55 protein-coding genes and 2 other RNA genes (1 of these 57 running past the window's edge) are annotated in these 54,755 nt (G+C 68.5%); 24 read left to right on the top strand and 33 right to left on the bottom strand.

Going from position 1 to position 54,755, the window contains the following annotated elements; all coding sequences use genetic code 11:
* The 3 genes from LK533_RS05655 to LK533_RS05645 form a co-directional block, all read left to right on the top strand.
* Positions 1 to 126: the 3' portion of a hypothetical protein gene (locus LK533_RS05655; RefSeq protein ID WP_229361812.1), read on the top strand. The gene continues 141 nt to the left of window position 1, outside the view; only the last 126 of its 267 coding nucleotides appear in the window; its start codon lies off the left edge, out of view; it ends in the stop codon at positions 124 to 126.
* Positions 127 to 169: 43 nt separating this feature from the next.
* On the top strand, positions 170 to 409 hold the full coding sequence (locus tag LK533_RS05650) for a hypothetical protein (protein WP_229361811.1): 240 nt from the start codon (positions 170 to 172) through the stop codon (positions 407 to 409).
* A 63-nt stretch (positions 410 to 472) separates the two neighbouring features.
* A complete protein-coding gene (locus LK533_RS05645; RefSeq protein ID WP_229362160.1) occupies positions 473 to 880 on the top strand; it encodes a SufE family protein in 408 nt (135 codons plus the stop codon).
* 162 nt (positions 881 to 1,042) lie between these two features.
* Here the strand turns inward: LK533_RS05645 and LK533_RS05640 are convergent, their stop codons facing one another.
* The 3 genes from LK533_RS05640 to LK533_RS05630 form a co-directional block, all read right to left on the bottom strand.
* Positions 1,043 to 2,122: a hypothetical protein gene (locus LK533_RS05640; protein WP_229361810.1), complete on the bottom strand. Its 1,080-nt coding sequence runs from the start codon at positions 2,120 to 2,122 to the stop codon at positions 1,043 to 1,045.
* Between the two features lie 83 nt (positions 2,123 to 2,205).
* On the bottom strand, positions 2,206 to 2,529 hold the full coding sequence (locus LK533_RS05635; RefSeq protein WP_229361809.1) for a (2Fe-2S) ferredoxin domain-containing protein: 324 nt from the start codon (positions 2,527 to 2,529) through the stop codon (positions 2,206 to 2,208).
* The gene (locus LK533_RS05630) at positions 2,526 to 3,062 is read right to left on the bottom strand and encodes a J domain-containing protein (protein WP_229361808.1); all 537 of its coding nucleotides are present in this window, start codon (positions 3,060 to 3,062) and stop codon (positions 2,526 to 2,528) included. The genes LK533_RS05635 and LK533_RS05630 overlap by 4 nt, the downstream gene beginning before the upstream one ends.
* 152 nt (positions 3,063 to 3,214) lie before the next feature.
* Here LK533_RS05630 and LK533_RS05625 point away from each other — a divergent pair, with 152 nt between their 5' ends.
* The gene (locus LK533_RS05625; protein WP_229361807.1) at positions 3,215 to 4,795 is read left to right on the top strand and encodes a SulP family inorganic anion transporter; all 1,581 of its coding nucleotides are present in this window, start codon (positions 3,215 to 3,217) and stop codon (positions 4,793 to 4,795) included.
* Positions 4,792 to 5,427 (top strand): carbonic anhydrase, encoded by a 636-nt coding sequence (locus LK533_RS05620; RefSeq protein ID WP_229361806.1) that lies wholly within the window; start codon positions 4,792 to 4,794, stop codon positions 5,425 to 5,427. The genes LK533_RS05625 and LK533_RS05620 overlap by 4 nt, the downstream gene beginning before the upstream one ends.
* 264 nt (positions 5,428 to 5,691) lie before the next feature.
* Here the strand turns inward: LK533_RS05620 and rnpB are convergent.
* From rnpB to LK533_RS05590, 6 genes are all read right to left on the bottom strand, one after another.
* Positions 5,692 to 6,061, bottom strand: an RNA gene (gene rnpB / locus LK533_RS05615) — RNase P RNA component class A.
* Between the two features lie 41 nt (positions 6,062 to 6,102).
* On the bottom strand, positions 6,103 to 6,792 hold the full coding sequence (locus LK533_RS05610) for an N-acetylmuramoyl-L-alanine amidase (RefSeq protein ID WP_229361805.1): 690 nt from the start codon (positions 6,790 to 6,792) through the stop codon (positions 6,103 to 6,105).
* Between the two features lie 97 nt (positions 6,793 to 6,889).
* Complete coding sequence (locus tag LK533_RS05605; RefSeq protein ID WP_229362159.1) at positions 6,890 to 7,255, bottom strand: response regulator; 366 nt, start codon at positions 7,253 to 7,255, stop codon at positions 6,890 to 6,892.
* A 55-nt stretch (positions 7,256 to 7,310) separates the two neighbouring features.
* The gene (locus LK533_RS05600; protein ID WP_229361804.1) at positions 7,311 to 9,548 is read right to left on the bottom strand and encodes a chemotaxis protein CheA; all 2,238 of its coding nucleotides are present in this window, start codon (positions 9,546 to 9,548) and stop codon (positions 7,311 to 7,313) included.
* Positions 9,549 to 9,598: 50 nt separating this feature from the next.
* Complete coding sequence (locus tag LK533_RS05595) at positions 9,599 to 10,237, bottom strand: histidine phosphotransferase family protein (protein ID WP_229361803.1); 639 nt, start codon at positions 10,235 to 10,237, stop codon at positions 9,599 to 9,601.
* A gap of 65 nt (positions 10,238 to 10,302) precedes the next feature.
* The gene (locus LK533_RS05590; protein WP_229361802.1) at positions 10,303 to 10,710 is read right to left on the bottom strand and encodes a Mov34/MPN/PAD-1 family protein; all 408 of its coding nucleotides are present in this window, start codon (positions 10,708 to 10,710) and stop codon (positions 10,303 to 10,305) included.
* 17 nt (positions 10,711 to 10,727) lie between these two features.
* Here LK533_RS05590 and LK533_RS05585 point away from each other — a divergent pair, with 17 nt between their 5' ends.
* The 3 genes from LK533_RS05585 to mtgA all read left to right on the top strand — a co-directional run bounded on the left by LK533_RS05585 (position 10,728) and on the right by mtgA (position 13,522).
* On the top strand, positions 10,728 to 11,678 hold the full coding sequence (locus LK533_RS05585) for an RluA family pseudouridine synthase (protein ID WP_229361801.1): 951 nt from the start codon (positions 10,728 to 10,730) through the stop codon (positions 11,676 to 11,678).
* A 53-nt stretch (positions 11,679 to 11,731) separates the two neighbouring features.
* Positions 11,732 to 12,637 carry an RNA polymerase sigma factor RpoH gene (gene rpoH, locus LK533_RS05580; protein WP_229361800.1) on the top strand — a complete coding sequence of 302 codons (906 nt, stop codon included), beginning with the start codon at positions 11,732 to 11,734 and terminating at the stop codon, positions 12,635 to 12,637.
* Positions 12,638 to 12,817: 180 nt separating this feature from the next.
* Positions 12,818 to 13,522, top strand: a complete 705-nt coding sequence (gene mtgA, locus LK533_RS05575) for a monofunctional biosynthetic peptidoglycan transglycosylase (RefSeq protein ID WP_229361799.1) — start codon at positions 12,818 to 12,820, stop codon at positions 13,520 to 13,522.
* A gap of 414 nt (positions 13,523 to 13,936) precedes the next feature.
* Here mtgA and LK533_RS05570 read toward each other — a convergent pair whose 3' ends face one another.
* The 5 genes from LK533_RS05570 to LK533_RS05550 all read right to left on the bottom strand — a co-directional run bounded on the left by LK533_RS05570 (position 13,937) and on the right by LK533_RS05550 (position 17,010).
* On the bottom strand, positions 13,937 to 14,221 hold the full coding sequence (locus LK533_RS05570; protein WP_229361798.1) for a hypothetical protein: 285 nt from the start codon (positions 14,219 to 14,221) through the stop codon (positions 13,937 to 13,939).
* 86 nt (positions 14,222 to 14,307) lie between these two features.
* On the bottom strand, positions 14,308 to 14,631 hold the full coding sequence (locus LK533_RS05565) for a YbaB/EbfC family nucleoid-associated protein (protein WP_229361797.1): 324 nt from the start codon (positions 14,629 to 14,631) through the stop codon (positions 14,308 to 14,310).
* Complete coding sequence (locus tag LK533_RS05560) at positions 14,628 to 16,310, bottom strand: DNA polymerase III subunit gamma/tau (RefSeq protein WP_229361796.1); 1,683 nt, start codon at positions 16,308 to 16,310, stop codon at positions 14,628 to 14,630. The genes LK533_RS05565 and LK533_RS05560 overlap by 4 nt, the downstream gene beginning before the upstream one ends.
* A 91-nt stretch (positions 16,311 to 16,401) precedes the next feature.
* Positions 16,402 to 16,499, bottom strand: an RNA gene (gene ffs / locus LK533_RS05555) — signal recognition particle sRNA small type.
* Positions 16,500 to 16,563: 64 nt separating this feature from the next.
* Positions 16,564 to 17,010 carry a hypothetical protein gene (locus LK533_RS05550; RefSeq protein WP_229361795.1) on the bottom strand — a complete coding sequence of 149 codons (447 nt, stop codon included), beginning with the start codon at positions 17,008 to 17,010 and terminating at the stop codon, positions 16,564 to 16,566.
* A 220-nt stretch (positions 17,011 to 17,230) separates the two neighbouring features.
* Between LK533_RS05550 and dcd the strand changes: the two genes are divergently transcribed.
* Positions 17,231 to 17,785 (top strand): dCTP deaminase, encoded by a 555-nt coding sequence (gene dcd / locus LK533_RS05545; protein ID WP_229361794.1) that lies wholly within the window; start codon positions 17,231 to 17,233, stop codon positions 17,783 to 17,785.
* A 51-nt stretch (positions 17,786 to 17,836) separates the two neighbouring features.
* Here dcd and LK533_RS05540 read toward each other — a convergent pair whose 3' ends face one another.
* The 4 genes from LK533_RS05540 to LK533_RS05525 all read right to left on the bottom strand — a co-directional run bounded on the left by LK533_RS05540 (position 17,837) and on the right by LK533_RS05525 (position 20,451).
* On the bottom strand, positions 17,837 to 18,457 hold the full coding sequence (locus tag LK533_RS05540; RefSeq protein ID WP_229361793.1) for an ATP-binding cassette domain-containing protein: 621 nt from the start codon (positions 18,455 to 18,457) through the stop codon (positions 17,837 to 17,839).
* On the bottom strand, positions 18,447 to 19,139 hold the full coding sequence (gene modB, locus LK533_RS05535) for a molybdate ABC transporter permease subunit (RefSeq protein WP_229361792.1): 693 nt from the start codon (positions 19,137 to 19,139) through the stop codon (positions 18,447 to 18,449). Before modB ends, LK533_RS05540 begins: the two co-directional genes overlap by 11 nt.
* A 2-nt stretch (positions 19,140 to 19,141) precedes the next feature.
* Positions 19,142 to 19,921: a molybdate ABC transporter substrate-binding protein gene (gene modA / locus LK533_RS05530; RefSeq protein ID WP_420705824.1), complete on the bottom strand. Its 780-nt coding sequence runs from the start codon at positions 19,919 to 19,921 to the stop codon at positions 19,142 to 19,144.
* A 107-nt stretch (positions 19,922 to 20,028) separates the two neighbouring features.
* Positions 20,029 to 20,451 carry a phasin family protein gene (locus LK533_RS05525; protein WP_229361791.1) on the bottom strand — a complete coding sequence of 141 codons (423 nt, stop codon included), beginning with the start codon at positions 20,449 to 20,451 and terminating at the stop codon, positions 20,029 to 20,031.
* Positions 20,452 to 20,740: 289 nt separating this feature from the next.
* Between LK533_RS05525 and LK533_RS05520 the strand changes: the two genes are divergently transcribed.
* The 3 genes from LK533_RS05520 to LK533_RS05510 are packed head-to-tail and all read left to right on the top strand — an operon-like array spanning position 20,741 to position 24,818.
* Positions 20,741 to 22,291 (top strand): MFS transporter, encoded by a 1,551-nt coding sequence (locus LK533_RS05520; protein WP_229361790.1) that lies wholly within the window; start codon positions 20,741 to 20,743, stop codon positions 22,289 to 22,291.
* A complete protein-coding gene (locus tag LK533_RS05515) occupies positions 22,288 to 23,445 on the top strand; it encodes an HlyD family secretion protein (protein WP_420705823.1) in 1,158 nt (385 codons plus the stop codon). The genes LK533_RS05520 and LK533_RS05515 overlap by 4 nt, the downstream gene beginning before the upstream one ends.
* Positions 23,442 to 24,818 (top strand): efflux transporter outer membrane subunit, encoded by a 1,377-nt coding sequence (locus tag LK533_RS05510; protein WP_229361789.1) that lies wholly within the window; start codon positions 23,442 to 23,444, stop codon positions 24,816 to 24,818. The genes LK533_RS05515 and LK533_RS05510 overlap by 4 nt, the downstream gene beginning before the upstream one ends.
* A gap of 293 nt (positions 24,819 to 25,111) precedes the next feature.
* Here LK533_RS05510 and LK533_RS05505 read toward each other — a convergent pair whose 3' ends face one another.
* Positions 25,112 to 26,515, bottom strand: a complete 1,404-nt coding sequence (locus LK533_RS05505; RefSeq protein WP_229361788.1) for an NAD-dependent succinate-semialdehyde dehydrogenase — start codon at positions 26,513 to 26,515, stop codon at positions 25,112 to 25,114.
* 101 nt (positions 26,516 to 26,616) lie between these two features.
* Between LK533_RS05505 and LK533_RS05500 the strand changes: the two genes are divergently transcribed.
* The 4 genes from LK533_RS05500 to LK533_RS05485 all read left to right on the top strand — a co-directional run bounded on the left by LK533_RS05500 (position 26,617) and on the right by LK533_RS05485 (position 29,689).
* Positions 26,617 to 26,862 (top strand): exodeoxyribonuclease VII small subunit, encoded by a 246-nt coding sequence (locus LK533_RS05500; protein WP_229361787.1) that lies wholly within the window; start codon positions 26,617 to 26,619, stop codon positions 26,860 to 26,862.
* A 1-nt stretch (position 26,863) separates the two neighbouring features.
* Positions 26,864 to 27,769 carry a polyprenyl synthetase family protein gene (locus LK533_RS05495; protein ID WP_229361786.1) on the top strand — a complete coding sequence of 302 codons (906 nt, stop codon included), beginning with the start codon at positions 26,864 to 26,866 and terminating at the stop codon, positions 27,767 to 27,769.
* Positions 27,766 to 28,275 (top strand): pantetheine-phosphate adenylyltransferase, encoded by a 510-nt coding sequence (gene coaD / locus LK533_RS05490; protein WP_229361785.1) that lies wholly within the window; start codon positions 27,766 to 27,768, stop codon positions 28,273 to 28,275. The genes LK533_RS05495 and coaD overlap by 4 nt, the downstream gene beginning before the upstream one ends.
* A 472-nt stretch (positions 28,276 to 28,747) precedes the next feature.
* Positions 28,748 to 29,689, top strand: coding sequence for a cation diffusion facilitator family transporter (locus tag LK533_RS05485; protein ID WP_229361784.1), 942 nt, complete (start codon positions 28,748 to 28,750; stop codon positions 29,687 to 29,689).
* 150 nt (positions 29,690 to 29,839) lie between these two features.
* Here the strand turns inward: LK533_RS05485 and murA are convergent, their stop codons facing one another.
* From murA to LK533_RS05465, 4 genes are all read right to left on the bottom strand, one after another.
* Positions 29,840 to 31,123: a UDP-N-acetylglucosamine 1-carboxyvinyltransferase gene (murA, locus tag LK533_RS05480; protein WP_229361783.1), complete on the bottom strand. Its 1,284-nt coding sequence runs from the start codon at positions 31,121 to 31,123 to the stop codon at positions 29,840 to 29,842.
* A 173-nt stretch (positions 31,124 to 31,296) separates the two neighbouring features.
* On the bottom strand, positions 31,297 to 31,656 hold the full coding sequence (gene clpS / locus LK533_RS05475; RefSeq protein WP_229361782.1) for an ATP-dependent Clp protease adapter ClpS: 360 nt from the start codon (positions 31,654 to 31,656) through the stop codon (positions 31,297 to 31,299).
* A 337-nt stretch (positions 31,657 to 31,993) separates the two neighbouring features.
* Positions 31,994 to 32,917 (bottom strand): phasin family protein, encoded by a 924-nt coding sequence (locus LK533_RS05470; protein WP_229361781.1) that lies wholly within the window; start codon positions 32,915 to 32,917, stop codon positions 31,994 to 31,996.
* The gene (locus tag LK533_RS05465) at positions 32,880 to 34,652 is read right to left on the bottom strand and encodes a PHA/PHB synthase family protein (RefSeq protein ID WP_229361780.1); all 1,773 of its coding nucleotides are present in this window, start codon (positions 34,650 to 34,652) and stop codon (positions 32,880 to 32,882) included. The genes LK533_RS05470 and LK533_RS05465 overlap by 38 nt, the downstream gene beginning before the upstream one ends.
* Before the next feature lie 170 nt (positions 34,653 to 34,822).
* On the opposite strand from LK533_RS05465, the gene LK533_RS05460 reads away from it, so the two are divergent.
* The 3 genes from LK533_RS05460 (at position 34,823) to LK533_RS05450 (ending at position 38,678) form a co-directional block, all read left to right on the top strand.
* Positions 34,823 to 36,031 carry an LL-diaminopimelate aminotransferase gene (locus tag LK533_RS05460; protein ID WP_229361779.1) on the top strand — a complete coding sequence of 403 codons (1,209 nt, stop codon included), beginning with the start codon at positions 34,823 to 34,825 and terminating at the stop codon, positions 36,029 to 36,031.
* Between the two features lie 120 nt (positions 36,032 to 36,151).
* On the top strand, positions 36,152 to 38,263 hold the full coding sequence (locus tag LK533_RS05455; protein ID WP_229361778.1) for a RelA/SpoT family protein: 2,112 nt from the start codon (positions 36,152 to 36,154) through the stop codon (positions 38,261 to 38,263).
* Between the two features lie 31 nt (positions 38,264 to 38,294).
* Positions 38,295 to 38,678, top strand: coding sequence for an acyl-CoA thioesterase (locus LK533_RS05450; protein ID WP_229361777.1), 384 nt, complete (start codon positions 38,295 to 38,297; stop codon positions 38,676 to 38,678).
* A 285-nt stretch (positions 38,679 to 38,963) separates the two neighbouring features.
* On the opposite strand, the gene LK533_RS05445 is transcribed toward LK533_RS05450, so the two are convergent.
* On the bottom strand, positions 38,964 to 40,742 hold the full coding sequence (locus tag LK533_RS05445) for an AcrB/AcrD/AcrF family protein (protein WP_229362156.1): 1,779 nt from the start codon (positions 40,740 to 40,742) through the stop codon (positions 38,964 to 38,966).
* Between the two features lie 191 nt (positions 40,743 to 40,933).
* Between LK533_RS05445 and LK533_RS05440 the strand changes: the two genes are divergently transcribed.
* Positions 40,934 to 41,317: a GtrA family protein gene (locus LK533_RS05440; RefSeq protein ID WP_229361776.1), complete on the top strand. Its 384-nt coding sequence runs from the start codon at positions 40,934 to 40,936 to the stop codon at positions 41,315 to 41,317.
* A gap of 1 nt (position 41,318) precedes the next feature.
* Positions 41,319 to 42,050 carry a class I SAM-dependent methyltransferase gene (locus LK533_RS05435; RefSeq protein ID WP_229361775.1) on the top strand — a complete coding sequence of 244 codons (732 nt, stop codon included), beginning with the start codon at positions 41,319 to 41,321 and terminating at the stop codon, positions 42,048 to 42,050.
* A 166-nt stretch (positions 42,051 to 42,216) separates the two neighbouring features.
* On the opposite strand, the gene LK533_RS05430 is transcribed toward LK533_RS05435, so the two are convergent.
* The 4 genes from LK533_RS05430 to LK533_RS05415 form a co-directional block, all read right to left on the bottom strand.
* Positions 42,217 to 43,233, bottom strand: a complete 1,017-nt coding sequence (locus LK533_RS05430; protein WP_229361774.1) for a glycosyltransferase family 2 protein — start codon at positions 43,231 to 43,233, stop codon at positions 42,217 to 42,219.
* 73 nt (positions 43,234 to 43,306) lie between these two features.
* Complete coding sequence (locus LK533_RS05425; protein ID WP_229361773.1) at positions 43,307 to 44,101, bottom strand: EF-hand domain-containing protein; 795 nt, start codon at positions 44,099 to 44,101, stop codon at positions 43,307 to 43,309.
* Between the two features lie 66 nt (positions 44,102 to 44,167).
* Positions 44,168 to 45,052, bottom strand: coding sequence for an NAD(P)H-hydrate dehydratase (locus LK533_RS05420; RefSeq protein ID WP_229361772.1), 885 nt, complete (start codon positions 45,050 to 45,052; stop codon positions 44,168 to 44,170).
* Positions 45,049 to 45,831 (bottom strand): histidine phosphatase family protein, encoded by a 783-nt coding sequence (locus LK533_RS05415; RefSeq protein WP_229361771.1) that lies wholly within the window; start codon positions 45,829 to 45,831, stop codon positions 45,049 to 45,051. Before LK533_RS05415 ends, LK533_RS05420 begins: the two co-directional genes overlap by 4 nt.
* Before the next feature lie 235 nt (positions 45,832 to 46,066).
* On the opposite strand from LK533_RS05415, the gene acnA reads away from it, so the two are divergent.
* Together acnA and LK533_RS05405 are read left to right on the top strand one after the other, a co-directional pair.
* Complete coding sequence (gene acnA, locus LK533_RS05410) at positions 46,067 to 48,739, top strand: aconitate hydratase AcnA (protein ID WP_229361770.1); 2,673 nt, start codon at positions 46,067 to 46,069, stop codon at positions 48,737 to 48,739.
* A 485-nt stretch (positions 48,740 to 49,224) separates the two neighbouring features.
* Positions 49,225 to 49,650 (top strand): GNAT family N-acetyltransferase, encoded by a 426-nt coding sequence (locus LK533_RS05405; protein ID WP_229361769.1) that lies wholly within the window; start codon positions 49,225 to 49,227, stop codon positions 49,648 to 49,650.
* 157 nt (positions 49,651 to 49,807) lie between these two features.
* On the opposite strand, the gene mtnP is transcribed toward LK533_RS05405, so the two are convergent.
* The 5 genes from mtnP to xseA are packed head-to-tail and all read right to left on the bottom strand — an operon-like array spanning position 49,808 to position 53,764.
* Positions 49,808 to 50,677, bottom strand: coding sequence for an S-methyl-5'-thioadenosine phosphorylase (gene mtnP / locus LK533_RS05400; RefSeq protein WP_229361768.1), 870 nt, complete (start codon positions 50,675 to 50,677; stop codon positions 49,808 to 49,810).
* Between the two features lie 36 nt (positions 50,678 to 50,713).
* On the bottom strand, positions 50,714 to 51,247 hold the full coding sequence (locus LK533_RS05395; RefSeq protein WP_229361767.1) for a superoxide dismutase family protein: 534 nt from the start codon (positions 51,245 to 51,247) through the stop codon (positions 50,714 to 50,716).
* A gap of 57 nt (positions 51,248 to 51,304) precedes the next feature.
* Positions 51,305 to 52,108 (bottom strand): M23 family metallopeptidase, encoded by an 804-nt coding sequence (locus tag LK533_RS05390; RefSeq protein ID WP_267495230.1) that lies wholly within the window; start codon positions 52,106 to 52,108, stop codon positions 51,305 to 51,307.
* A gap of 56 nt (positions 52,109 to 52,164) precedes the next feature.
* Positions 52,165 to 52,365: a DUF2093 domain-containing protein gene (locus LK533_RS05385; RefSeq protein WP_229361765.1), complete on the bottom strand. Its 201-nt coding sequence runs from the start codon at positions 52,363 to 52,365 to the stop codon at positions 52,165 to 52,167.
* Between the two features lie 19 nt (positions 52,366 to 52,384).
* Positions 52,385 to 53,764, bottom strand: coding sequence for an exodeoxyribonuclease VII large subunit (gene xseA, locus LK533_RS05380; protein WP_229361764.1), 1,380 nt, complete (start codon positions 53,762 to 53,764; stop codon positions 52,385 to 52,387).
* Here xseA and purD point away from each other — a divergent pair.
* The coding region (gene purD / locus LK533_RS05375) for a phosphoribosylamine--glycine ligase (protein WP_229361763.1) at positions 53,763 to 54,755 on the top strand (993 nt) is incomplete at its 3' end. The two genes, xseA and purD, sit on opposite strands and share 2 nt — an antisense overlap.

The raw sequence follows: 54,755 nt of genomic DNA, 5'->3' as shown, positions 1-54,755 counted from the left end.
CAATATGCCGCGCAGACAGAGCGGCTGGAGCAGCGGGTGCGCGTGCTGGAACGCATCGTCACCGACCGCGGCCTGGACCTTTCCGACGAGATCGAGCGGCTGCGCGACCAGCCGCCGCTCAACTGACCCGCCCACCCCATCCACGTCCACGCCCCATCGGAGCAGCGACATGACGGACCCGAACCTCACCCTCATCCTCGCCACCAGCGGTCTCGCCGCCGTGGCGATGGTGACCACCGCCGCGCTTTCCGGCTGGCGCGGATGGCTGGCGCTCAAGCGGCAGGCGCTTTCGGCGGTCGAGCCGGCCGAAGCGCACGACTTCGGCAACGCCGGCACCCGCATCGAGCTGGCCGATCTCAAGGAACGCATCCGCAAGCTGGAGGCGATTGCCGCGGGGGTCGACCTCTGATCGCGCCGCGAGTGGATGCGCGCCGGTCTTTTGCCGGCCGCCGCCACCTGCTACCGGCGGCGCATGCAGCCCCTCTCCGACATTCTCGACGAATATGAGTTCCTGGAGCCCGACGATCGCTACCGCCTGCTGATCGAGCTGGGCCGTGCGCTGGAGCCGATGCCCGAGGCGCTGAAGACCGATGCAACGCTGGTGCGCGGCTGCTCGGCTTCGGTGTGGGTCTATCCGACGCGGCGCGACGACGGCACGCTCCACTTCCTCGCCGACAGCAATGCCGCGATCACCAAAGGGATCATCGCGCTGGTGCTCTCGGCAGTGCAGGACCAGAGCCCGGCTGCGATCCTGGCCACCGACGTTCCCGCCGCGCTCGCACCGTTCGACCTGGCAAAGCAGTTGAGCTCCAACCGCACCCAGGGCATCCCCAACATGATCGCCCTGATCCGCCATGAAGCGGAGCGCTACGCGGGATAGTACCGGTCCGCCTGCTCTTCCGGTGCTCCTGCGCAGGCAGGAGCCCAGGGCCACACGCCCCGCAGAGCGTTGTTCTGCTTGGCCCTGGATTCCTGCTTCCGCAGGAAGACGGGGAGAGCAGGTGCCCCGCCCTCGCAGGAACGCTGGACAGCGAGCGAGCCGCTACTCCGGTTTCACCGCAAGCGCCGACCAGGGCAGCACCGACCAATCGGGATCGTCGCAGGCGCGCATGACCCGGGCGAAGCTTGCCCCCAGCCACAGCCCCTGGGGCGTCAGCCGCCAGGCCGGGAACGACCAAACGTCCGGATCGGCATAGTTGCATTCGTCGCCTTCGGGATCGACCGGCTCCATCTCGTCGGCATGGTGTCGCTGGAGGAGCTTCACCACGGCCGGCGCGAAGACATCGCTGCGGTAGCTGTACCAGCGGTCCCCGGCCTTCCGCGTGACGGGGGCGGGTCCGACGGGCAGAACCTGTTCCAGGGTCATTTCCCGCCCCGTCCGACCATCGAAGCTGTGCCCCTCCACGGCGAAGTCCGGGTGGGCGGCCCCTGCGCAATCCCAGCTCGCCTGCCAGCGATAGCTGGCATAGCGCGGCCCGAGCCACGGTTTGCCGTCGACGCCGCCGTCCACCCCGGCCTCGCCGTCGCCATTGGTGCAGCCGAGCGCATTGCTGACCTCGCGCCACTGGTTCCGGGTGAGCGCCGCGTTCATTGCTGCAAGCGCGGGCGCCGGATAGCCGCCCTGCACGCGGAACAGCCGGACGCCGCTTTTCGCCTCTCGGAACCAGCGGATGGCCTTTCCGTCCAGGGCTTCGGTGGCTTGCGGCTCCAAACGGAGCCCCGCCAGTTGCAGGCGCTCGTGGAGCGACAAATCCGGCGGCACGTCCGCGGGCAGATCGGCAGCAGCGGTAACCCGCGTCAGGCGGACGGGCAGGCGACGCTTCGCTGCCGTGGTCAGGGTCCCCACCAGCGCCGCCCCCTCGGGCCGCAGCTCGATGCGATCGCCCGTGTAGCGCGCCTCCAGCGTCATCACCTCGCCCCGACGCGTGCCCTGCAGCTCGATGTCCCGGCGCACGGATTGGTAGAAGTAGCGGCCCCAGACATCCTCTCCGGTGGCGTCGCCTTCCAGCGTCAGCACGATGCGCGTCGGCCCGGCGCTCCCCGCATAGCTTCGCGGGGCCTCGGCACCCGCGAGGGCGGGCGAGGCAGTCAGCAGGACGGCAAGAGCGGGAACGACGCGCAAGGGCAGCCTCCGGAGCAGGTTCGCAACCGACCGAGAGAAGCTTGCGCAGCGGACTGGGTCAAGCGCGCCCGCCCCCCGAGGGCTCACGCCTTTGCGGCGCCTTCTGGTTCAACCAGGCCCAACTCCTGGCCGAGGGCGTCCAGGTCGGTGCCCGCGCTCACCAGCAGCCACTCGCCGGGCCGTGCCGCATCGACCACCGTCACCGCACGCTTGGGACACACGCCCAGACAGCGCGTTTCGACCACGCCAGCGCGTGCCTTCGGTCCCTTCTTCAGGCCCAGCTGCTTGCGAAGCGCCTTGGCGAGCGGCTGATCGCCGTCCGGGCCGAATCCGCCGTCGAGCTTCTTCGAGCATTTGCCGCACACCAGCACCGCCCGCGACCAGCGCGCGCGGACCGACGGCTTCACGCGGGCTTCCACTGGCGCCGTTCCTCGGCGACGCGCAGCACCTCATAGGCCGCCTGGATGCCCTGGAAGCGAGTCGCCGCCTCCTTGTCGCCGGGGCGGACGTCGGGGTGGTTGGCCTTGGCCAGCCGTCGCCAGGCGCCGCGCACCGCCTCGAAATCGGCGTCGACCTCCAGCCCCAGCACTTCCAGTGCGCGCATCTCGTCGCGCGAGCGGGTGCCGTCGCCCGAACCGCCCCAGGCATAGTGCGAGGCATTGGCATAGCCATTGGCGGTGCGCTGCTCGCTTGCTTCGCGGCGCTTGGCCTCCTCCTCGTCCAGCCCCTCGAAGTAGTTCCAGTTGCGGTTGTATTCTGCGGCGTGGGTCTCGCAGAAATACCAGCGGTCGGGGCTGTTGGGCGATTTCGGGGCCGGCCGGTCGCCGGGCGCCTCGCACCCGTGGCGGTCGCACAGGCGCACGCGGCTTGCCTGGCGCTCGGCTTCATAACCGCGCCAGCGGGGAAATCCCCAATCATTGGATCGACTTGATCGGACCATCCTTCCCCAGATAGCCGCCCTGCTGCGTGGCACAAGGCACCCTCGCGGGAAACAAAACGTAATTATTTGTCGCTGCCGTCCCGGACCCGGGCTGCCGTATAGAGGTGGGGAAATACGCATCGACGTGTCCCAAGTAACGGAGAGGTTGCCACGTGAGCCTGGCTTCCAACATCAAGACGAGCTGGCGTCAGGACGTGCCCGCGTCGATCGTCGTGGCGCTGGTCGCACTGCCGCTCTGCCTGGGCGTAGCGCTCGCTTCGGGCGCTCCGCTGTTCTCGGGGCTCATCTCCGGCATCGTCGGCGGCATCGTCATCGGCATGCTCAGCAAGTCGCCGCTGTCGGTGAGCGGCCCCGCCGCCGGCCTGACCGTGATCGTGTTCGATGCGATCCAGCGCATGCCCAGCTACGAGGCATTCCTGCTCGCCGTTGTGCTGGCGGGCTGCATCCAGCTCCTGTTCTCCTTCTCCCGCGGCGGTATCCTCAGCGAGTTCGTCCCTTCGTCGGTCATCACCGGCATGCTGGCAGCGATCGGGCTGATCCTGATCCTCAAGCAGCTACCCCATGCCATCGGCTATGACGCCGATCCGGAGGGCAGCTTCTCCTTTTCGCAGGGCGACGGCCAGAACACCTTCTCGGCGCTCGCCCATGTGCTGCGGGAGCAGATCGTGTGGGGCGCTGCCATCATCGCGGCCTTGTCGCTCGCCTTTCTCTTCTGGTGGGATCACGCCAAGCCCAAGGACGGTCCGCTGCGCTTCGTGCCCGGCCCGCTGGTCGTCGTGCTCGGCGCGGTCCTCATCAACACGCTCTTCGGGATGTTCGCGCCCCAGTGGCAGGTGCAGCCGTCGCACATGGTGCGCGTGCCGGTCGCAAGCGGACTTGGCGAGTTTGTCGGCCTCTTCACGACACCGGACTTCGGCCAGATCGGCAATCCGGTTGTCTGGACCAGTGCGGTCACGCTGGCGATCGTCGCCAGCCTCGAATCGCTCCTGTCGGTGAAGGCGGTCGACGAGATCGATCCCAAGCGCCGCACCACTGACAAGAACCGCGAGCTGCTGGCCCAGGGCGGCGGCAACATCGTCGCCGGGCTGATCGGCGGCCTTCCCGTCACCTCGGTGATCGTGCGCAGCTCGGCCAATGTCGATGCCAACGCCAACAGCCAGCTTTCCACCATCCTGCACGGCTGCTGGCTGCTGCTGAGCGTGCTGCTGATCCCGGCGATGCTGAACCTCATCCCGCTGTCGGCCCTCGCCGCAGTGCTGATCGCGACTGGCTACAAGCTCACCAAGCCGTCGCTGTTCACCAAGCGCTTCAAGCAGGGCTGGACGCAGTTCGTGCCGTTCGTCGTCACCATCCTGGCGATCCTGCTGACCGACCTTCTGGAAGGCATCGTCATCGGCCTGGCGGTCGGCTTCGTCTTCGTGATCGGCCGCAATTTCCGCCCCGCGATCATCTTCGTGCAGGACGGCGACAGCTGCATGATCCGCGCACGCCGCAACCTCTACTTCATCCATAAGTATGAGTTGCAGAAGGAACTCGCCAAGGTTCCGGACGACACGCATGTGCTGATCGACCTCTCGGCCACCAGCTATGTCGACATCGACAACATCGACATCATCAACGCCTTCGCCAAGAACGCGCAGTTCCGGAACATTGGCGTGATCGTGCGCGGCGACGTCGGCGAAAAGACGGTGTCCAAGATCCAGGCACCGCGCAAGGAGGTCGTGTTCGCATGAGGGAGTACAAGCACCTGCTCCTCGCCAACAAGGCCTGGGCTGCCGAGCGGCTGGAGGAGCGCGCCGACTATTTCGAGCGCCAGATCGCCGGCCAGCAGCCTGAATTCCTGTGGATCGGCTGTTCCGACAGCCGGGTCGCGGCGGGACAGCTGACCAACACGCCGCCGGGCGGCATGTTCATCCACCGCAACGTCGCCAATCTGGTGAACGAGGACGACATCAACCTGATGTCGGTGCTCGAATATGCGGTCACCGTGCTCAAGGTCCGGCACATCATCATCTGCGGCCATCACGGCTGCGGCGGCATCAACGCGGCGCTGGCCGGCGGCGCCACCGGCTATCTGGGCAAATGGCTCGCCAATGCCGAGCAGGTCTATCGGGACCATGCCGACGAGATCGACGCGCTCCCCATGGACCAGCGCGCAAACCGGCTGGTCGAGCTCAACGTCCGCGACCAGCTCGTGCGGCTGGCGCGCACCTCGGTCGTGCAGGACGCCTTTGCCGCGGGCCAGACGCTCTACCTGCACGGCTGGGTCTATGACCTGCGCGACGGCCTCATCAAGCCGATGATGGAGATCGACGCCGCAACGTCATTGGGGACCGTTCCCCGGCCGGAGCCGGTTCTGGTCTGACCCCATACGCCCTACCGGATGCGCCTCCTCCTGCATCCGGCGCGCCGGCCCGTCCCGCCCTAGTCCCTGGCATCGTGGCGGGCCGGCGCAACTTTTCTGGTGGCAACGGTCCTTCCGCCTTGTGCTCCCGCGAAAGCGGGACCCAGGGTTCCGGGCGCCGGTCAGCGGTCAGCGGTTGTTCTGCATGGCCCTGGGTTCCCGCCAGCGCGGGAGCCCGGATTGGGGATGCGTCGCCTCTTCAAGGGCGCCCAATCGGCGAAAAGGAACGTCAGAGGGTCTGTAAGCCGGGTTCTGTCCACCCCTTGCGGGGATAGGCGACCATTCCTCTAGGACGACGCTTGCGCGCCGCCTCCAGCAACCAACCCGGACGACGGGCCGGAACGAGGCCCATGTGCCGTCCCTATTCGGTCTTGCTCCCGGTGGGGTTTGCCATGCCGTTCCTGTTACCAGGCCCGCGGTGCGCTTTTACCGCACCCTTTCACCGTGGCGTGGCCGAAGCCGTCGCCGTTTGCTCTCTGTGGCACTTTCCCTGGGGTCGCCCCCGCCGGGCGTTACCCGGCACCGTCGATTCCGTGGAGCCCGGACTTTCCTCGCCCCCGTTTCGCAACGGGGCCGCGGCCGCCCGACCCTCTGACCCGGTCCGCCTAGCGCAGCTTCGGCCAAGGGGGAACCCGCTCAATCATCTCCCTGCGGCTTTGGCAGCAGCAGCGCGAGCAGCAGCGACCGGCATTCGCCGTCGATCACCCCGTCCACCATCTCCGGGCGGAAGCGGCGCTGAAAGGCGGTGACCGCGGCAACCGGCTCCGCCACGTCATAGCCGAACCGCTCCAAAGCCAGCAGGAAACCGGCATCGGTCCAGCCCGGATCCATTAGGTTCTTGGTCGGCCGCGGCAGCGCCAGCCGCAGCCGCGCGAGCTTCCCCCAGGGGAACAGCTCGCCCGGATCCTGCTTGCGCGCAGGGGCAATGTCGGAATGTCCCACCACATTGCCGCGGGTGATGGCATGGCGCTGTTTGATGTCCGCGACCAGCCGGATCACCGCGTCGATCTGCTCGTCGGGGAATGGGACATAGCCCCATTCATGGCCCGGGTTGACGATCTCGATGCCGACCGAGGCGGAATTGACGTCGGTCACGCCGCGCCAGTGCGAGCGGCCCGCGTGCCAGGCACGATTGGCTTCGTCGACCATGCGCACCACCGTGCCATCCTCTGCCACCAGATAGTGGCACGACACCTTGGCCTCCGGATCGGCCAGCCGCGCAATGGCGGAGGCGGCGTCCTGCATGCCGGTATAATGGAGCACCACCATGGTGACCGGCAGCGACCGTTCGTCGAAGTTCGGCGACGGCCTGTCGATAAACTGCATGCGCCCTTGTCCCCAAGCTATCCGGCAGCGATGCGTCGAGCGGCGCGCAAAGGCAAGCTGCCGCCGTCGCGCCGCCCGCAACCGCCGCTCTCCGCGATCAGGCGAGACCCACGATCTGGAGCTTGCTCTCGAGCGTGTCGCGATCGAACGGCTTCATCACATATTCGTCGGCACCGGCTTCGATCGCCGCGCGAATATGGGCCATGTCGCTCTCGGTGGTGCAGAACACCACCTTTGGCCGCTTGGGCAGTCCGGCGTCGCGCAGCGCGCGCAGGAAGTCCATGCCGCTCATGACCGGCATGTTCCAGTCGAGCAGGATCACGGCCGGCAGGGCCTCGATACAGCTGGCAAGCGCCTCCCGGCCATCGGCCGCTTCGCGCACGGTGAACCCCAGCGCCTCCAGGATGTGGCGCGCGACCTTTCGGATCACCTTTGAATCGTCGACTACCAAGCAGCTTTTCATGGCATCCCCCTGCCCCTTCAGCATCGCACGCCCGCCGGTGACTTTCGAGGGGGCCTCAGCCACGCTCGACTGCCAAGCTCGTCCCGGTCCGCTGCGCAACCGCCGCCAGCAGCGCGCCCGTGTCGTAGCGATAGATGCTGGTGTCGCCGGGTCCGCTGCGTTCCGCGCCGTTGCGCAGGCGGATGACGGGCACCCCGTCGACCCGTGCAGCCACCGCATCCGCCTCTGCGGCTGCGTCCGTCATCAACACCACCGCCGGCACCTCCGACGAGCCACGGCCGACGATCACGCGATATCCCTGCTGCTCAAGCAAGGTGCCCACAAAAGTGGCGAGCGGCCCGGATGCCGGCGCCGCGACCAGGCAAAGCGGGCCAGTGGCGGAATGGGCCGGGCTTGCCCGTCCCAGCTGCGAAAGCAGCCAATCCACGTCGATCAGCTCGGTCATCTGCCGGTCGAACAGCATGGTCCCCGCGCCATGGCCTCTGGCTTTCGCAGGCTCGGTCGCTTCGGTCGACCGTCCGGCATCGATGCCCTCCGCGGCGGACTCGGCATGCCGGTTGGCGACGGGCAGCGACATTCCGTCCGCGTCCTGCCCCGTCGGTGCCGCGGCATGGTCGTCCTGCTCCGAAGCCGAAGGTGCCCGAAGGGCGTCCATGGGCACCAAGCCGGACGAGTCCTGTCCCGTTTCCCCAGCGTGCAACAAGGGCGCCGCCTCCGCCGCGGGATCGAAGCGCACACCCGCCACGCTGGCGATGCCCACACAATCGAGGAGCAGGATCGAGTTCCCATGGTCCGGCAGGGTCGTCCCCGCGTAGGTCCCTGTTGCCGTGATTGAAGCGGAGGCCGGCTTCACCACCAGTTCCTGGTGGTCGAGCACCGCATCCACGGCCAGTGCAAAGCAACCGCAGGGCACCTCCACCACGATCAGCATGGGATCGGCACCCTCCGGCTCGACCTCCAACAGCCGCCGCAGATCCACCAGCGGCAGGTGCCGTTCGCGAACCTGGGCAACGCCGAGCATCTCGCTTGCGGGCCGCTGGATGCACTCCGGCGTCCCGATGGCGATCTCCTCCACGATCTGGCGGGGAATAGCGAAGCGCTGACCGCCGATCGTGACCAGCACGGCCGGAACGATCGACAGCAGCAGCGGCGCCTGGACCTGGATCCGTAAGCCGCGGCCCGGAGAATTGTCGAGTTCGATCCGCCCGCCGATCCGCTCCAGCGCCGTCCGCACCACGTCCATGCCCACCCCACGGCCGGAAATCGCGGTCGCAGCATCGCGGACCGACAACCCCGGCTCGAAGATGAGCTCGGCGCCCCGGGGGGTGGCGCCCGACAGGCCACCGCCTGCCGCGCCCGATGCGGAGAGCTTGTCCGCCAGCCGCTTGATGTCGATGCCGGGGCCGTCGTCGCTCACCTCCAGCACGATCTGGTTGCCGGCCTGGCGCGCGACAATCCGCAGCTGTCCTGCCTCCGGCTTGCCGGCAGCGCGCCGCTCGGCTGCGCTTTCGATGCCATGATCGATGGCGTTCCGGATCATGTGGATCAGGGGATCGCGCATCGCCTCGACCATGTCGCGGTCCATCTCGACGTCGCGGCCTTCCAGCGTCAGCTCGACGGTTTTGCCGAGCAAGGCGGCGGTGTCGCGTACCATCCGCGGAAGCGACGCAAACAGCCGCTCGATCTTTTGCATGCGGGTGCGCGTCACCGTCTCCCGCATTTCGGCCATCGACACCGACAGCCGCGCCAGGGCGACCTCCACGGCAGGGTCCACCTTGCCCTCGCGCAGCACCCGCGCGAGTTCATTGCGGGCCAGCACCATGTCCGACATGCCGCCCATCATGCGGTCGAGCAGATCCACGTCCAGCCGCATGCTGCGCGGCTGCACGGGCGGTGGCGTCGGCTCGGCGGGGGCCGCTTCGATCGCGCCCGGCGCCAGTGCTGCGATCAACCTTTCCTCGCCGGCATCCGGCGGCGCGACGCCCGCGTCCAGCGCCTCCACCGTCGCTCCGATCCGGTCGACCACGGCGAGCACCGCATTGACCAGCGCACGGTCGGGGACGCGCTTGCCCGCACGCACATCGGCCAGCACGTCCTCGGCCGCATGGCTCAGCCGCTGGAGCTGAGGGAGATCCACGAAGCCGCAGCTTCCCTTCACGGTGTGGACGAAGCGGAAGATCGCATCGAGCCTGGGCCGGTCGGCCGGTGCGGCCTCCCATGCGACGATCTCACCGGACAAGGCTTCCAGCGTCTCGCGCGTCTCTGCGATGAAGTCCCGGAGCAGATCGTCCATTAATTCCCCGTCCTGTCGGTCAGCCTTGCCGGGCGGGAGTTAAAAGGGGGTTAGCCGCGCGGGAAAGATGCGCCGAACAGAAGCACCTCGGCATCGGCAGGCGACACCTGCAGCGACCCGCCGCTCTGCTCGACCAGCGCATGGGCGAGAAAGGCCGCGGCGGCGCGCGGCGCGAGCAGGTCGCCCTCCCCCGACAGCGCGTGGCGCAGCTCCGGATCCAGTACGATGCGCGGGCCATCGGCGCGCACGACGATCTCGATGCCCCCCTCATTGGCTTCCGCCCCGATGTCGAGCTGCCCGCCGCGAACCAGTGCGTCGCCGCCGATCAGCGCCAGGTTGAGCAGCGCCTTGATCACGGGCTTTGGCAGCGTCGGCTCCGCCACCATCCACCCCAGCTTCACGCGGCGGTTTTCGGCAAACAGCCCCTCGATCGCGGCGCGCGCCTCCCTCGTATCGACCACGTCGCCGAACCCGCCGGCTGCGCCGAACGCCAGGCGGAAGAACTTCAGCTTGTTGGCTGATGCCCGCGCGCTTTCGGCCAGCAGCTCCAGGCAGCGTGCCCGCATCGCCGGGTCCTGTTCGTCGGCGAGCAGTTCCAGCCCGTTGTTGAGCGCGCCGACCGGACTGAGCAGGTCGTGGCACAACCGGGAGCACAACAGGCTCGCGAAATCGGTGGCGCTGATCTGCATGGGCGTAGTCCGATCGAAAATGGCTGTTCCGCGCCTTCTGACGCTGCGCTGCGGTCTCCGCAACCTCAGCCGACGAAGCGTAATGCAACCGGGACGAACCGCCCGGCGACCGGGCCGCGGGCCACCGCCCGCCAGCAGCCTGTCGTCTCCGCATTGGCGATGATCCACAGCGCACCATCGCCATGCGAGGCGGCGGCATCGGCTGCGGACGGGCGCACCGGCCCGGCCGGATGCGAGTGGTAATGGCCCACCACGGCCGGGCCGCCTGCGCGCGCGGCGCGATAGGCGGCGAGCAGCGCCTGTGGGTCGATCTCGAAGCTGGTCCGCGGATCCGCCGCGACGTTGCGGGCGGGCTGCAGCGCCTCGACTCGCTCTGCCGTGCCCAGCAACAGCCCGCAGACTTCCTCGTCCGGCGATGCTGCCGCCGCGTCGCGGATCGCCTGTGCGATCCTGGTTGCAATCTCCACCGTCATTCCCATCTAGCTAGAACATGATCCGGGGGGATTCCATCATTGCGGCTGAGGTAGCCGAGGCAGCGGACGGGTGGCGTCTCGACCGCGCACTCGCGCACGCGCTGCCGGACCTGTCGCGCGAGCGGCTGAAGGCGCTGATGACCTCCGGCAAGGTGCTGGCGAGCGACGGCACCGCCGCGAACGATCCCTCGCGCAAGGCGCGCGCCGGCGACCGCTTCGACATTCATATCCCCGCGCCTGAACCGGCCACCAGCGAGGCACAGGATATTGCGCTCACCGTCGTGTTCGAGGACGAGCATCTGATCGTGGTCGACAAGCCTGCGGGGCTGGTCGTCCATCCAGCGGCGGGCAACCCCGACGGCACGCTGGTCAACGCGCTGCTTCACCACTGCGCCGGGCAGCTGTCGGGGATCGGCGGCGTCGCGCGGCCGGGCATCGTTCACCGGATCGACAAGGACACGTCGGGACTGTTGGTCGCGGCCAAGCACGACCAGGCGCATGAAGGGCTTGCCCGCCAGTTCAAGGCGCACTCGATCGACCGCCGCTATCAGGCGATCGTGTCGGGCAGAGTGATGACGGGCAGCGGCACGGTGAATGCACCGCTCGCCCGCTCGTCGACCAACCGCAAAAAGATCGCGATCGTGCAGGGCGGCAAGCGCGCGGTGACCCATTGGTCGCTGGTCCGCCCCTTGCGTGACGCCGCGCTGGTCGAATGCCGGCTGGAGACGGGGCGCACCCACCAGGTGCGCGTCCACATGGCCTCGATCGGCCACCCGCTGGTCGGCGATCCCGTCTATGGCCGGGCGCGCCCGCAGCATCGCGCTTTGCTGGAAACCCTCGGTTTCCGGCGCCAGGCGCTGCATGCGGCACATCTTGGGTTCATCCACCCGGTGCTAAGGCACGCTTTAGCGTTTCATAGCGAAGTTCCGGCAGACATGCAGGAACTGTTGCATCATCTTCACGGTTAAGCTGAGCGCGCGCTTTTCGAGAAAAGCCTGCGCAAATCAAGGGAGAAGCGATCATGGCTAGCGGCAGCAACGTCCCCGCGACGATTCCCGCACTGGGCGGCGAAGCGAGCCTCAACCGCTACCTGTCGGAGATCCGGAAGTTTCCGATCCTGGCGCCCGAGCAGGAATATATGCTCGCCAAGCGTTTCCAGGAGCATGGCGACACTGAGGCGGCAGCCCAGCTGGTGACCAGCCACCTGCGCCTCGTGGCCAAGATCGCGATGGGCTATCGCGGCTATGGCCTGCCGGTGTCCGAGCTGATTTCCGAGGGGAACATCGGCCTGATGCAGGGCGTCAAGAAGTTCGAGCCAGACCGGGGCTTCCGCCTCGCCACCTATGCGATGTGGTGGATCCGCGCCTCGATCCAGGAATTCATCCTGCGCAGCTGGTCGCTCGTGAAGATGGGCACCACTGCGGCGCAGAAGAAGCTGTTCTTCAACCTGCGCCGGATGAAGTCCAAGCTCGACGCGTTCGAGGACGGCGACCTCAGCCCTGAACACCTCGCCAAGATCGCGACCGACCTGGGCGTGACCGAGGATGAGGTCACCTCGATGAACCGCCGCATGGCGATGGGCGGCGACACCTCGCTTAACGTGCCGATGCGCGAAGATGGCGAGAGCCAGTGGCAGGACTGGCTGGCTGACGAGGGTCCGTTGCAGGACAGCGTCGTCGCCGAAGCGCAAGAGGCGGACGTCCGCCACGGCATGCTGGTGGAGGCGATGGACGACCTCAACGACCGCGAGAAGCACATCCTGACCGAGCGGCGCCTGACCGACGATCCCAAGACGCTGGAAGAGCTGAGCCAGGTCTATGGCGTCAGCCGCGAGCGCGTCCGCCAGATCGAGGTGCGCGCGTTCGAAAAGCTGCAAAAGGCGATGATGCGCCTGGCCGGCGACAAGCGGCTGCTCGCGACCGCCTAAGCGGCGCGGGCGGCAGCGCCTGGCCCGGCAAATGGCGGATCGGCCGGACCCGGCCGACCGCCCATTCCTGTCATGCTGACGAAGAAGGGAGGCAGCGGCACTACCTCTCGCGCCGCTCGCCCCCAACTTTCGCACACAGGACGGTTCAAGCCGGCCGCAAACTGCTCTAGCGGTTTCCGCATGGCCGCCGCAGTCCGCACCCGCTCCCTTCCCCGCCGCCTGATCGGCTGGATCGTCAAGCTGGCCCTGGGCTTCGTCGCCCTGTCGGTGGCGATGACGCTGGTCTACCGCTTTGTGCCCGTGCCGATCACCTGGACGATGCTGGGCGACGTGTTCACGGGCCATGGCGTCACCAAGTCCTGGCGTCCGTTGTCGCGCATCGACCCGGACATGGCCCGCGCTGCGATCGCCGGCGAGGATTCGGAATTCTGCTCCCACGACGGCTTCGATTTCAAAGCGATCGCGAACGCGGCACGGCGCAATGCCCAGGGCGGACGCATCCGCGGCGGCTCCACCATCAGCCAACAGACCGCCAAGAACGTCTTCCTCTGGCAAGGCGGCGGCTATGTGCGAAAGGGGCTGGAGGCCTGGTTCACGTTGCTGATCGAGAACCTCTGGGGCAAGCGGCGGATCATGGAGGTCTACCTCAACGTCGCTGAAACCGGCATTGGCACCTATGGCGTGGAGGCCGGATCCCGCCGCTATTTCAAGCACGGCGCCGACACGCTCTCCCCTTCGGAGGCGGCACGCATCGCTGCCGTTTTGCCGCTGCCCAAGAAGCGCGCCGCGATCTCCCCGCACGGCTTTACCCGCCGCCACGGCAATACCATTGCCGCACGCGTGGGGGTGGTGCGCCGCCAGGGCCTGGATGCCTGCCTGAAATAAGGGGCACCTGAAGGGGCGCTCTTGAGTTCTGTATGGCTTCAAGGCTCACGGGTGCGAACGCGCATCGACCACCCAGATGCCGCCGCATTCCTCGGCAGGCGGGATCCAGAGCCAGGCAGAACAACAGTGCGCGGCGTATGACGCCCTGGGCTCCTGCCTCCGCAGGAGCACGACAAACGCCATTCCACTCACCGCGGCGCGGCCGAGCGGAATGTATCCTCGAAAGCGCAACCCTTGCGGGAGCAACTCATCCCCTGACGCATACCCCGGCGAAGGCAGGGTCCAGTTGCCGAGGCTGCGCAGGACCGCAGCCCGCGAACCGCCGCAACGGACCCGGCCTCCGCCGGGGTAGACATCAGGCTAAGCAATCACGCGCCATTCTGGCCGCGCAACGCCAGTGTCCGGGCGAGGCCCTTACTTCGCCCCGTCCGCGGCGCCGTCTGCGGCACCCTCGATGGCGCTGCCGGCCTTGTCCGCCGCGTCGCCGACGCTCTTGGCCGCACCCGACACCGCTTGCGTCTGGATCGTGTCGTTGTTGCTGGCGCGCAGCAGGAAATAGCCGCCGATCAGCACCGCGATCAGCAGCACGATGGCGAGCATCGCCGTGCCGCCGCCGCCGCTGCGGCGCTCGACCACAGTGGTGTGCGGGGCAGTACCGGTGGTGGTGGTGGTCGTCGTATCCACGCGATCGTCGGACATGGCATCTTCTCCCTTACCGTTTCGGTGGCGGTTCAACTCCGCCGCCGAAACGGAAGTTCCCGAATGCCGTGCGACCGCGCGTGCGATCAGAACGGCAGCTTGAAGCCCGGCGGCAGCGGCAGCCCGCTGGTCAGCTTCGACATCTCGCCCTGGCTGGCGGTGTCCGCCTTCGCCCGCGCATCGTTGAGCGCGGCGGCGATCAGGTCTTCAAGCATCTGCTTTTCGCTCGGCTGCATCAGCGAATCGTCGATGTCGACGCCGAGGATGCGGCCCTTGGCCGACGCGCGGATCTTCACGAGCCCGCCGCCCGACTGACCCTCGACCTCGATGGTGTCGAGGCTCGCCTGCGCCTTTTCCAGTTCGGCCTGCACATTCTGCGCCATGGCCATGATGTCGTTGATGTCCTTCATCGAGCGATGCTCCCGTCCTTGCGTTTCCAGTGATCGAGTTCGGCGCCCGGAAAGGCCGCCATGGCCGCCATTACCAGGGGCGACGCCAGTATCTCCGCGCGCTCCGCCTCGGCCTGTGCTGCCAGCGTTTCGCGCAGCGTCGGGTTCCCCGCCCCCTCGCCGATCAGGATGCGCCAGCTCTCGCCGGTGATCTCGCGCAGCGCCAGCCCCAGGTCGCGGGTGAAGTCGGTCGGCAGCGGCCGCGCGCCCGACATTTCCAGCTCCGGCGGCTCCAGGCGGATCGGCCGGACATGGTTGCGCACCTGCACCTGCAATGTGTGGCGGCCGTGCTTTTCGAGCAGTTCGGCGATCGCCTCGACCGAGTCGGGCAGCGCGGGCGGCGCCGGTTCGGGCTCGGCCACCGCCGCTGGAGCCGCAGCGGGTGCGGCAGGGCTCGCCAGGCTCGGGGTGGCCGGCGCCAGCGCCGGGCCGCGTCCCTCGGCAAGCGCCCGCGCCAGCTCGCCGGGATCCGGCAGGGTCGACGCGTGGATGACCCGCAGCAGCGCCATCTCGCACGCTTCGATCGGCAGCGCCGCACGCGCGACCTCGTCATGCCCTTTCAGCAGCAGCTGCCAGAGCCGGTGCAGCATGGGGAAGGACAGCGACTCGGCCCAATGGGCCAGCGCCTCGCGCTCCTCTGACGATTGACCGGCCGGCGGCGTCGCCCCGACCTTGGCCAGCGTCACGCCGTGCACCGTCTCCAGCAGCGTGCGCAGCACCGCCTGCGGATCGATCCCCAGGTCATATTGTCCACGCAGCGCAGCCAGCGCCGGCGCGGCCTCACCGCCAAGCAGCAGCCGGAACAGCGTGCGGATCGCGCCGCGATCGGACAGGCCCAGCATCGCGCGCACGGCATCGGCGCGCACGCCCTCGCCTTCCATGCCGGCATGCGCGATCGCCTGGTCGAGGATCGACAGGCCATCGCGCGCCGACCCTTCGGCCGCGCGTGCGATCAGCGCCAGCGCCTCGGGCTCCGCCTCGAACCCCTCGGCCGCCACTACGTGCGCGAAATGCTCGGCGAGCAGTTCGGCCGGGATGCGGCGCAGGTCGAATCGCTGGCAGCGCGACAGCACCGTTACCGGCACCTTGTTCACCTCGGTCGTGGCGAACAGGAATTTCACGTGACCCGGCGGCTCCTCCAGCGTCTTGAGCAGGCCGTTGAAGGCCGCCTTGGACAGCATGTGGACTTCGTCGATGATGTAGATCTTGTAGCGCGCCGACACGGCGGCATAACGGGACGCCTCGATGATCTCGCGGATGTCGTCGATGCCGGTGTGGCTGGCGGCGTCCATCTCGATCACGTCGATGTGGCGCCCCTCGGCGATGGCGCGGCACGGCTCGCACACCCCGCACGGGTCGATCGTTGGCCCGCCCTGGCCGTCCGGACCGATGCAGTTGAGCGCCTTCGCAATCAGCCGCGCGGTGGAGGTCTTGCCGACGCCGCGGACGCCGGTCAGCAGGAACGCATGCGCCAGCCGGTCGCGCTTGATCGCGTTGCCCAGCGTCGTGACCATCGCGTCCTGGCCGATCAGCTGCGAAAAGGTCTGCGGCCGGTATTTGCGCGCCAGCACGCGATAGGCGTCACCCTTGGCGGCGGCGGGCTGCGGCGTCTCGCCCAGGTCTAGGAAGGAATCGGACATGTCGGCCGATCCTTAGCGACAAGCACCGCGGCTGTCGAAGCGAGAGGGGGCAAAAGCCGACGCCTTCGGCTTCAGAAAACCAGCGCTGGGTTGAGGTGGGAGCCGGAACGACCCGGTACGGAATCGTTGCGGCTGCTTCCTTCCGGACCTGACCGGGTTGGCGACGGCACCGTCCGCCCGACTCCCGCGCGCCCTATGACGGAGCGGCCGCTGCATGGCAAGGGGCAGACGGAACCGCCCCGCACGGCCGACCTCACCCCTCGTTGCCTCTCAGGCGTCCGCCACCCTTCTCCTTGTTGGACGCAGACAGGCGCCGCGCAATCGCGTCGACCTCGCGCACGTGGCGGCGCAGGCGTTCGACTATGCGCAGCGCCTCGGGGCGATATTCGTCCCAGCGCTCCACGGCATCCTCTGCAATCCAGCGTCGATTGAACGCCCGGAACCCTTCGACGAGGTCGATGCAGTCGATCTTCACCGCGCGGGCCAGCGCCGCGTCCTGCGCATCCCCCGTGTCGATCGCGGGATCGAACAACTCGCGGTGGACGCATCGCTGATAGGCAGTGAGCAGTCGCCCCATCGCATTGCGCCTTGTGGCCAGATAGCTTGCGGACGGCGGCGTTTGCGGTTGCGCGTACAAGGCGTCGGCGTCCCTCAGCAGCGCCAAGATCCAGCCATGATGTTCCTGCAGGTGGCGCAACATCCTGGCCTCCTTCGACAATTGCGGACGGCGACGCGTCTTGGGCCTGGCATGTTTGTCTCACTCCGCGACTTCCGGCACAACCATTTCAGGCACGCTGCGGCTACCACGCGCGGGCGTCCCAGCCGCCCTTCGCTCGCGCCGCATGGCGGGATCGCCACACAAGGCTTGCCCGCAGCCCAAAACGTCGCGAAGGCTGCGCCGCCGCAACAAGGGGGACACCATGGCGATTCTTTCCGACCGCTGGATCCGCGAGCACGCGCTCGCCCACCGGATGATCGAGCCGTTCGTGGAAGCGCAGCGGCGCGAGGGCTGCATCAGCTACGGCCTGTCCTCCTACGGCTATGACGCGCGGGTAGCGGACGAGTTCAAGATCTTCACCAACGTCGACTCGGCGACGGTGGACCCCAAGGATTTCGCCGCCAACAGCTTCGTCGATCGCAAGACCGACGTGTGCATCATCCCGCCCAACAGCTTCGCGCTGGCCAGGACGGTGGAATATTTCCGCGTGCCCCGCGACGTCCTGGTGATCTGCCTTGGCAAGTCGACATATGCACGCTGCGGCATCATCGTGAACGTGACCCCGCTCGAGCCCGAATGGGAAGGGCACGTCACGCTGGAGTTCTCCAACACCACGCCGCTGCCGGCCAAGATCTACGCCAACGAAGGCGCGTGCCAGTTCCTGTTCCTGAAGGGCGAGCAGCCTTGCGAGACCAGCTACGCCGACCGCGCCGGCAAATACATGGGCCAGCGCGGCGTCACCTTGCCGCGGCTTTAAGCGGCCGCACCCCAGCGCAGAGGGGGTGATCGGAGCCAAGCTCCGTGCGTCCTACATCGCCACCACCGCGGCGGCGAGGCGGTCGACCTCGGCCGGATCGTGCGTCACCATCAGCATCGGCAGCGCAAGTTCGTCGCGCAGCCGCTCGATCGTGCGCATCACTTCTTCGCGCCGGTTGCGGTCGAGCGAGGACATCGGCTCGTCGAGCAGCAGGAAGCGCGCGCCCGATAGCAGCGCGCGGCCGATCGCCACCCGCCGCGCCTCGCCGCCCGAAAGCGTGCGCGGCCAGCGGTCGAGCAGCGGCGCCAGCTCCAGCAGCGCCACCGCTTCGTCGAAGCCGATCAGCGCGCCTTCGCGGGCAGCCCGGCGGGCGCCGTAGCGCAGGTTGGTCGCGACGCGCAGGTGCGGGAACAGCCGCGGATCCTGGAAGACATAGCCCGCCTGCCGCCGGGCGATCGGCACGTCGATACCGGCTGTCGGGTCGAACAGCGTGCGGTCGCGCACGCGGATATGGCCACGATCCGGTCGCACCAGCCCGGCGATCATGTTGAGTACCGTGGTCTTGCCCGCGCCGGAGGGTCCGAACAAGACCGTCAGCCCGGCCGCAGGCGCGATCCGGCAGGCAAAGCTGCGGTCACCGCGGCGCAGCGCCACGTCGACGTCAAAGGACATGCAGCCTCCGCCCGGATCGGCGCGTCAGCACCTCGGAGAGGATCAGCGCGCCCAGCGCCAGCGCCACCGAAACCAGCGCGAGCCGCAGCACCACCGGCTCCCGCCCCGGCACCTGCAGCGCATCATAGATGGCGAGCGGCAGCGTCTGCGTCTCCCCCGGCACATTGGAGACAAAGGTGATCGTCGCGCCGAACTCGCCAAGCGCACGCGCGAAGCCGAGCACCGCGCCGGCAAGGACGCCCGGCAGGCTCAACGGCAGCGTGATTGTCGCAAACACCCGCGCGCGTCCTGCGCCCAGCGTGCGGGCAGCGGATTCGAGCCGGCGGTCCACCGCCTCGATCGACAGGCGCATCGCGCGTACCATCAGCGGCAGCGCCATGACCGCGGCCGCGATCACCGCGCCGGTCCAGCGGAACAACACGGTCGTCCCGGTCCAGCGCTCGATCCACTGCCCGGCCGGTCCTGCGGGTGCAAAGGCGAGCAGCAGCAGCCAGCCCGTCACCACAGGCGGCAGCACCAGCGGCAGGTGGACCAGTCCGTCGAGCAGCACCCGCCCCGGAAAGCGCCCGCGCGCAAGCAGCCAGGCGAGTGCGAAGGCAAGCGGCAACGCCACCGCCACCGCCACCCCACCGACGCGCAGCGACAGCCAGACGACGGTCCATTCCTCGGGCGAGAGCGCCACGGTCAGCGGGTCGAAAAGCCGAAGCGCGCGAAAATGGCCTTGCCTTCCCGGCTGTTCAGGAAGCGGCGGAACGGCTCCGCCTCCGGACTGGTGCCATTCGCGAGGCGGGCCGCCGGATAGACGATCGGCGGATAGCTGGCGGCCGGGAACACGCCTGCGATCCGCACCTTGGCGGACGCACGCGCGTCCGTCGCATAGACGATGCCGAGCGGGGCGGCGCCGCGCTCGACCAGCGCAAGGGCCGCGCGCACGCTTTCGCCGCGCACCACCAGCGGCGCGACCGCCGTCCAGGCGCCGAGCTTCTCCAGCGCGGCCTTGCCATATTTGCCGGCGGGCACGGCATCGGTGTTGGCCATCGCCAGCCGCCCGTTGCTGCCAAGGGCACGGCGCAGATCGACGCCGGGACGCAGGGCCACCCGCACGCTGCTGGCCTTCGGTGCGATCAGGACGAGGCGATTGCCCAGCAGGTTCGTCCGCGTGCCGGGCACCACGAGCTTGCGGCGCTCGAGATCGTCCATCCAGTCGAGATCGGCCGACACGAACAGGTCGGCGGGCGCGCCAGAGGCTGCCTGCCGCGCGAGCGCCGAACTGGCGGCAAAGGAAAGCTGCGGGCGGGGGTGCCCACGCCGTGCCCAGGCATCGGCTGCGGCGTTCATCGATTCCTGAAGGCTTGCCGCCGCCAGCACCAGTGGAGGTCGCGGTGCCGCGGCGAGCGGCACGGGGGCGGTCAAGCCCGCCCCCCCAAGCAGCATCAGAGCGGCGAGCAGGGTTCGTCTCAACATGCGTTTCTCCGTCATGCCGCCGGTCCTAGCCGCAGACGGGAGCAGTTGCACCTGCCACCTGGCCGATGCGGGTCGCCCCGCACCGGCTGTGGTTCAGCGGGCCCGGATCAGGACTTGCCGGTCATCTGCCCGATGGTGCTGCGGCCGAAGCTCGCGATCAGCTCGCCGATCTCGCGCGCCTGGGCGATCGAGCGGTTGCTCTGTTCGCGCATATATTCGCTCTGCAGGCGCATGACGTCGGTCATGTCCTTGGCCTGCGCCGCGGCGCGCATCATGCGAAACGCCTCGCGCGTGTTGGTTTCGGCCTGGTCGAGCATGCGAAGGCCGAGCTCGCTGCCCTGCCCCGCGATCTGGCCGCCAGCTTCGCGCATGCGCTCGCCCGCGGCGCGCAGCCCATCGGCCATGCCCGCGGAACCGCCGGCGAATCCACCTGCCTGCGATCCGCCGCCGCTGGTGGCGCCGCCGCTACCGCTCGCGCCTGCTGCCGAACCGGTTTCGTTCGTGTCGTTCCCGGAGTTTTCTTCCGCCATGTCTCTCTCCTGCCGGCAAGCGCACCCCGAAGCCTCGTGGCAACGGGTTCCTGCACTCGCTCTTGCGACGCGCGAGATGGGCCAAGGTTCCGTGGTCCACACCGCGTTTCAGCTTCGCAACGGAACGAGTCCGCCCGAGAAGGGTTGAACCTGCCCGTCCACCTCCCTTCCCACGCGGAGCCGAGCCGTCGCCAGCGCCTATGCGTTCAAGCCGCACGAACGCCCGCTGCTGCCGGGCTCGCCTGCGACGCCCGATCACCCGCTCGGCCGGCGGATCGGCTATTTCGCGGTGGGAACGCTGCTTGGGATCACCGGCGGGCTCAACAACGGGCTGCTGACCGCCAATCTGCCGCAGATCCAGGGCGCCCTCGGCCTGACGCCAGTGCAGGGCGGCTGGCTGACCGCGATCAACGCGATGACCAGCGTGTGCATGGCGCTGCTGCTCATCAAGTTCCGCCAGCAATTCGGCCTGCAGCGTTTCACCCGCGTGTTCCTGGCCGCGTTCCTGTGCCTCAACCTGTTCCAGCTGTTCGTCCATGACTTCGGGACGCAGCTGCTCGTGCGCGGTGCGGCCGGGGTGGTGAGCAGCGCGCTTACGACCCTGTGCTTCATGTACATCATGCAGTCGCTGCCGGCCGCCAGACGCCTGTCGGGAATGATCATCGGCTTCGGCTCGTCGACGGTGGCGCTGCCGCTGGCGCGCGTGATCTCGCCCCTGTTGCTCGACAGCGGACACATCCAGAACCTGTTCCTGTTCGAACTGGGCCTCACCCTCGCCTCGCTCGCCTGCGTGGGCCTGCTGCGCCTGCCGCCCAGCGAGCGCATTCAGGCGTTCGAGCGGATCGACTTCCTGACCTTTGCCCTGTTCGCGCCCGGCATGGCGCTGCTGTGCGCGGTGCTGGTGCAGGGGCGCATCCTGTGGTGGTCGACCGACTGGCTCGGCTATGCGGTCGCAGCCGCGATCCCGCTGATCGGGGCCGCGCTGCTGGTCGAGCACAACCGCGCCAATCCGCTGCTCAACACCCGCTGGATGCGCAACCGCAACATCGTGCGCTTTGCCGTGGTGGCGGCATCGCTGCGCATCCTCATGTCCGAACAGAGTTTCGGGTCGATCGGGCTGCTGACCGTCGTCGGCATGGGCAACGACCAGCTGGTGACCTTGAACCTGGTGGTGGTGATTGCCTCGATCGCCGGCATCTGCGTGAGCCTCGCCACGCTCAAGCCCCCGGAGCTGCTGCTGCCGGTGGTCGTCTCGGTCGCGCTGATCGGGATCGGCGCGTGGATGGACAGCCATGCGACCAATCTTACCCGGCCGATGAACCTCTATGTCAGCCAGGCGCTGATCGCCTTTGCGGCGCTGTTCTTTCTGGGACCGATGATCATGATCGGAATCTTTCGCGCGCTTGCCCGGGGGCCGAGCCACATCATCAGCTTCTCGGCCGTGTTCGGCATGTCGCAGACAATGGGCGGGCTGATCGGCTCTGCGCTGCTCGGGAGCCTGCAGATCGTGCGGGAGAAGTTCCACGCGTTTGAACTCACCCAGGCGCTTACCCTCACCGACCCGCAGGTGGCGACCCGCATCCGCCAGCTGAGCGGCGCCTATGCTGGCGCGATCGGCGACCCGGTGCGACAACAGGCGCAGGGCACCAGCCTGCTTGCGCAACAGGTAACGCGTGAGGCGAACATCCTGGCCTATAACGACGTGTTCCTGCTGGTCGCGGTGCTGTCAGCGGTGCTGACGGCGTGGCTGGGGGGACGATGGATCTATCTCAAGGTGCGGGGCATCGACCCGCTGGCGGAGGACATGGCGGCAGTGCAACGCATGCGACAGACGACGTGACCGACACCCGTGCGCCCGAGCCGCGCGAACGGCTGCAGGACCCGATCGAGGTTCCTTCCGAGCCGCACGCGGCGCCCGCCGCCTCGCGCGGCTGGGCGCCGCCGCGCGGCAGCCTGCGGTCGACCCTGGCCTTTGTGGCGATGCTGGTGGCGGGGGTGCTGCTGGCACTTTTTGCCTGGGGCCTGCCGCCGTTCACCAGCACGATGCAGGAGACGGACAATGCCAATGTCCGCGGCCAGACAACCGTGATCGCGCCGCAGGTCAACGGCTATATCACCGAGGTGCTGGTCCGCGATTTCGAGGTGGTGAAGAAAGGTCAGGTGCTCGTCCGCATCGACGACCGCATCTATCGCCAGCGGGTCGAGCAGGCGCGCGCGCAGGTGGCGGCACAGATCGCGACGCTCAGCAACTCGACGCAGAGCCAGCGCTCGAGCCAGGCGACGCTCGGCGGCCAGGCGGCGGCGGTGGAAAGCGCCCGCGCACAGCTGGCACGCGCCCAGGCCGACATGCGCCGCGTCAACGAACTGGTGAGCGAGGGTTCGGTGTCGCTGCGCGAGCGCGACCAGACGCTCGCAACCCTGCGCCAGGCGGAGGCGGCGGTCCACCAGGCCGAAGCGCAGCGCAGCGTCGCGACCGAGCAGGTCCGTTCCGTCACCGTCGGCCGCGGCGGCCTGGAGGCGGCGGTCGAAGGTGCGCGCGCGGCATTGCGCCTGGCCGAGATCGACCTTGCGAACACGGTGATCCGGGCGCCGCAGGACGGTCGGCTCGGCGAAGTCGGCGTACGGCTGGGACAATATGTGACGGCCGGGACGCAGTTGGTGTTCCTGGTGCCGCCGACGGTGTGGGTGACCGCCAACTTCAAGGAAGCACAGACCGCGCGCATGGCGCCGGGCCAGCCGGCGACGATCCGCGTCGACGCACTTGACCGCGCCGAGCTGCACGGGCGGGTGGAACGCATCGCTCCGGCCGCGGCCAATGAATTCACCGTGATCCGTCCGGACAATGCCACGGGCAATTTCGTAAAGGTGGCGCAGCGCATCCCGGTGCGGATCGCGATCGACCGCAACGACCCGCTGTTCCAGCGGCTGCGGCCGGGCATGTCGGTCGAGGCGCGCGTCGACACCCGCGGCGGTCCCGCGCAGGTGGGCCGATGAAGCGCCGGACCTGGGCGCTGGCTGGTGTCGCGCTCGCCGCCGGCTGCACCCCGCCCGACACACCGCCACCGGCCGGTGCCGGGGTCGCGCCGCCCGCAGCGTGGCGTACGCAGCTGCCGGCGGACGCGACGATCGATACGGCGTGGTGGCAGCGCTTCGGCGACCCGGTGCTGACCCGGCTGGTCGAGGCGGCACTTGCCCGCAATAGCGACATCGCGGTCGCCGTCGCCCGCGTGCGGGAAGCCCGCGCGCAGGAGACCATCACCCGCGCCGCCCGCCTGCCCACGCTCAGCGCCGGCAGCAGCCTTACCGAATCGCGCAGCGTCAACGCGCTTGGTCAGCCGGCGGTGGGCACCTCCGCCCAGCCGGTGTTCCAGGCGGCCTATGAAGTCGACCTGTTCGGGCGCCTTGCCAATCAGGTCGAGGCGGCGCGGCTCTCCACCGAAGCGACCGCCGCTGCCGCCGACGCCGCGCGGCTGAGCGTGGCCGCGGCAACCGCCTCGGGCTACATCACCCTGCGCGGGCTCGACGCTCGCATCGCCATCGTGCGCGAGACGATCGCGTCGCGCGGCGAGGCCCTGCGCATCGCCCGCGGCCGCGCCAGGGTCGGCTACACGTCCGAACTGGAGCTTCGCCAGTCGGAGGCGGAATATCAAAGCGTCGCACAGACGCTGCCGACACTGGAACTCGCCGCCCGGCGCCAGGAGGATGCGCTGGCGGTGCTGATCGGCGAATCACCCCGCGCGCTGGAGCGCGGTGCGACGCTCGCCCAGTTGCAGGCGCCTGCCATCCCTGCCGTGCTCCCTTCCGATCTGCTGCGCCGGCGACCCGACATCGCCCAGGCAGAACGCACGCTTGCCGCCTCCGACGCGACGCTCGCCGCCTCGCGCGCGGCGTTTCTTCCATCGCTCAACCTTGCCGCATCGACGGGGGAGCTATTCTCGAGCGCGCTGGGAAATCCGGTCGGCATCTGGTCGCTCGGTGCCAGCGTGCTCGCCCCGATCTTTCAGGGCGGGCGACTACGCGGCGGCGTCGAGGCGTCCGCGGCGCGGCGCGACCAGGCCGCCTTCACGTACCAGCGCACGGTGCTCACCGCCTTCCGCGAAGTGGAGGACGCGCTCGCCGGGGTGGATCGCCTGGGCGAGCAGCAGCGCCGGCTGGAGGCACAGCGGGTCGCCCTCGCCGAGACGCTGCGCCACGCGACCAATCGCTACCGCGCCGGCTACAGCCCCTATCTGGAGCAGCTCGACGCCCAGCGCAGCCTGTTCAACGCCCAGCTGACCCTCGCCCAGGCACGCGCCGATCAGCTGACGGCCTTGGTCGCGGTGTACCAGGCGATGGGCGGCGGCTGGACGGGGGTAGCGACGCCTTAGTTCCTGCGCAGGCGTGTTCCTGCGCGGGTTCGGTGGCGTCGGGACGGTGCCGCCTGGCCCTGGGCTCCTGCCTGCGCAGGAACAGGGTCGGGGCGCAAGAATGCGCCTGACATCCTGGCGCCGGGAGGTCGGGTCACCGTCCTGGGGCGGGTGACCAGCCCCTTGCCGCACTGCTGTGCTCCTGCGAAGGCAAGAGCCCAGGGTCTCAGGCGCTAGGGTTTGCGACTTGGGGGCCATGCGGCATCAGGCCGATGCCGTGGCCGCTCCAAGCCGAGGGGAGGCACCGCTGCCGCCTATTCGCTGGCCGCGCTGCCGGGATCCTTCGGGGCGGCGTCCGACGCGTTGAGCACCGCCTTCAGGTTCATGAACTCGTGCAATCCCCAGGGTCCCAGCTCGCGGCCGTGACCGGAGCGCTTGACGCCGCCGAACGGCGCTTCCGGTACCGATGCCAGCACCTGGTTGATCGCGGTCATTCCCGCCTCGATGTCGCGCACGAAGCGCTCCTGTTCTGCCGGTTCGTTGGTCCACACGCTCGAACCCAGCCCGAACGGCACGTCGTTGGCGATGCGGATCGCCGCGTCGAGGTCCTCGGCGCGGAACACCATCGCCACCGGGCCGAACAATTCCTCCTGCGCGACCGGATCGTTCAGCGGCACGTCGACCAGCACGCCCGGCGTCATCCAGGCGCCCGGCCGGTCGATCTTTTCGGCACCCATCAGCAGCCGCGCCCCCTTCTGCTGCGCGGTTGCGACCTGTTCGAGCACGGTGTCGCGCTGCTCTACGCTCGACAGCGGCCCCATGGTCGTGTCCTCGGCCATCGGATCGTCGACCTTGGCGTCGCGCATGCCTTGCGCGAACTTGTCGAGGAACGCGTCATAGACGTCGGCGTGGACGATCATGCGCTTGGCACAGATGCAGGACTGTCCCGCATTCTGGATGCGCCCGGTCACCGCCGCCTTGGCCGCCTCGTCGAGGTTGGCCGAGGGCATGACGATGAACGGGTCCGAGCCGCCGAGTTCGAGCACCACCTTCTTGAGCGCCCGGCCGGCTGCCTCGGCGACCTTGATGCCGGCCCCCTCGCTGCCCGTCAGCGTAACCGCGACGATGCGATCGTCCTCGATCAGCGGGGCGACCCGGCGCGACGGGATGCCGAGGTTGGCGAACAGCCCCTCCGGCGCGCCAGCGGCCGTCACCATCTCCTCGATCGCCTGCGCACAGCCCTGGGTCAGCGAGGCGTGCTTCAGGAGGCCGGTGTTACCCGCGAGGATGCAGGGCGCCAGGAAGCGCACCACCTGCCAATAGGGGAAGTTCCACGGCATGATCGCGAGCACCACGCCGGTCGGCAGCCAGCGCGCGGTGCCGGTGCCCTTGCCGAGCGGCACCTCGACCGGCTCCAGGAACTTCGGCCCCTGCTCGGCATAATAGCGGAAACCCGTGACGCACTTCTCGACCTCTGCGATCGCGGACTTGAGCGTCTTGCCCATCTCCTTGGTCGCGATCTCCGCCAGCCGCTGCGTGTTCGCCTCGAACTGGTCGGCGATGGCGGACAGCAGCGCGGTGCGCGTGGCAAGGTCCGTCGTACGCCATTGCTGGAAGGCGGCGTGGGCGGCACCGACCTTCTTCTCGACCTCGGCGTCGGTCAGCTCGGCATAGGTGGCGACCGTCTCGCCGGTGGCGGGGTTGATGCTGGTGAACATGGGGGCTTTCTCGCGAAGTTCCGGGGTTGCTCGAACAACGCGGCAGGGTTCGGTTCGGTCCCCCGGTTGCGCCTTTGCCGGACCTGCCGCATAGCTCGCGCATGACAGAAGAACAGGACGTGGCAGGGCTCAGCTTCGAGCAGGCGCTCAAGGAACTCGAGCAGATCGTCGGCCGTCTGGAGACGGGCGACGAGGAGCTCGACACCGCGATCCAGCTCTATGAGCGGGGCGACAAGCTGCGCCAGCATTGCGCCGCCCGCCTGGATGCCGCGCAGGAGCGGATCGAGGCGATCCGCCTGAGCGCTGACGGGCGTCCCACCGGCACCACCCCTTTTGCCGCAGCCTGACGTGGCGGACGGCGCCCCCTCGCCCACGCTGGAGACGGCACTTCGCGACGTCGGCGCCGAAGTCGACCGCCAGTTCGACCTGCTGCTGCCGGTGCCCGACGATGCGCGCGCACCGCTGTATCAAGCGATGCGCCACGCCGCGATCGGCGGCGGCAAGCGGCTGCGCCCGCTGCTGGTGTTCGCGACCGGCCAGCTGTTCGCGGTCGATCGCAGCTGCCTGGCGAGGGTGGCGACGGCGATCGAGTGCATCCACGTCTACAGCCTGATCCACGACGACCTGCCGGCGATGGATGACGACGACCTGCGCCGCGGCAAGCCGACGGTGCACAAGGCGTTCGACGAGGCGACCGCGATCCTGGCCGGCGATTCGCTCCACGCGCTGGCGTTCGAGCTGCTTGCCGACGAGGCAACGCACGCCGATCCGCGCGTGCGTGTCGAGCTGATCGCCGATCTCGCGCGCTCGGCCGGCCCGGCGGGCATGGCCGGCGGCCAGGCGATGGACCTGGAGGCGGAGGGCACGCGCTTCGACCTTTCCACCGTCACGCGGCTGCAAGCGCTCAAGACCGGCGCGCTGATCGCCTGTTCGGTCGAGGCCGGCGCGATCCTGGGCCGCTTGCCGGTTGAGGGTCGGCGGGGCCTGCGCGGCTATGCCCATGACCTCGGCCTCGCCTTCCAGATCGCCGACGACCTGCTCGACGTGGAAGGCGACGAGGCGGCGGTCGGCAAGGCGCTGCGCAAGGATGGCGATGCCGGCAAGGAGACCTTCGTCTCGCTGCTGGGTCGGGAGCGCGCGCGCGAACAGGCGCGCATGCTGATCGACCAGGCGGTCGCGCATCTCCACGGCTTCGGCGCGGAGGCGGACCTTTTGCGCACCATCGCCCGCTATGTGCTGGAGCGCGACCGGTGAGCCTGCGCGTCGGCGTCTATCCGGGCACCTTCGATCCCGTGACCCGCGGGCACATGGACATCATCCGACGTGGCGCCAAGCTGGTCGACCGACTGGTGATCGGCGTCACGACCAACCCGTCCAAGTCGCCGATGTTCACCCTGCCCGAGCGGCTGGCGATGGTGGAGCGCGAGGTCGCCGACATCGGCGGCGACATCCAGGTGGTGAGCTTCGACTCGCTGCTGATGGACTTTGCCGAGCGCGAGCACGCCAGCGTCATCGTGCGCGGCCTGCGCGCGGTTGCCGACTTCGAATACGAATATCAGATGGCCGGCATGAACCAGCAGATCAATCCGCGGGTCGAAACGGTGTTCCTGATGGCCGACGTCTCGCTCCAGCCGATCGCCAGCCGGCTGGTGAAGGAAATCGCGCTCTACGGCGGCGAAATCGGCAAGTTCGTGAGCCCCGCCGTCCGCGCGGACGTCGCCGCCCGCGTCGAACAGATGGGCCGCAAGGGCAGCGCCTGATCGGCGACGGGGAGAAGCGCGCCTCCGGCCTAGCGGCCGCGATGTCCCCCGGCCTCCTCCTTCTCCCCCACCCCGGCTATCCCGAGTAGCCATCGTATCGAGAGGCGTATCGAGGGTGGGTGGCCGCGCGGAATCGCACCTCGCTACGAGCCCTCGATACGCGCCTGACGGCCCTAGCTGGCTTCTACTCGGCACGAACGGCTGGGGACCGGGAGAGAGGACGCAGCGGATGGCTCCTCCCGGCATCGCGAGAATACCAGGAGCGTTCCTCTAATCCCTGCGGTATCCCTGCGCAGGCAGGGATCCAGGGCCAAGCAGAACAACGACTTGCGGCGTGTCGAGCCCTGGGCTCCCGCCTACGCGGGAGCACCGGAAACGGGTGTCGCAAAGGTCTCGCAACGCCGGGCACTTCCGCGATCCTCATCCCCCCAGGTGCTAGCATCCCCTGCCCCGCGCCCGCTACTGCGGCCACATGGCACACGACCACGCGAATCACGGGCATTCCCACGGCCATCACCACGGCCACGGCCACCACCACGCCCCCGCCGACTTCGGCCGCGCCTTTGCGATCGGCACCGCGCTCAACCTGCTGTTCGTCGCGATCGAGGGCGGCGCGGGGTTCCTTACCAACTCGGTCGCGCTGCTGGCCGACGCGGGCCACAACCTGTCGGACGTGCTCGGGCTGCTGATCGCCTGGGGCGGCGCTGAGCTTGCCAAGCGGCCGACGTCCAAGCGCTTCACCTATGGGCTGCGCGGCTCGTCGATCCTGGCGGCGCTGTTCAACGCGCTGGTGCTGCTGGTGGCGGTCGGCGCGATCGCCTGGGAAGCGTCCCGGCGCCTGTCCAATCCCCAGCCGATCGAGGCCGGGCCCGTGATGCTGGTCGCGGCCATCGGCATTGCCGTCAACCTTGGCACCGCGCTGCTGTTCGCGAGCGGGCGCAAGGGCGACGTCAACATTCGCGGCGCATTCCTGCACATGGCCGCCGACGCTGCGGTATCGGCCGGCGTGGTGATCGCCGGCGCGCTTTACCTGTGGAGCGGCGCGGCCTGGATCGATCCGGCGGTGAGCCTGCTGGTGGTGGCGGTGATCCTGTGGAGCACCTGGGGACTGCTCAAGGAGTCCATGGTGCTCGCGCTGCAGGCGGTGCCACCCGGGATCGACCCCGACCGGGTAGCCGCGATGCTGGAGGCGCTGCCCGGCGTCGCACGGCTGCACGACCTCCACATCTGGCCGATGAGCACCACCGAGACGGCGCTGACCGCCCATCTGGTGATGCCGGGCGGCCATCCGGGCGACGCGTTCCTGGCGACCACCCAGCAGCGGCTGGCGCACGATTTCGCCATCGGCCATGCCACACTGCAGATCGAGCTGTCCGAAGAGGCCGAGTGCGGCATGGGCGAACGGCTGGTGTAAGGCTGGGGCGCGATGCCCCCGCCTGTCGTCCTGACGGAAGTCGGGCTCCATTGCCGCTACGGCAGGAAGCGCAAGCGGCGCCTGCCTGGATCCTGATTTCCGTCAGGATCCCGTGGTGAAGGGAGGACGAAGGGCCGCCCCCCGCTCCCCTTATTCCCCGCCGACGCGCTCGATGTCGGCGCCGACCGCCTGCAGCTTTTCCTCCAGCCGCTCATACCCGCGGTCGAGGTGATAGATGCGGCTGACCGAAGTCTCGCCCCCGGCAGCGAGACCGGCGATGATCAGGCTCATCGAGGCGCGCAGGTCGGTCGCCATCACGGGCGCGCCGACCAGCTTGTCGACGCCGCGCACGACCGCCACCCGGCCGCGCACCTGGATGTCGGCACCCATGCGCGCCAGTTCCGGCACGTGCATGTAGCGGTTCTCAAAGATCGTCTCGGTCAGCACGCTGGCACCGTCGGCCTTGGTCAGCATCGCCATGAACTGCGCCTGCATGTCGGTGGCGAAGCCCGGGAACGGCGCGGTCGACAGCGTCAGCGGACCGATCGGCCCCGTCGCCTCGACGAACAGCGCGTTGCGGCGCTCTTCGACGGTCACGCCCGCCTCGACCAGCGCGTCGATGGTCGCGCGCATGTCATCCGCGCCAATCCCGGCCAGTTCCACCGCACCGCCCGTGATCGCGGCGGCACAGGCATAGCTGCCCGCCTCGATGCGGTCGGGCATGACGGAGTAGGTCGCGCCGTGCAGGCGATCGACGCCCTCGACCTCAAGCCGCTCGGTGCCGATGCCGTCGATGCGCGCGCCCATCGCCACCAGGCAGCGGCACAGGTCGACGATCTCGGGCTCGCGCGCGGCGTTCTCGATCACCGACGAGCCCGAGGCGAGCACGGCGGCCATCAGCGCATTCTCGGTCGCGCCCACCGACACGATCGGGAAGGTCACGCGGCCGCCCGGCAGACGGCCGTTCGGCGCGATCGCCTTCACATAGCCCGCCGCGAGCTCAATTTCCGCGCCCAGCGCTTCCAGCGCCTTCAGGTGGAGGTCGATCGGACGGTTGCCGATCGCGCAGCCGCCGGGCAGCGACACCGTCGCCTCGCCCGCACGCGCGACCAGAGGTCCCAGCACCAGGATCGAGGCGCGCATCTTGCGCACGATATCATAGGGGGCGACCGTGGAGGTCAGCCGCTGGCCGCGCATCGTCATCACGCGGCCGAAGTCGCTCGGATGCGCGCCCTCGATCGTGGTCGACACCCCGAACTGGTTGAGCAGGTGGCCAAAGCTGTCAACGTCCGCCAGGCGCGGCAGGTTGCGCAGCGTCAGCGGCTCTTCGGTCAGAAGCGCGCAGGGGAGCAGCGTAAGGGCAGCGTTCTTCGCGCCCGAGATGGCGATGCGGCCCTTCAGACGGTTGCCGCCGCGAATGAGGATACGGTCCATGGCGTGGCTTTACTCAGTTGCAGCCGCTGCGCAAGCGGGTGGTGGCCCCTTCCACCGTGTTCCCGCGCAGGCGGGAACCCAGGGCCAAGCAGAACAACGATCGGCGGTGTGTGCGGCCCTGGCCTCCTGCCCCCGGCAGGAGCACGGAGACGATTACCGCCTCCGCGTGGCGATCATGCCTTTTCGAGCGTGCACTGCAGCGGATGCTGGTTCTGGCGGGCGAAGTCCATCACCTGCCCGACCTTGGTCTCCGCCACTTCATAGCTGAACACGCCGCACACCCCGACACCCTTCTGGTGAACGTGGAGCATGACGCGAGTCGCCTCTTCCATGTTCATGCGGAAGAAGCGCTGCAGCACCAGCACGACGAACTCCATCGGCGTGTAGTCGTCATTCAGCATCAGCACGCGGTACGGCGTCGGCTTCTTGGTGCGCGTGCGGGTGCGCGTCGCGACGCCCGAGACAGAGCCGGAATCGTCGTCGTTCTCGCCGCCTTCGGAGAGGCGGGGGCTGAGGTCGGGGGCGTCGATCATCACGAGGGGCGAATATGGCATCGCAAGTGCCAAGGGCAAGGCCACGTCGCCAGACCGGCACGGATTTGCAGTGGCTTCGCCTGCCGCACTTGCATCCCGATCCAGCAGAGGCGAGGCGCGCGCGAAAACCCGCCACGCTCGTCATGCGGACGAAGGGCCCATCCAGACGCGCAAACGCCGAAAAGCTCGAGCGGAGCGGCCATGATCCTCACGTTCGCCAGGTTGGCGGGGGAGCAATTGCATGCCCTTCGCAAGGCCCGACCTGCCGCGCACGAAAAAAGGGGCGACCGCGCGTGCGGTCGCCCCTTCCTTCCTGTCCTCGGACAGGCGGGTTGGTTCAGGCGCCGACGACCTTGAACTTGTCGGTTGCGATCGCAACGCGGTTCGACAGCGGCTGGGCCGCGTCACCTGCGAGCTTCAGCATCGCCTCGGTGTTCTTCGAGGTCTCCGCGACCAGCGCGTCGAAGGTGCTGCGGACATAATCGGACTGCAGCTTGAAGAACTCGGTCGGCGACTTCACCGACGCCAGCGTCTTCATGGTCGCGGTCGCACTCTCGAAGTTGCGACGACCGAAGTCCGCTGCTTCGTGGCCGAGCGACTCCAGGCCCTTGGCGGCGATGCGGCTGGCTTCGACCAGCGCCTCGACATTGCCCTTGGCAAGGTCGGTCATCTCTTCGACGGCCTTGGTGCTCTTTTCCATCGCAGCCTTGGTGCGGGCGTTCATGTCGGCGAACATGGCCTGCGCCTTTGCGGTCGTGGCTTCGGGTGCATCGTTGGTGTGGATCATGCTGTGTTCCTCTGGCGCAGGCGCGGTCGGCTCTGCGACCGGGCTGATTTCCTCGACAAGCGTCTTAGCGGCCTCTGCGGCGACCAGCGCGGCATTGGCCGGCGTGTCGGAGGCAGCTTCCAACTGTGCGTTCACCGGAGCCACGATCTGTTCGGCAGGCACCGGTACGGCAGCAGCCGCAAACGGAACCTGGACAGACTTCTCTTCGGCGGCGGTGGCAACAGGCGGCGGGGACACGACCGGCTTTGCACGAAGGGCCGGAGCCTTGCGAGCCGCGGGCGCGGGCGCCTTGGTCCTGGGTTCCTTGCCTGCCATGCGTACGGTCTCCTGCTGTGCGCTGCTGCGGCGCAACAAATACGCCCGTTGTTGCTGCAACGCAATCGTCATTGTGCACCGCAGCATACCTACGTAGTTGAGGGTAACTGCCGACAAAGCCTTATCTTTTTCGTACGTACTCCCCAGGCGCTGCGCCAAGCGCGGGAAGCCCACCTTCACCCGGGACTCGGGCGCCGGTCGCATCCACCTCTGTCGCGTCGATGCCGCGCAGCCATGCGACCCAATCGGGCCACCAGCTGCCCTTCACTTCGCGTGCGCCGGCCACGAAGTCCGCAAGGCTTGCCACCCCCGGCGTGTCGTTGAGCCAATACTGGTATTTGCCCGAAGACGGCGGGTTCACGACGCCCGCGATATGGCCGGAGCCCGCCAGCACAAAGCGCAAGGGGCCAGCGAAATGATGCGTGATCCGCCACACGCTTTCGGCCGGCGCGATATGATCCTCCCGACCCGCCTGGATGTAGCTCGGGGTGCGAACGGTCGAGAGGTCGAGCGGCGTATCGTCGATCGCAAGTGAACCGGGCTGCACCAGGCGGTTGTCGCGGTAGAGATCGGTCAGGTAGCTCTGGTGCCAGGTCGCCGGCAGGTTGGTGACATCGGCATTCCAGTGCAGCAGGTCGAACGGCGGCGCGTCCTCCCCCATCAGGTAGTTGGCGGTGACATAGTTCCAGATCAGCTCGCGCCCGCGCAGCAGGTTGAACGTGGCGGCCATCACCCGCCCGTCCAGGAACCCTTCCGACGACAGCGAGCGGATCATCTCCAGCTGGTCGTCGTCCACGAACAGCGACAGCTCGCCCGCCTGGGAGAAGTCGACCTGGGCGGTGAAGAAGGTGGCGCTGGCGACCTTGTCCGCCTGCCCCCGCGCTGCGAGCAACGCCAAGGTCGCCGCGAGCGTCGTGCCCGCCACGCAATAACCGACCGTGTGCACCGCCGGCACGTCGAGCAGGTCGCGCACCGTGTCGATCGCGTCGATCTGTCCTTTCAGGACATAGTCGTCCCAGCGGACATCCTTCATGCTGGCGTCGGCCGATCGCCAGGAGACGACGAACACCGACAGTCCCTGCTCCACCGCCCAGCGGATGAAGCTCTTCTCGGCGGTCAGGTCGAGGATGTAGAAGCGGTTGATCCAGGGCGGGAAGATGATCAGCGGGGTGGCGAGCACCGTCTCGGTGGTCGGCGCATAGTGGATCAGCTCGTAAAGCTCGGTCCGCTTGATGACCTTGCCGGGAGTGGTGGCGATGTTGCGCCCGACCTCGAACGCGGACGTGTCGCTCTGGGTCAGCTGGCCGCGCGCCATGTCCGACAGCAGGTTCTGCAGCCCCTTGAGCAGATTCTCGCCGCGCGTCTCGACGATCCGCTCCAGCACCAGCGGGTTGGTGGCCGGGAAGTTGGTCGGACTCATCGCATCGACAAAGCCGCGCGTCAGGAAGCGCAGCCGCTCCTTCTGACGCGGCTCCAGCCCCTCAAGCGCGTCGACGCCCTTCATCATGTGCTCGGCAGCGAGGAAATAGCTCTGGCGAATGAAGTCGAACAGCGGCTGTTCATGCCACTGCGGCGCCTTGAACCGCCGGTCGCGCGCCTGCGCCTCTGGCTCGACATAAGGTTCGGCATGGGCAGGATCCAGGAAGCGCTGCCATAGCTTGAGCGAGTCGCTCCAATAATCAGCGCTCGCCTGGGCAATGCCCATCGGGTCGGCCCAGCCGGGCAGGGTCGGCGCGGGCGTCGCCGCATCTGCCGGCTTGTCGCCCGGAAAGGCGAAGCCATGCTCCAGCAGCATCTGCTGCGCGCGGCCGAACACCGCGGTCCAATGCTGCATGTCGGCAAGCGACGGTGTCGTCGGCGATTCCGGCGGGGTCGGTGCGGCATCATCGGCCATGAGCGTCTCTCCCTGTGCTGCCACGGGCGAGCCTAGCGCATGCGCAGGGTCGCGTCAGGTCCGTTCGCCCGTGTGTTTTCGTTGCCAACGCGAGGGGGACCACGCCATCTTTGTTTCCCGCAACGCTGCGAATGGCGTAGAAGAACGCTCCATCAAGCAACGAGGGACCGATGTCCGAGGAATTCTACCGCATCAAGCGCCTGCCGCCCTATGTCATCGCCGAAGTGAACGCGATGCGAGCGGCCGCGCGCGCGGGCGGTGAGGACATCATCGACCTCGGCATGGGCAATCCCGACCTGCCGCCGCCGCCGCATGTGATCGACAAGCTGTGCGAAGTCGCGCGCAAGCCCGACGCCCATGGCTATTCGGCGTCGCGCGGCATCCCCGGCCTGCGGCGTGCGCAGGCCAACTATTACGGCCGCCGCTTCGGCGTGGACATCGATCCGGAGACCGAGGTGGTCGTGACGATGGGGTCCAAGGAGGGGCTCGCCAGCCTCGCCACCGCGATCACCGCGCCCGGCGACGTGGTGCTGGCGCCCAATCCCAGCTATCCCATCCACACCTTCGGCTTCATCATCGCAGGGGCCACCATCCGCGCAGTGCCGACGACGCCCGACGACGCCTATTTCGAGAGCCTCGAGCGGGCGATGAACTTCACGGTTCCGCGGCCGAGCATCCTGGTCGTCAACTATCCGTCCAACCCGACTGCGGAGGCCGTCGATCTCGCCTTCTACGAGCGGCTGGTCGCCTGGGCGAAGGAGAACAAGGTCTGGATCCTGTCCGACCTCGCCTATTCGGAGCTGTATTTCGACGGCCGGCCGACGCCCTCCATCCTGCAGGTGAAGGGTGCCAAGGACGTCGCGATCGAGTTCACGTCGCTGTCCAAGACCTATTCGATGGCGGGATGGCGTATCGGCTTTGCAGTCGGCAACAAGCAGCTGATCGCCGCGATGACGCGCGTGAAGTCCTACCTCGACTATGGCGCGTTCACGCCGATCCAGGCGGGGGCGTGCGCGGCGCTGAACGGCCCGCAGGACATCGTCGAAAAGAACCGACAGCTGTACCATAAGCGCCGCGACGTGATGGTGGAGAGCTTTGCGCGCGCGGGCTGGGACATCCCCTCCCCGCCCGCCTCCATGTTCGCCTGGGCGCCGTTGCCACCGGCGCTCGCGCATCTGGGCAGCCTGGAGTTCTCCAAGCAGCTTCTCACCCATGCCAAGGTCGCGGTCGCACCCGGCGTCGGCTATGGCGAGAACGGCGAGGGCTATGTCCGCATCGCCATGGTCGAGAACGAACAGCGGCTGCGTCAGGCCGCGCGCAACGTGAAGCGCTACCTTCAGTCGATGGGCGTTAACACCCCCGGCCAGGCAGCCGGCTGACGCCGCTGCAGCAATCGGGTGATGCTGCGCGGCATCACCCGAGTTGCGCCAGAGCGAAACTCCCCCTGAACCGGGAGAATTTCGTTGCAAAGCAGCAGCGAGCCACCCCATTTAGTGGCGGTGCTGCGACAATATGAACTGGTAGAGCGGGTCAAGGGCTATGACCCGGAGGCCGACGAGGCGCTGCTGAACCGCGCCTATGTGTTTTCCATGCATGCCCATGGCAGCCAGAAACGGGCGTCGGGCGACCCCTATTTCAGCCACCCGATCGAGGTGGCCGGCATCCTGACCGACCTGCACCTCGACGACGAGACGATCGCTACCGCAATCCTCCACGACACGATCGAGGACACGGTCGCGACGCCCGAGGAAATCGAGGCGAAGTTCGGCCCGTCGGTGGCGCGCATGGTCGACGGCGTGACCAAGTTGTCGAAGATCGAGGCGCAGACCGAGAACCAGCGCGCGGCGGAAAACCTGCGCAAGTTCCTCTTGGCGATGTCGGACGACATCCGCGTGCTGCTGGTAAAGCTGGCTGACCGGCTGCACAACATGCGCACGCTGCACCATATCGCGAAGCCGGAGAAGCGGCGGCGGATCGCGCGCGAGACGATCGAGATTTATGCCCCGCTCGCCGAGCGGATCGGCATGTACGAATTCATGAACGAGATGCAGACGCTCGCCTTTCAGCAGCTGGAGCCGGAGGCGTATGAGTCGATCACGCGCCGTCTGGAACAGCTGCAGACCGGCGGCAGCGAGCGCATCGAGAACATCGCGGGCGGCCTGAAGCAACTGCTGGGGCGCAGCGGCATCGAGGCGGAAGTCTCTGGCCGCGAGAAGCACCCCTATTCGATCTGGCGCAAGATGTCGGAGCGCCATGTCAGCATGGAGCAGCTGACCGACATCATGGCATTCCGCGCCATCGTCGAGACAGAGGAGGAATGTTACCGCGCGCTCGGCATCCTCCACCGGAGGTGGCCGATGGTGCCGGGGCGGTTCAAGGATTATATCTCGACGCCCAAGCGCAACGGATACCGGTCGCTGCACACCAGCGTCATCCATGCCGAGAACATGCGTGTCGAGATCCAGATCCGCACGCGCGCCATGCACGCCCAGGCAGAGTTCGGCATGGCCGCCCATTGGGCCTATAAGCAGGATGCCGTGCGGCCCGATACCCAGGTCAGCTGGATTCGCGACCTGGTCGAGATCCTCGACACCGCCGACAGCCCGGAAGAGCTGCTCGAACACACGCGCATGGCGATGTACCAGGATCGCATCTTTGCGTTCACGCCCAAGGGCGAGCTGCACCAGCTGCCCAAGGGCGCGACCCCGATCGACTTCGCCTATGCGGTCCACACCGACCTCGGCAGCCAGGCGGTGGGCGCCAAGGTCAACGGACGGGTCGTGCCGCTGCGCACCGAGCTTCGCAACGGCGACCAGGTGCAGATCCTGCGAAGCAAGGCGCAGGAGCCGCAGGGCAACTGGCTGAACTTCGCGGTGACCGGCAAGGCGCAGGCGGCGATCCGCCGCCACCTGCGCCACAAGGAACGCGACGAGACGCTGGCGCTGGGTGCCAAGCTCTACGACGACATGGTCGCGCGGCTGCCGGTGGCGCTGGGTGCCGGCGCGGTCGAAGACGCGCTCAAGCGGCTGGGCCTGTCGGACGAAAATGCGCTGCGCGACGCCATCGCCAAGGGCAAGCTGGATGACGAGGCGGTGATCGAGGCGCTGATGCCCGGGACCGCCGCGGGCGCCAAGGCCAAGCAGCTGCTGGGCCAGCGCGCACCCATCGTCATCAAGGGGCTAACGCCGGGCTTCGTCTTCGACCTGGCGGGCGACTGCCGCCCCGTTCCGGGCGACCGCATCATTGCGTTGCGCAAGCCGGGCGGCGGCATGGAGGTGCACGCGATCAGCTGCCCCTCGCTTGCCGACCATGACGATGCCGACTGGATCGACGTCTCGTGGGGCGACGGCGCGGAAGGGGGCACCGCGCGCATCGCCGTGACGCTGAAGAACGAGCCGGGCGCGCTGGGCGCGATCGCGACCATCATCGGCGCGCACAAGGCGAACATCCTGGGGCTGCGGCTCGACAACCGCGACACCACTTTCCACACCAACACCATCGACCTGGAGGTGCGGGACGCTACGCACCTGATGCGGCTGCTGGCCGCATTGCGGGCGGCGGACGTCGTGAATGCAGCCCAGCGCGTGGACGCTTCCGGTCTGAGCAATTGACATGGATGTAAGCGCGGCGCAGGCCATTCGCATGCATCAGCACCCCCTCGCCGTGGCGCCCGCCGACATCGATCACATGGGTCATGTGAACAACGCGGTGTACCTGTCGTGGGTGCAGGAGGCGGTGGTCGCCTATTGGGAAAAGGTCGCGCCGAGCGAGGCCGTGGCCCAGCACCTGTGGGTCGCGCTGAAGCACGAGATCACCTACCGCCGCCCCGCCTTCCTCGACGACGCGATCATCGCAACCGTCGTCGCCGAGCGCGTCCAGGGCGCGCGCGCGTTCTTTTCCACGCTGATCAAGCGCGGGGAGGACGTGCTGGCCGAGGTGCAGAGCACCTGGTGCTCGCTCGACTCCGACACGCTCCGCCCGTCGCGCCTCGCCCGCGACGTGGTACGCCGGTTCCTCCCGGAATAGGGCGAAGCCTCGCCGCCGGACCCGCTGTATTCCTGCGAAAGCAGGGATCCAGGGCCAAGCAGAACAACGGCTCGGGATCTATGACGCCCTGGGCTCCCGCCTGCGCAGGAGCACGGAAAGGGCTTTGGAAAAGGCCCACCTCGGCGAGAACCCTGGGAATCTCGCCCACGCTTGTGGTGGGACATCGGTCGATCCCACCCACTCCGTTCGTGCTGAGTAGGGGCTGAGCGAAGCCGAAGACCCGGATCGAAGCATCTTCGACGCCGTTTCGACTTCGCTCGATCGCTATTCGGACCGAACGGTGTTGGTCCGATCGGCACTCGCTCCATAGCGGATGCGCCACAGCCGGAACGGCGAGCCCTTGGGCAGCGCGACCGGTTCCAGCCAATCCGGCACCTCGCGCTTCGCCAGCTGGTCATAGAAGCCGCCCGGCGCCCGAGCCCGGTAGAGCGTCGTCTCCGCCATGTTCGGGCAGACCAGCAGATAGGCCGCGCCATGCCGCGCCGCGATCGGCCGGAACGCGTCGGCGCTGCCCTGGAAGGCGTGGTGCACGTCCAGGATCGGCTGCTCGTTGCGATGATACGGGCCAGTGATCCCGTTGTGATGGGTCGCAACGATCAGCCGCGGCCCGAGATCGACGTGGGTGAACATCGTCGCGGCGGGGATCCGGTTCAGCTGCGCCAGTGCCGGCAGGCTCATGCAGCGTGCCGATGCGCGATTGACCACCTGGGTGCGACGGTTGGGCGGATCGAAGCGGAACTGCTGGATCAGCGTTGCCGTGAACAGCCCGGCGAGCACCAGCACCGCCGCCAGCACCCCGCCCGCTACCTTGACCGCCGTCGAGCGGTGGGTCGCGAACCACGACAGCACCAGCCACCCCAGCGCAACTTCGCCCGCAACCCCCAACAGCTGCGCGGCCGGGCCGGCCCGGACCTGCCACAGCAGCATGGCGCCGGCGAAGGCGGTGAACAGCGTGATCGCCGCCCAGCCCGCCAGCTGCTCCGGATCGCGCCGCGCGCGCCAGCTGGCGATGATCGCGCCGATCAGCCCGAGCACCGGCACGATCGCGATCGGCACCGCAAGACGGAGCGGATGCTTGTAGATCGGCTTTGCTTCGCGAACATTGTTGAGCCACAGGTCGGCCAGCTCCTGCGACACGCCCTCGGGCCGCGACAGGCATCGGGGGAAGGCCAGCGCAAAGCCGCCCGCGATCACCCCGCCGACCGCAGCACCCGCCAGCAAGCGCGCGAGCCGCGTTTCGAGCCGCAGCCGCGACAGCGCGAACAGCGCAGCCCCGCCCGCGACCGTCACCGACAGCCACACCGGCGTCAGCGCGTCGCAGCGCATCGCGTAATTGGCGTCGGAGGCAAAGGCGACAAAGCCGAGCGCACTACCGCCGGCAAGCGTCGCACCATAGACGGCCAGCCGCCGCGCCTCCGCCCGATCCCACACCCAGCGCAGCGCCACCAGGCCGCCGGCCATCGCGCAATAGGGCAGCAGCTCCAGTCCGATCGTCAGCGACACCGCGCTCGACAGGCCGACCAGCGCGCCGCCCCTGCCCTTGCGCGGATCGCACAGCCCGGCGATCGTGACGCTCAGGCACGCGAGCTGCCATCCATGATGGTCGATGCGCATCGGCATGAACATCGGCAGCGTCGACGAACAGCCGAACAGGAACAGGATCGCGAGCGGCCAGGCGACCGGCGCGACCAGCCGCCGCACCGTCACCGCCAGCGCCACCAGCACGACGCCGAACGGCAGCAAGGGCGCGATGCCGCACGCCAGCCGCTCCGCCCATGCCGCGCCGGCAAACGGCTTCAGCAGCAGGAACAGCGCCGCGATCGGCAGGTCGACCAGCCGCGACCAGTGGATGTCGAGGCCGGCGGGCGGGTTCAGGCGGTACTGGCGCAGGTCGTACCAGCCCTGGCCCGCCAGCAGCCCGCGCACCTGCATCAGCCGCATGTTGTCGTCGGTGTCGTTGAGCACCAGCCAGTGGATCTGCGGCCAGCGCTGCCACAGATACACGCCCGCGATCACCACCCACAACAGCAGGACCCGGCGCATCCAATGGCGGTCCAACCGCTCCAGCAGCTGGACCCAGACCGACCCGTCGTTCAAAACCGCTTCCCTCACCCCGGCGGGCACGATACTGCCCGCGCGCTCGGCGTCGGGTCTAGTGACGGGCGCGCAAAGGGCAAGAGCGAGGGCATTTGGACACCATCCTGAGACGGGTCGAGACGCTGCGGGAGAGCGGAATGCTCGGCCAGCTCGTGCGCTTCGGCATCGCGGGCGGGCTTTCCACGCTCATCTATGCCGCCGTCTATCTGCCGCTCACGACCTGGGTCTTCGCGCGCGAGCACGCCGTCTATGCCGTGCCCTTCGCCTTTGCGGTGGCGGTTACCGCCGGTTTCTTCCTCCACAGCCGCTGGAGCTTCAAGGGCCATGGCACGCGCCATCCCGGCATGCGCCAGCAGCTGCAGTTCGTGGCCGTGCAGGGGTCGGGCATGGCGCTGAACGCCGTGATCACCTGGGTCGGCACCGCGCTGTTCGGACTACCGGCCTGGGCACCGCTGTTGCCCGCGGTGGCGCTTGCAACGATCTTCACCTTCATTCTCAACCGCTGGCTGGTGTTTGGCTGATATGGACCGTGTCATCTACGACCGCATGGCCGCGCATGATTCCACCCATTGGTGGTATCGCGCCCGCCGCGACATCCTGGCCGATTACGTCACGCGCTATGCCAGCCTGCCGAAGGTCGCGCGCATCCTGGAGATCGGCTGCGGCACCGGCCACAACCTGCCGATGCTCGCGCAGTTCGGCGCCGTCGACGCGATCGAGATCGACGCGGCTGCGCGCGAGATCGCCAGCAGCCGGCTGGGCAAGCCGGTCGGCGAGGCGCCGCTCCCCGACCTGCCGGGCGTGCCGGAAGCCAGCTACGACATGATCGCGGTGCTCGACGTGGTCGAGCATATCGAGGACGATGTGGCAGCCCTTGCCGGCATGGCGCGGCGGCTGAAGCCGGGCGGCAAGATCCTGGTGACGGTGCCGGCACACCCGTGGATGTGGAGCGCGCATGACGTGGTGAACCACCACCACCGCCGCTATTCCAAGGCGAGTCTGGCGGAGGCGATCGCGGAAGCCGGGCTAACCCACAACGGTCTGCGCTATTTCAACTCGCTGCTGTTTCCGGCCGCTCTGGCCGCACGCGCGGCCGGCAAGCTGACCGGCAAGGACGACAGCGACGATTCGCCGCCGGCCAAGCCGCTCAACCTGGCGTTCGAAAAGATCTTTGCGCTGGAGCGCCACCTGGTCGGCCGCCTGCCGCTGCCGCCGGGGCTGTCGATCATCACCCTGCTGTCGCGGCGGGGCTGAAGCGGATATTCGCCTCCCCATCCGTTCGTTTCGAGTAGCCGTCGAGCTTGTCGAGACGGCGTATCGAGAAACCGGTGGTCGTGGCTCTCTCGATACGGGCTCTCGACGAGCTCGATCCCTGTTCGAGACAAACGGGGTATGGCGGATCGCCGATCCGGCGACGCCTCTACTCCGCGCCCGGCGCGCGCGGGGCGTAGGTAACTTCGCCCGGCTCGCCCGCCCGATAGCCGAGCGACGCGCGGCCCTGCACCGGCCCAGCCACGTCGGCGACGAGATACAGTGGCCGCCGCTTCGACTCGACATACAGCCGGCCGAGATACTCGCCGATCATGCCGAGCACGAACATCTGCACCGCGCCCAGGAACACCACCACCAGCATGGTGGAGGTCCAGCCCTGCACCGCATTCCCCATCGCCCAGCCGATCGCGATATAGGCCATCAGCAGCACCGAAGCGCCGGTAAGCACCAGCCCCATGTGGCTGGCGAGCCTGAGCGGCGCGGTCGAAAAGCCGGTCATCGCGTCGAAGGCGAAGCGGATCATCTTGGCGAGCGGATATTTGGTGTCGCCGGCATGGCGCTCCGCCCGATCGTAGAGGAACGGCACCTGGCGGAAACCGACCCAGGCGACCATGCCGCGGATGAAGCGCGCCTGTTCGGGCAAGCTCAGGAACGCGTCGAGCGCACGCCTGCTCATCAGGCGGAAGTCGCCGGTGTCGAGCGGGATCGGCGTGTCGGTCACGCGGTCGAGCACGCGGTAGAAGATGGCGGCGGTCAGCTTCTTGAACAGCGACTCGCCTTCCCGCTTGCGACGGACGGCGTAGACCACGTCGGCATCCTCGCGCACCATCGTGGCGCGCATCTCTACCAGCAGCTCGGGCGGATCCTGCAGATCGGCGTCGAGGATCAGGATCTGGCGCCCTGCGCACAGGTCCAGCCCGGCGGTGAGCGCCAGCTGGTGGCCGTGGTTGCGCGACAGGTTGATCGCGACCACGCGGGGGTCGGCGGCGGCGATGCGCTGCATCACCGGCCAGCTGCCGTCGCGCGAGCCGTCGTTGACCAGCACGATCTCGTGATCCCCGCCTACGGCGGCTTGGGCGGCGGCCGAGACACGCCCGTGCAGCGCCTCCAGGCATGCCTCTTCATTGTAGCAGGGGATCACGATCGAAAGCGCAGGGCGGTTCATGGGGCCGCGCGATACTCCAACTCTGCGCCAAACGGAATTGCCTGCGCGACAACGCGCACAGGCAATCCTTCGCTCACTGGCCCGGGGACTTCTCCCCCCGGCCATGCGGCCTGCCGAGTTCGGGCAACTCGTTCCAGTCCACGGCCCCGTCGCCGTTGCGGTCGAGCAGGGCGAACCGCTGTTGCGCCGCCAGGGCGAACTCGATCGGATCGATGCCGCGGTTGAAGTTGCGATCCGTCGCCGCGACCGGCTGCGGCAGGTCAAGATAGCCGAAGCGGCTCGCGCCGCGCTTTCCCTCGCCACCGCGCTTGGGGGCACCGCCGCCGGAGCCTTCGGGACCGCCCCCCGGACCGCCCGGACCGCCTGGCCCGCCCGGACCGCCGCCGCCGCCAGGCCCGCCGCCACCAGGCCCGCCGCCGCCACGCGGGCCACCGCGGCCGCCGCGCGGACCGCCACCGCCGCGCGGACCGCCACCCATGTCGCCGGGGATCCTGATCTCGGGAACCAGCTCGGTTTCATAGCGGATCATGTCGTCGGGATCGATTTCGCCGTCGCCCTTCACGTCCAGCAGCTTGAAGACGCGGGCGGCATCCGCCGTCATTTCGGCTGCGGTGAGCCGGCCGTCGTGATCGGCGTCGGCCCCGTCGAACCAGCGCCGCGCAAGATCGGTGCTGCCCTCGTCCTCCCGGAACGGCTCGCCCATTGGGCTGATGAACAGCCGGCCGCGCGGGCCGCCGTGGGGCGGGCCTTCGCCGCGCGGGCCGCCGAAGGGGCCCGGTGGAGGTCCGCCCGGACCGAAACGCGGCGGCGCCCGGTCCGCACAGGCGGCGAGCGCCAGCGCCATCAACGAAACTGCAGCAATCCGCATCATGAACCCCTTGATCGAAGAGACCGGGGCTAAAGGGCCGGATTGTTGCTGCGATGTTTCGAGCCGCTATCGCGGCAGCAGCCGGGGAAGCTGCGGCGGCAGCTCGCGGCCAAGGAAGCCGAGCGGGCCCGCCGACATCGCAAGCGCGCGCCCGGCCTCGCCATGCAGCCACACCCCCCAGCCGGCAGCGACCACCGGCGCAGCACCCCGCGAGAGGAGCCCCGCGATCGCGCCGGCGAGCACGTCCCCCGAACCGCCGGTCGCAAGACCCACGCCGCCGCCCTCATAGCGCAGCAGCGGGTCGCCATCGGGCGTCGCGACCAGGGTGCTGCTGTCCTTGAGCACCAGCACCGCGCCGAAGCGCTTCGCCGTGGCCAGTGCCGCGCCTTCGCGGTCCTTGTCGATCTCCTCGGCGTCGCAGCCACACAGCGCCGCCATCTCGCCCAGATGGGGTGTCAGGACCAGCCGACCGCCAAAGCTGGCCTTGAGCCGATCGGCGAACGGCCCGGCACAGGCAACCGCGGCAGCGTCCAGCACCAGCGCTGCATCCTTGGGCGGGTCAGCCAAAAGCTGTTCCACCAGCCGCACCGCGGCGTCGCGTTCCGACATGGCGGGGCCGAGCACGATCGTGTCGCAGCGCCGCGTCTCCTCCGCCAGTGCGTTGCCGTCGCCCGCAATCTCCCCGGCCTCGTCCTCGGCAAGCCCGGTCACCCCGGCTTCGGGCATCGCCACGCCCAGCAGCGGCGCGGCCGAAGCGATGGTGGCCAGCATCAACTTGCCCGCGCCGACACGCAATGCGGCCTCGCCGGTCAGCAGCAGCCCGCCCGGCACCCGGCGCGAGCCACCGACCGCCAGCACGCGCCCGCGGCTGTTCTTGGTGGTGCCTTCGCCATGCACCGGAAGCGGATGGGCGGCGAGCCAGCCGCTGTCGATCGGGGTCGGCGTGCTCATCGGCGCACTCCTTCGCTGCGGTCGGGCTCGGCAGTCACGGCGACGGCGCTTTCCTCGACCGGGGCCGTTTCGTTGTAGCGGACCAGCGCCAGTCCGCCGTCGCGGCCCTGCGTCGGATCGAAGCGATATTCGGTCACCGAGCAATTGGCGACATCGCCCTCGCGGTCGATCGCCAGGATCTGCTCCTCGCTCATCCGCTCGATGACGTAGCGCAGGCAGAGCACCACCACCTGGTGCGCGACGATCATCACGCGCCGGCCGCCATAGTGAAGCCCGACCGTGTCCATCAGCGATCGCAGGCGAAGGATCACGTCGCACCAGCTCTCCCCGCCCGGCGGACGGTGGTAGAATTTGCCGAGCATCCGGCGGAATTCGGCCTGTTCGGGCTGCAACGTGCTGATGCCGCTGGTCGTCAGCCCGTCGAGGATGCCGAACTCCTTTTCCCTGAGCCGCTCGTCGGCGCAGATCGGCTCGTCCGGAACCGCGGTGCCGCCCTGTTCGCGGAACAGCCGCGCGGTTTCCATGGCGCGCACATAGGGCGAGGCGAGCATCACCTCCGGCCGGCCATGCGCGTCGCCGCGCGCGAACCAGCGCCCGAGCGCCCGCGCCTGCTCCTCGCCCCGCGCCGACAGCGGCACGTCGACGTCGCGCGCGTCGAGTGCGATTCGCGCAGCGCCCGCCGCATGGGCCGCATCCCGCGCCACATTGCCCGCACTTTCGCCGTGGCGCACGATCCACAATTGTTCGGGCCAGGCGGCGTTGTGGGCGGCGGTCGGCATGGACAAGAGCTCCTGCAGCAAGGGGGGCAGGGTTGAAGCGGCGAACCCGCGCGCGAGTTCCGAACCGCTTCCTTTTGCGACCGTTTCGCAGGTGCGTGCCCACCCTTCCCACAGCCGCACCCCCTTGCTACAGCCCGGCCGAATCTCGCATTCGCTTTTGATGGCGGCGCGCCCGAGCGGGACCCCCTCCCGCCCCTCCGTCCGCGCCGCGCAGACTGGAAGGACAAGTCCCCCTATGACCGCCATCGGCCAGGACACACTCGGCACCCGTGACACGCTCACGGTCGGCAGCAAGACGTACAGCTACTACAGCCTCGCCAAGGCTGCGGCGAAGCTGGGCGACGTCAGCCGCCTGCCCTTCTCGATGAAGGTGCTGCTGGAGAACATGCTGCGCTTCGAGGACGGCACCACCGTCACCCCGGCAGACGCGCAGGCGATCGTCGACTGGCAGAAGGATGCGCGCTCCGACCGCGAGATCCAGTACCGCCCGGCGCGCGTGCTGATGCAGGATTTCACCGGCGTGCCGTGCGTGGTCGACCTGGCCGCGATGCGCGACGCGATCACCAAGCTCGGCGGCGACCCGGCCAAGATCAACCCGCAGGTTCCCGTCCACCTCGTCATCGACCACTCGGTCATGGTCGACGAGTTCGGCAGCCCCAAGGCGTTCGAACAGAACGTCGAGCTGGAGTATCAGCGCAACATGGAGCGTTATGAGTTCCTCAAGTGGGGCTCCAAGGCGCTCAACAACTTCCAGGTCGTCCCCCCGGGCACTGGCATCTGCCACCAGGTGAACCTGGAATATGTGTCGCAGGCGATCTGGTCGTCGCAGGCGACGGACGGCGCCACCATCGCCTATCCCGACACGCTGGTCGGCACCGACAGCCACACCACCATGGTCAATGGTCTCGGCGTGCTCGGCTGGGGCGTGGGCGGCATCGAGGCGGAAGCGGCCATGCTCGGCCAGCCGGTGTCGATGCTGATCCCGGAAGTCGTCGGCTTCAAGCTGACCGGCGCGCTCAAGGAAGGCATCACCGCCACCGACCTGGTGCTGACCGTCACGCAGATGCTGCGCGCCAAGGGCGTCGTCGGCCGCTTCGTCGAATTCTATGGCCCGGGCCTGTCGTCGATGACGCTTGCCGACCGTGCGACCATCGCCAACATGGCGCCGGAATATGGCGCGACCTGCGGCTTCTTCCCGATCGACGAGAAGACGATCGACTATATGCGCCTAACCGCGCGTCCCGAGGAAGTGATCGCGCTGACCGAGGCCTATGCCAAGGCCAACGGCTTCTGGCACGAAGCGGGTCGCGAGGACCCGATCTTCACCGACACGCTGGAGCTCGACATGGGCAGCGTCGTCCCCAGCCTCGCCGGCCCGAAGCGCCCGCAGGACCGCGTCAGCCTGAACAAGGTGGACGAGGTGTTCAACGGCGACCTCACCAAGCTCTACAAGAAGGAGCAGCCGGAGCGCGTCGCGGTCGAGGGCAAGGACCACGACATCGGCGACGGTGACGTCGTGATCGCGGCGATCACCAGCTGCACCAACACCTCCAACCCGTCCGTGCTGGTCGCCGCCGGCCTGGTCGCCCGCAAGGCGCGCGCCCTGGGCCTCACCCCGAAGCCGTGGGTCAAGACCTCGCTCGCCCCGGGTTCGCAGGTGGTCACCGACTATCTGAACAAGGCTGGCCTCACTGAGGACCTGGACGCCATCGGCTTCAACCTGGTCGGCTATGGCTGCACGACCTGCATCGGCAACTCGGGTCCGCTCGCGGCGCCGATCAGCCAGGCGATCAACGGCAACGACATCGTCGCCGCCTCGGTCCTGTCGGGCAACCGCAACTTCGAAGGCCGCGTGTCGGCCGACGTGCGCGCCAACTTCCTCGCCTCGCCGCCGCTGGTGGTCGCCTATGCGCTGAAGGGCACCGTGACCCAGGATCTGATCGAGACCCCGATCGGCCAGGGCTCGGACGGTCAGGACGTGTTCCTCAAGGACATCTGGCCGACCAACCAGGAAGTCGCCGACCTGATGGCGGCCAACATCGACGACGAGATGTTCCGTGCCCGCTACGGCAACGTCTATGCCGGCGACGAGCATTGGAGCGCGATCTCGGTCGAGGGTTCGGACACCTACAGCTGGCCGACCAGCTCGACCTACATCCACAACCCGCCGTACTTCGAAGGCATGTCGATGACGCCGGCGCCGGTCGCCGACATCATCGAGGCAAAGCCGCTGGCGATCCTGGGCGACTCGATCACCACCGACCACATCTCGCCGGCCGGTTCGATCAAGGCCGACAGCCCGGCGGGCAGCTTCCTCCAGGAGCACCAGGTCGCGCGCAAGGACTTCAACAGCTACGGCGCGCGCCGCGGCAACGACGAAGTCATGGTTCGCGGCACGTTCGCGAACATCCGCATCAAGAACGAGATGGTCCCGGGCGTCGAAGGCGGCATGAGCCGCTACGAGGGCGAGGTCATGCCGATCTATGACGCAGCGATGCGTCACAAGGCCGACGGCACCCCGCTGGTGGTCGTGGCCGGCAAGGAGTACGGCACCGGCTCGTCGCGCGACTGGGCGGCCAAGGGCACCAACCTGCTGGGCGTCCGCGCCGTCATCGCCGAGAGCTTCGAGCGCATCCACCGTTCGAACCTGGTCGGCATGGGCGTGCTGCCGCTGCAGTTTGCCGAGGGCGTCACCCGCCAGTCTCTGGGCCTGACCGGCGACGAGACCTTCACCATCCAGAACGTCGCAGGCCTGCGCCCGCGCCAGGACGTGGAAGTCACCATGGTTCGCGCCGATGGCACGACCGAGACGTTCCAGACCCGCTGCCGAATCGATACCGTCAACGAGCTGGAGTATTTCCTGAACGGCGGCATCCTGCACTACGTGCTGCGCAAGCTCGCCGCGTAAGCAGTCACCGAACGAGAAATGGGGCGTGGGAGCAATCCCGCGCCCCTTCTTTTTGCCTGCTGCCCAGCAAACGGGCAGCGCTCAGGGCAGGTGCTTAATTCCCCCGCAGAGCTGCGGAATTTCCGCGCACACGACCGTTGCAAGGATTGCAACTGCAACAGCAAACCTTCGCAATTGCGCAAAGTCGTGCTGCGGCGCACAAAGCACGTGCCTTTCAGGCATCCTCTCCTAAACCTTTCAAGGCCGGCCTTCGGGTCGGCCCTTTTTTTTGTCCGGCGTTCTGCTATGCGAGTCGCACTGCAGCCGCCCTACGAAAATGATCAACGGGAGTGGAGCCGCCGGTAAACCGGCACTACGGCGGATGCAGCGTGGGGGATGGAGCTGCCGCAGCGCCTGCTCTCCCCCACGGCGACCTTCCTCAGCCATCGCCAAATGGATCGAAGCAAACGGCTTTGCCTGGCGCTTGACGGCGGTACAGTCGCGCCATGACGATCCGACTACACGTTCCCGATCAGCCGACCCCCGAAGACCGTGAGGCGGTATTGGCCCCGTTGCGCGCCTATAATGAGGCGGCGTTCGGCCCCGGCCGCGCCGAGCCGCTCGCGATCCTGCTCCACGACGAGGACGGGCACACGATCGGCGGCCTGTGGGGGCGCAGCAACTATGACTGGCTGTTTGTCGAATATCTGGCGCTGCCGGAGGCCATGCGCGGCCAGCGCCTCGGCAGCCGACTGATCGCCGAGGCAGAGCGGATCGCGCGCGAACGCGGCTGCTGCGGCATCTGGCTCGACACCTTCGCGTTCCAGGCACGCGGCTTTTACGAGAAGCTGGGCTTCACCGTATTCGGCACGCTGGAAGACCACCCCCGCGGCAGTCGGCGGTTCTTCCTGAGCAAGCGGCTGGAGGGGTGAAGCGGAGGCGCTGACGGCGCTTAGGCCCGACAAGCCGCATCCACCCGAGCTCGTGCGCAGGCAGGAGTCCAGGGTTCCGCGCGCTGACAGACGTTCTTCTGCTTCGCCCTGGATCCCCGCATGCGCGAGGATACGATCAAATACGGCATCCGAGCCGTCAGACCAGCCGCAGCGCCCTTCCCGCTACCGCATCCAGGCGCGCCACTAACCCCGGATCGCGCATCGACGGCGGCGTCAGCAGCGCCGCATCCAGGCACGTGTCGATCGGCGACGCCGGCCGCTCCTCCGGCAGTGCGGCGACCAGATGCTGCACCAGCGCCCGCGCTTTTTCCGCATTCGCGCCGAGCTGCGCGAGGATCTCGGCGGTATCCACCGCCTCCCCCTCGCGCCAGCAGTCATAATCGGTGACCATGCCCACCAGCGCATAGGGGAGCTCCGCCTCCCGCGCGAGCTTCGCCTCCGGCATCGCTGTCATGCCGATCACGTCGCAGCCCCAGCTGCGATACAGCCGGCTTTCGGCGCGGGTGGAGAATTGCGGCCCCTCCATCGCCAGATAGGTACCGGTCGGCGACACCGACGCGCCCGCCGCCCGCGCGGCATCGACCGTCAGGGCCGACAGGCGCGGGCATACCGGGTCCGCCATCGAGACATGCGCCACCAGGCCAGGGCCGAAGAAGCTCGACACCCGGCCGCGGGTCCGGTCGATGAACTGGTCGACCACCGTGAAGCTGCCCGGCGGCCGATCCTCGACCAGCGACCCCACCGACGAGATCGCCAGCACGTCGGTCACCCCCAGCCGCTTCAGCGCATCGATGTTGGCGCGCGCGTTGAGGTCGGACGGCGGAATGCGGTGCCCGCGGCCATGGCGCGGCAGGAACACGACACGGACATGCCCCATCCGCCCGACGTAAAAGGCGTCGGACGGCAGGCCCCACGGCGTCTCCACCGTCTCCCACCGCCCCTCCTCGACGCCGGCCACGCCGTAGAGGCCGGAGCCCCCGATGATGCCAAGCGTCCAGCCGCTCACGGCAGCATGCCGCCATCCACCCGTGTCACCCGCGGATCAGGCCTGGCTGAACACGCCGCAGGCGATGCGCCCGCCGCTGTTGCCGGCCGGGTCGGTCATCAGGTCGTCGGCGCCGGCGTGGATCATGAACGCCGAGCCATCGGCATCGAACAGCCCGTCGAAGCTGCCGGCCGGCAGGGTGAACTCGATCGAGCCGGTGCCGTCGGTGCCGACCAGCAGGTTGGGCATGTCGCCACCATGCGGCCCAGCCGGGTTCTTGCTGCCGTGCTTCATGCCCGTGGGGTTCCAGTGCCCGCCCGCGGTGGTGAAGTCCGGCGCGTCGCAGCGGCCGACCGTGTGGACATGCGCCCCATGCGGGCCCTGCGGCAGGCCGTTGACGGTAAGCGCGATGCGGACGCCGCCGGGCACTTCGGTCGCAGTGGCGGTGCCGACCGAGGCGTTTGCAGCCGTGCGCAGGCTGGCGGTGGCGACGCGCGCAGCGGCGGGGGCGCTGGCGGTGTCGGCGGGCGCGCCCTGCGTGCAGGCGGCCATCAGTCCAGTTGCGGCAAGCAGGGCCAGGTGCGTCTTCATCGTCGTTCCCCTTGTTTGTTGCACAGGTGAATGGCCCACCCATGCGGCAGTTCCGCGTCAGCTGGGCATCGGCCCCGTGATCAGCATCGGATCGAGTCGCCGCCCCTTCCACATCATGCCCCAGTGTAGGTGCGGGCCGGTAGCGCGGCCGGTGCTGCCGACGGCGCCGATCACCTCGCCCTGGCGGACATGCTGGCCCGGCTTCACATCGATGCGGGACAAATGGAGAAACGCGCTGCTGAGCCCCATGCCATGGTCGAGCATCAGCAGATTGCCCTCCAGCGTAAAGGGCGAGTCCGCGGCCAGGATCACGACGCCGTCTGCCGGCGCCTTGATGGGCGCGCCGGTCGGCTTCGCCACGTCGACGCCCGAATGGTAGCTGCCGGGTTCGCCCGCATAGATGCGCTGCGAGCCGAACCGGCCCGAGATGCGACCGATCGCCGGCCACTGGAAGCGCTGTGACCAGCCCTGGGCAGCGGTCTCCTGCTTGCGGGCGGCAGCGATCTGGGCGAGTTCGGGCGGGCGGCGCCGCTGGAACTCGGCGCTCGGCTGGCTGACCTTGGGCAAGGTCGGCAGCCGCTCGATCTGCCACGCGCGCGGCGCCACGCTCAGCGTCTCGACCTGCTCGCGCCCGTCGGCGAAGCGCGCGACCAGCCGCGCGGTCGGCCCGGCGTCGCGGTCGAAAGCGATCAGAAAGCGGCGATCGGGCGCCAGTGCCACCGGATCGCCTTCGAAGGTCAGCGAAACCACCCCGGCGGGTGCGGTGCCGACCAGTATGCCGCCCTGGATGCGCTGCCCTTCATAGCGAAACGGCGCCGGCGCGACAGCCTGAGCGGGGCTGCCGATCGCGTGCGGCACCATCGAGCCGCCCGACAGCACCGCGATCAGCGCCGCCAGGCTCGCGCCGCCCGCGACCCTCACGCCGTGCGCATCGCCGCGGTTGCGGCCTGGGCACTGGCATACGCCTCCTGCCGCTCGGCGCTCCAGTAATGAAGCTCTTCAAGCGGGATCTTCTCGCCGGTGCGCGCGCAGACGACATGATCGCCCGGCGACAGGACGCGGAACCCGCCCGAAAGATAGTGAAGGCGCGCCTGGCGCGAACTGTTCGACATCAGCATTCGATATTCCAAAGAGGCGTCAGAGCAGGCTCGGCTGCTCGGGCTTGTCCGAAGGATAGGGTTTGCCGCCCGCACGCTCAACCCGCGCGTCCACCACCCCGTCGCGGAAGTGGAGCTTCAGGCCCCCGGCCGCGCGGGCAGCGGCGGCCGAGTCGATCGTCTTGCCCGTGCCACGCGCCTCGACGCGGACATAGCCGCGCTTGAGCAGATTGTCCGGATTGACGCTTTCGAGCAGCCGGCCGACCGAGGCGAGATGCTGGCGGCTGCGGTCGAGCTGGCGGTCGAGCATCGCCGGACGCAGCACCGCGGACTGGCGATCGAGCGTCCGCCGCGCCTGGCCCAGCCGCCGCTCCAGCCCCAGGCCCAGTCGCTGGGCAAGATCGTCGACCCGCTGGCGCTGCGGGCCCAGCAGCGCGTCGCGCCGGGGCAGCACGCGCACCAGCGCCGCCAGCCGCTCGGCCCCGCGGCCGTGATAGCGGCGCGCGCAGCGCTCTGTGCGCATCGCATGGCTCTGCACCGTGTGGCGAAGGTCGGCGAGCACCGGGACCGCCAGTTCGGCTGCCGCCGTCGGCGTCGGCGCGCGCAGGTCGGCGGCATGGTCGCACAGACTCGTGTCGGTCTCATGCCCCACCGCCGAGATCACCGGGATCGAGCAGTCGGCGACCGCGCGGACCACCGCCTCCTCGTTGAACGCCCACAAATCCTCGATCGAGCCGCCGCCGCGCGCGACGATAAGGAGATCGGGGCGCGGCACCGGGCCGCCGGGCTCAATCGCATCGAAGCCGCGCACCGCCGCCGCCACCTGCTGGGCCGCGCCCTCCCCCTGCACCTGCACGGGCCAGACGATGACATGGCTGGGACAACGATCCTCCAGCCGGTGGAGGATGTCGCGGATCACCGCACCCGTGGGCGACGTGACGACGCCGATCACGCGCGGCAGGAACGGCAGCGGCTTCTTGCGGGCCGCGTCGAACAGCCCCTCGGCGCCGAGCTTCGCCTTGAGCTTTTCGAGCAGCGCCATCAGCGCGCCCTCGCCCGCCAGCTCCATGCGATCGATCACGATCTGGTACTTGGAGCGGCCGGGATAGGTGGTGAGCTTGCCGGTCGCGACGACCTCGATGCCGTCCTGCGCCTGGAACGGCAGCGCGGCGGCGGCACCGCGCCAGATCACGCCGTCGATGACCGCGCTCTCGTCCTTCAGGCACAGATACACATGGCCGGAGGCGGCGCGCTTGTAGCCCGAAATCTCGCCGCGCAGGCGGACATGGCCGAACTCGCCCTCGACCATGCGCTTCAGCCGGCCGGCAAGTTCGCTGACGCTGACGGGTGCGGCGTTGTCGCCGGGGATGGGCTCGGCTACGAGCCGCCCCGATGAAAAGCCGGAAAAAGGATCGGGCATGAACGTCCTGCTGGTGGGCTCGGGGGGGCGCGAACATGCGCTCGCATGGCGGCTCGCACAATCTCCGCTCCTCGATAGGCTCTATGCCGCGCCAGGCAACCCCGGCATCGCAGAGCATGCCGAATGCGTGGCGATCGCGGCCACCGATCAGGCGGCGCTGCTCGCCTTCTGCCGCGAGCACGACGTGCGCTTCGTGGTGGTCGGCCCCGAACAGCCGTTGGTCGAAGGCCTTTCGGACCGGCTGCGGGAGGCCGGCATCGCCGTGTTCGGGCCGTCTGCCGCCGCGGCGCAGCTGGAGGGGTCGAAGGGTTTTACCAAGGATCTGTGCCAGCGGGCGAACATCCCGACCGCGGGCTATGTCCGCGTGACCTCGCTGGAGGCTGCACGCAACGCGCTCGGCACCTTCGGACTGCCCGTCGTCATCAAGGCGGACGGCCTGGCCGCGGGCAAGGGCGTGACCATCGCCAGCTCGCCCGAGGAAGCGGAAGCGGCGCTGGTCGCGCTGTTCGACGGCCCGGGTGCCGAGGCGGTGATCGAAGAGTTCCTGACCGGCGAGGAAGCCAGCCTGTTCGTCCTCACCGACGGCACCAGCTACCTGCCTTTCGGATCGGCGCAGGACCACAAGCGCGTCGGCGACGGCGATGTGGGGCCGAACACCGGCGGCATGGGCGCCTATAGCCCGGCACGCGTGCTGACGCCCGAACTGGAGCAGTTGGCGATCGACACCATCGTGCGCCTCACGATCGAGAAGATGGCAGAGGAAGGCATGCCCTACAGCGGCGTGCTCTATGCCGGGCTGATGCTGACGCCGCTCGGTCCCAAGCTGATCGAATATAATGCGCGCTTCGGCGACCCCGAATGCCAGGTGCTGATGATGCGGCTGGAAAGCGACCTGCTGGAGATCATGCTGGCGACTGCCGAGGGCCGACTGGCCGGGCACAAGGTGCGCTTCTCCGACGACCCGGCGCTGACGGTCGTGGTGGCGGCGCGC

The organism is Sphingomonas sp. PL-96 (assembly GCF_020707215.1).
In the GTDB taxonomy this organism is placed as follows: domain Bacteria; phylum Pseudomonadota; class Alphaproteobacteria; order Sphingomonadales; family Sphingomonadaceae; genus Sphingomonas.
Note: the sequence above shows the minus strand (reverse complement) of the source record. Positions and strands in the feature narration are given on the sequence as shown.

Bases quoted from the DNA above. Each gene is read 5' to 3' on its own strand.
- LK533_RS05650 (WP_229361811.1), top strand. From the start codon at position 170: ATGACGGACCCGAACCTCACCCTCATCCTCGCCACCAGCGGTCTCGCC.
- LK533_RS05645 (WP_229362160.1), top strand. From the start codon at position 473: ATGCAGCCCCTCTCCGACATTCTCGACGAATATGAGTTCCTGGAGCCC.
- LK533_RS05630 (WP_229361808.1), bottom strand. From the start codon at position 3,062: ATGGTCCGATCAAGTCGATCCAATGATTGGGGATTTCCCCGCTGGCGC.
- LK533_RS05620 (WP_229361806.1), top strand. From the start codon at position 4,792: ATGAGGGAGTACAAGCACCTGCTCCTCGCCAACAAGGCCTGGGCTGCC.
- LK533_RS05610 (WP_229361805.1), bottom strand. From the start codon at position 6,792: ATGCAGTTTATCGACAGGCCGTCGCCGAACTTCGACGAACGGTCGCTG.
- LK533_RS05605 (WP_229362159.1), bottom strand. From the start codon at position 7,255: ATGAAAAGCTGCTTGGTAGTCGACGATTCAAAGGTGATCCGAAAGGTC.
- LK533_RS05600 (WP_229361804.1), bottom strand. From the start codon at position 9,548: ATGGACGATCTGCTCCGGGACTTCATCGCAGAGACGCGCGAGACGCTG.
- LK533_RS05595 (WP_229361803.1), bottom strand. From the start codon at position 10,237: ATGCAGATCAGCGCCACCGATTTCGCGAGCCTGTTGTGCTCCCGGTTG.
- LK533_RS05590 (WP_229361802.1), bottom strand. From the start codon at position 10,710: ATGACGGTGGAGATTGCAACCAGGATCGCACAGGCGATCCGCGACGCG.
- LK533_RS05585 (WP_229361801.1), top strand. From the start codon at position 10,728: ATGATCCGGGGGGATTCCATCATTGCGGCTGAGGTAGCCGAGGCAGCG.
- rpoH (WP_229361800.1), top strand. From the start codon at position 11,732: ATGGCTAGCGGCAGCAACGTCCCCGCGACGATTCCCGCACTGGGCGGC.
- mtgA (WP_229361799.1), top strand. From the start codon at position 12,818: ATGGCCGCCGCAGTCCGCACCCGCTCCCTTCCCCGCCGCCTGATCGGC.
- LK533_RS05570 (WP_229361798.1), bottom strand. From the start codon at position 14,221: ATGTCCGACGATCGCGTGGATACGACGACCACCACCACCACCGGTACT.
- LK533_RS05565 (WP_229361797.1), bottom strand. From the start codon at position 14,631: ATGAAGGACATCAACGACATCATGGCCATGGCGCAGAATGTGCAGGCC.
- LK533_RS05560 (WP_229361796.1), bottom strand. From the start codon at position 16,310: ATGTCCGATTCCTTCCTAGACCTGGGCGAGACGCCGCAGCCCGCCGCC.
- LK533_RS05550 (WP_229361795.1), bottom strand. From the start codon at position 17,010: ATGTTGCGCCACCTGCAGGAACATCATGGCTGGATCTTGGCGCTGCTG.
- dcd (WP_229361794.1), top strand. From the start codon at position 17,231: ATGGCGATTCTTTCCGACCGCTGGATCCGCGAGCACGCGCTCGCCCAC.
- LK533_RS05540 (WP_229361793.1), bottom strand. From the start codon at position 18,457: ATGTCCTTTGACGTCGACGTGGCGCTGCGCCGCGGTGACCGCAGCTTT.
- modA (WP_420705824.1), bottom strand. From the start codon at position 19,921: ATGTTGAGACGAACCCTGCTCGCCGCTCTGATGCTGCTTGGGGGGGCG.
- LK533_RS05525 (WP_229361791.1), bottom strand. From the start codon at position 20,451: ATGGCGGAAGAAAACTCCGGGAACGACACGAACGAAACCGGTTCGGCA.
- LK533_RS05510 (WP_229361789.1), top strand. From the start codon at position 23,442: ATGAAGCGCCGGACCTGGGCGCTGGCTGGTGTCGCGCTCGCCGCCGGC.
- LK533_RS05505 (WP_229361788.1), bottom strand. From the start codon at position 26,515: ATGTTCACCAGCATCAACCCCGCCACCGGCGAGACGGTCGCCACCTAT.
- LK533_RS05500 (WP_229361787.1), top strand. From the start codon at position 26,617: ATGACAGAAGAACAGGACGTGGCAGGGCTCAGCTTCGAGCAGGCGCTC.
- LK533_RS05485 (WP_229361784.1), top strand. From the start codon at position 28,748: ATGGCACACGACCACGCGAATCACGGGCATTCCCACGGCCATCACCAC.
- murA (WP_229361783.1), bottom strand. From the start codon at position 31,123: ATGGACCGTATCCTCATTCGCGGCGGCAACCGTCTGAAGGGCCGCATC.
- clpS (WP_229361782.1), bottom strand. From the start codon at position 31,656: ATGATCGACGCCCCCGACCTCAGCCCCCGCCTCTCCGAAGGCGGCGAG.
- LK533_RS05465 (WP_229361780.1), bottom strand. From the start codon at position 34,652: ATGGCCGATGATGCCGCACCGACCCCGCCGGAATCGCCGACGACACCG.
- LK533_RS05460 (WP_229361779.1), top strand. From the start codon at position 34,823: ATGTCCGAGGAATTCTACCGCATCAAGCGCCTGCCGCCCTATGTCATC.
- LK533_RS05450 (WP_229361777.1), top strand. From the start codon at position 38,295: ATGCATCAGCACCCCCTCGCCGTGGCGCCCGCCGACATCGATCACATG.
- LK533_RS05445 (WP_229362156.1), bottom strand. From the start codon at position 40,742: ATGCGCCGGGTCCTGCTGTTGTGGGTGGTGATCGCGGGCGTGTATCTG.
- LK533_RS05440 (WP_229361776.1), top strand. From the start codon at position 40,934: ATGCTCGGCCAGCTCGTGCGCTTCGGCATCGCGGGCGGGCTTTCCACG.
- LK533_RS05435 (WP_229361775.1), top strand. From the start codon at position 41,319: ATGGACCGTGTCATCTACGACCGCATGGCCGCGCATGATTCCACCCAT.
- LK533_RS05430 (WP_229361774.1), bottom strand. From the start codon at position 43,233: ATGAACCGCCCTGCGCTTTCGATCGTGATCCCCTGCTACAATGAAGAG.
- LK533_RS05425 (WP_229361773.1), bottom strand. From the start codon at position 44,101: ATGCGGATTGCTGCAGTTTCGTTGATGGCGCTGGCGCTCGCCGCCTGT.
- LK533_RS05420 (WP_229361772.1), bottom strand. From the start codon at position 45,052: ATGAGCACGCCGACCCCGATCGACAGCGGCTGGCTCGCCGCCCATCCG.
- LK533_RS05415 (WP_229361771.1), bottom strand. From the start codon at position 45,831: ATGCCGACCGCCGCCCACAACGCCGCCTGGCCCGAACAATTGTGGATC.
- acnA (WP_229361770.1), top strand. From the start codon at position 46,067: ATGACCGCCATCGGCCAGGACACACTCGGCACCCGTGACACGCTCACG.
- LK533_RS05405 (WP_229361769.1), top strand. From the start codon at position 49,225: ATGACGATCCGACTACACGTTCCCGATCAGCCGACCCCCGAAGACCGT.
- LK533_RS05395 (WP_229361767.1), bottom strand. From the start codon at position 51,247: ATGAAGACGCACCTGGCCCTGCTTGCCGCAACTGGACTGATGGCCGCC.
- LK533_RS05390 (WP_267495230.1), bottom strand. From the start codon at position 52,108: ATGGTGCCGCACGCGATCGGCAGCCCCGCTCAGGCTGTCGCGCCGGCG.
- LK533_RS05385 (WP_229361765.1), bottom strand. From the start codon at position 52,365: ATGCTGATGTCGAACAGTTCGCGCCAGGCGCGCCTTCACTATCTTTCG.
- xseA (WP_229361764.1), bottom strand. From the start codon at position 53,764: ATGCCCGATCCTTTTTCCGGCTTTTCATCGGGGCGGCTCGTAGCCGAG.